This is a genomic window from Rhodosalinus sp. FB01 (assembly GCF_041365715.1).
In the GTDB taxonomy this organism is placed as follows: domain Bacteria; phylum Pseudomonadota; class Alphaproteobacteria; order Rhodobacterales; family Rhodobacteraceae; genus Rhodosalinus.
On the sequence record NZ_JBGFSH010000003.1, the window covers coordinates 1 to 55,379 of the forward strand.

52 protein-coding genes, 1 tRNA gene, 2 pseudogenes and 1 riboswitch (1 of these 56 running past the window's edge) are annotated in these 55,379 nt (G+C 68.6%); of the genes and pseudogenes, 17 read left to right on the forward strand and 38 right to left on the reverse strand.

Annotated features, from left to right (window positions below):
- The first annotated feature begins 416 nt into the window (after positions 1–416).
- Positions 417–1,256: a hypothetical protein gene (locus AB6A65_RS04885; protein ID WP_371037249.1), complete on the forward strand. Its 840-nt coding sequence runs from the start codon at positions 417–419 to the stop codon at positions 1,254–1,256.
- A gap of 148 nt (positions 1,257–1,404) precedes the next feature.
- Here AB6A65_RS04885 and AB6A65_RS04890 read toward each other — a convergent pair whose 3' ends face one another.
- From AB6A65_RS04890 to aqpZ, 6 genes are all read right to left on the reverse strand, one after another.
- Positions 1,405–2,859, reverse strand: coding sequence for an ATP-binding protein (locus tag AB6A65_RS04890; RefSeq protein ID WP_371037250.1), 1,455 nt, complete (start codon positions 2,857–2,859; stop codon positions 1,405–1,407).
- 136 nt (positions 2,860–2,995) lie between these two features.
- Positions 2,996–3,382, reverse strand: a complete 387-nt coding sequence (locus AB6A65_RS04895) for a hypothetical protein (RefSeq protein ID WP_371037251.1) — start codon at positions 3,380–3,382, stop codon at positions 2,996–2,998.
- 26 nt (positions 3,383–3,408) lie between these two features.
- Complete coding sequence (locus tag AB6A65_RS04900; protein WP_371037252.1) at positions 3,409–4,047, reverse strand: OmpA family protein; 639 nt, start codon at positions 4,045–4,047, stop codon at positions 3,409–3,411.
- A gap of 45 nt (positions 4,048–4,092) precedes the next feature.
- Positions 4,093–4,482 (reverse strand): SHOCT domain-containing protein, encoded by a 390-nt coding sequence (locus AB6A65_RS04905; RefSeq protein ID WP_371037253.1) that lies wholly within the window; start codon positions 4,480–4,482, stop codon positions 4,093–4,095.
- An 83-nt stretch (positions 4,483–4,565) separates the two neighbouring features.
- On the reverse strand, positions 4,566–5,039 hold the full coding sequence (locus AB6A65_RS04910; protein WP_371037254.1) for a hypothetical protein: 474 nt from the start codon (positions 5,037–5,039) through the stop codon (positions 4,566–4,568).
- Between the two features lie 23 nt (positions 5,040–5,062).
- Positions 5,063–5,767: an aquaporin Z gene (aqpZ, locus tag AB6A65_RS04915; protein WP_371037635.1), complete on the reverse strand. Its 705-nt coding sequence runs from the start codon at positions 5,765–5,767 to the stop codon at positions 5,063–5,065.
- Between the two features lie 302 nt (positions 5,768–6,069).
- On the opposite strand from aqpZ, the gene AB6A65_RS04920 reads away from it, so the two are divergent.
- Positions 6,070–6,750, forward strand: coding sequence for a Crp/Fnr family transcriptional regulator (locus tag AB6A65_RS04920; RefSeq protein ID WP_371037255.1), 681 nt, complete (start codon positions 6,070–6,072; stop codon positions 6,748–6,750).
- Positions 6,751–7,064: 314 nt separating this feature from the next.
- On the opposite strand, the gene AB6A65_RS04925 is transcribed toward AB6A65_RS04920, so the two are convergent.
- Positions 7,065–7,946: a nuclear transport factor 2 family protein gene (locus AB6A65_RS04925; RefSeq protein ID WP_371037256.1), complete on the reverse strand. Its 882-nt coding sequence runs from the start codon at positions 7,944–7,946 to the stop codon at positions 7,065–7,067.
- Between the two features lie 3 nt (positions 7,947–7,949).
- Positions 7,950–8,561: an NAD(P)H-dependent oxidoreductase gene (locus AB6A65_RS04930; protein ID WP_371037257.1), complete on the reverse strand. Its 612-nt coding sequence runs from the start codon at positions 8,559–8,561 to the stop codon at positions 7,950–7,952.
- A 222-nt stretch (positions 8,562–8,783) separates the two neighbouring features.
- Here AB6A65_RS04930 and AB6A65_RS04935 point away from each other — a divergent pair, with 222 nt between their 5' ends.
- The 3 genes and pseudogenes from AB6A65_RS04935 (at position 8,784) to AB6A65_RS04945 (ending at position 11,911) form a co-directional block, all read left to right on the forward strand.
- Entirely contained in the window at positions 8,784–9,344 is a 561-nt protein-coding gene (locus AB6A65_RS04935; protein WP_371037258.1) for a TetR/AcrR family transcriptional regulator, read from the forward strand.
- A 323-nt stretch (positions 9,345–9,667) separates the two neighbouring features.
- A pseudogene (locus AB6A65_RS04940) lies at positions 9,668–10,399 on the forward strand (IS5 family transposase); the annotation flags it as partial.
- A 186-nt stretch (positions 10,400–10,585) separates the two neighbouring features.
- Positions 10,586–11,911 carry an esterase-like activity of phytase family protein gene (locus tag AB6A65_RS04945; protein ID WP_371037259.1) on the forward strand — a complete coding sequence of 442 codons (1,326 nt, stop codon included), beginning with the start codon at positions 10,586–10,588 and terminating at the stop codon, positions 11,909–11,911.
- 45 nt (positions 11,912–11,956) lie between these two features.
- On the opposite strand, the gene ychF is transcribed toward AB6A65_RS04945, so the two are convergent.
- A complete protein-coding gene (gene ychF / locus AB6A65_RS04950) occupies positions 11,957–13,054 on the reverse strand; it encodes a redox-regulated ATPase YchF (protein ID WP_371037260.1) in 1,098 nt (365 codons plus the stop codon).
- A 169-nt stretch (positions 13,055–13,223) separates the two neighbouring features.
- Between ychF and trpA the strand changes: the two genes are divergently transcribed.
- From trpA to AB6A65_RS04965, 3 genes are all read left to right on the forward strand, one after another.
- The gene (gene trpA / locus AB6A65_RS04955; protein WP_371037261.1) at positions 13,224–14,015 is read left to right on the forward strand and encodes a tryptophan synthase subunit alpha; all 792 of its coding nucleotides are present in this window, start codon (positions 13,224–13,226) and stop codon (positions 14,013–14,015) included.
- A 77-nt stretch (positions 14,016–14,092) separates the two neighbouring features.
- Positions 14,093–15,262, forward strand: a complete 1,170-nt coding sequence (locus AB6A65_RS04960; RefSeq protein ID WP_371037262.1) for an L-lactate dehydrogenase — start codon at positions 14,093–14,095, stop codon at positions 15,260–15,262.
- An 8-nt stretch (positions 15,263–15,270) separates the two neighbouring features.
- Positions 15,271–15,891, forward strand: coding sequence for a hypothetical protein (locus tag AB6A65_RS04965; RefSeq protein ID WP_371037263.1), 621 nt, complete (start codon positions 15,271–15,273; stop codon positions 15,889–15,891).
- Here AB6A65_RS04965 and AB6A65_RS04970 read toward each other — a convergent pair.
- Positions 15,871–17,025: an MFS transporter gene (locus AB6A65_RS04970; protein WP_371037264.1), complete on the reverse strand. Its 1,155-nt coding sequence runs from the start codon at positions 17,023–17,025 to the stop codon at positions 15,871–15,873. The two genes, AB6A65_RS04965 and AB6A65_RS04970, sit on opposite strands and share 21 nt — an antisense overlap.
- Before the next feature lie 148 nt (positions 17,026–17,173).
- Between AB6A65_RS04970 and AB6A65_RS04975 the strand changes: the two genes are divergently transcribed.
- On the forward strand, positions 17,174–17,824 hold the full coding sequence (locus tag AB6A65_RS04975; protein ID WP_371037265.1) for a 50S ribosomal protein L25/general stress protein Ctc: 651 nt from the start codon (positions 17,174–17,176) through the stop codon (positions 17,822–17,824).
- Between the two features lie 154 nt (positions 17,825–17,978).
- On the opposite strand, the gene AB6A65_RS04980 is transcribed toward AB6A65_RS04975, so the two are convergent.
- Positions 17,979–18,866, reverse strand: a complete 888-nt coding sequence (locus tag AB6A65_RS04980) for a hypothetical protein (RefSeq protein WP_371037266.1) — start codon at positions 18,864–18,866, stop codon at positions 17,979–17,981.
- A gap of 143 nt (positions 18,867–19,009) precedes the next feature.
- Positions 19,010–19,321, reverse strand: coding sequence for an antibiotic biosynthesis monooxygenase (locus AB6A65_RS04985; protein WP_371037267.1), 312 nt, complete (start codon positions 19,319–19,321; stop codon positions 19,010–19,012).
- Between the two features lie 83 nt (positions 19,322–19,404).
- Here AB6A65_RS04985 and pth point away from each other — a divergent pair, with 83 nt between their 5' ends.
- From pth to AB6A65_RS05005, 4 genes are all read left to right on the forward strand, one after another.
- Complete coding sequence (gene pth / locus AB6A65_RS04990; RefSeq protein WP_371037268.1) at positions 19,405–20,118, forward strand: aminoacyl-tRNA hydrolase; 714 nt, start codon at positions 19,405–19,407, stop codon at positions 20,116–20,118.
- Positions 20,115–21,155, forward strand: a complete 1,041-nt coding sequence (locus AB6A65_RS04995) for a DUF2332 domain-containing protein (RefSeq protein WP_371037269.1) — start codon at positions 20,115–20,117, stop codon at positions 21,153–21,155. Before pth ends, AB6A65_RS04995 begins: the two co-directional genes overlap by 4 nt.
- A gap of 60 nt (positions 21,156–21,215) precedes the next feature.
- Positions 21,216–22,379 carry a serine hydrolase domain-containing protein gene (locus tag AB6A65_RS05000; RefSeq protein WP_371037270.1) on the forward strand — a complete coding sequence of 388 codons (1,164 nt, stop codon included), beginning with the start codon at positions 21,216–21,218 and terminating at the stop codon, positions 22,377–22,379.
- A 69-nt stretch (positions 22,380–22,448) separates the two neighbouring features.
- Positions 22,449–22,826, forward strand: coding sequence for a DUF2237 family protein (locus tag AB6A65_RS05005; RefSeq protein ID WP_371037636.1), 378 nt, complete (start codon positions 22,449–22,451; stop codon positions 22,824–22,826).
- A 30-nt stretch (positions 22,827–22,856) separates the two neighbouring features.
- Here AB6A65_RS05005 and trpB read toward each other — a convergent pair whose 3' ends face one another.
- The 17 genes from trpB to miaB all read right to left on the reverse strand — a co-directional run bounded on the left by trpB (position 22,857) and on the right by miaB (position 39,658).
- Positions 22,857–24,083, reverse strand: a complete 1,227-nt coding sequence (trpB, locus tag AB6A65_RS05010; RefSeq protein WP_371037271.1) for a tryptophan synthase subunit beta — start codon at positions 24,081–24,083, stop codon at positions 22,857–22,859.
- 153 nt (positions 24,084–24,236) lie between these two features.
- On the reverse strand, positions 24,237–24,467 hold the full coding sequence (locus AB6A65_RS05015) for an N-(5'-phosphoribosyl)anthranilate isomerase (protein ID WP_371037272.1): 231 nt from the start codon (positions 24,465–24,467) through the stop codon (positions 24,237–24,239).
- 37 nt (positions 24,468–24,504) lie between these two features.
- Positions 24,505–25,167 (reverse strand): phosphoribosylanthranilate isomerase, encoded by a 663-nt coding sequence (locus AB6A65_RS05020; protein WP_371037637.1) that lies wholly within the window; start codon positions 25,165–25,167, stop codon positions 24,505–24,507.
- Between the two features lie 8 nt (positions 25,168–25,175).
- Positions 25,176–25,526 carry a LapA family protein gene (locus AB6A65_RS05025; RefSeq protein WP_371037273.1) on the reverse strand — a complete coding sequence of 117 codons (351 nt, stop codon included), beginning with the start codon at positions 25,524–25,526 and terminating at the stop codon, positions 25,176–25,178.
- 2 nt (positions 25,527–25,528) lie between these two features.
- The gene (gene ihfB / locus AB6A65_RS05030) at positions 25,529–25,816 is read right to left on the reverse strand and encodes an integration host factor subunit beta (RefSeq protein WP_371037274.1); all 288 of its coding nucleotides are present in this window, start codon (positions 25,814–25,816) and stop codon (positions 25,529–25,531) included.
- A 283-nt stretch (positions 25,817–26,099) separates the two neighbouring features.
- Positions 26,100–27,923 (reverse strand): 30S ribosomal protein S1, encoded by a 1,824-nt coding sequence (gene rpsA, locus AB6A65_RS05035; protein WP_371037275.1) that lies wholly within the window; start codon positions 27,921–27,923, stop codon positions 26,100–26,102.
- Between the two features lie 92 nt (positions 27,924–28,015).
- Positions 28,016–28,405, reverse strand: coding sequence for a DUF4168 domain-containing protein (locus AB6A65_RS05040; RefSeq protein ID WP_371037276.1), 390 nt, complete (start codon positions 28,403–28,405; stop codon positions 28,016–28,018).
- A gap of 197 nt (positions 28,406–28,602) precedes the next feature.
- Positions 28,603–29,226: a d(CMP) kinase gene (locus AB6A65_RS05045; protein ID WP_371037277.1), complete on the reverse strand. Its 624-nt coding sequence runs from the start codon at positions 29,224–29,226 to the stop codon at positions 28,603–28,605.
- Between the two features lie 4 nt (positions 29,227–29,230).
- Positions 29,231–30,583, reverse strand: coding sequence for a 3-phosphoshikimate 1-carboxyvinyltransferase (gene aroA, locus AB6A65_RS05050; protein ID WP_371037278.1), 1,353 nt, complete (start codon positions 30,581–30,583; stop codon positions 29,231–29,233).
- Positions 30,584–30,656: 73 nt separating this feature from the next.
- Positions 30,657–31,379: a tRNA (guanosine(46)-N(7))-methyltransferase TrmB gene (locus AB6A65_RS05055; protein ID WP_371037279.1), complete on the reverse strand. Its 723-nt coding sequence runs from the start codon at positions 31,377–31,379 to the stop codon at positions 30,657–30,659.
- Positions 31,380–31,499: 120 nt separating this feature from the next.
- The gene (locus AB6A65_RS05060; RefSeq protein ID WP_371037280.1) at positions 31,500–32,597 is read right to left on the reverse strand and encodes a DUF1353 domain-containing protein; all 1,098 of its coding nucleotides are present in this window, start codon (positions 32,595–32,597) and stop codon (positions 31,500–31,502) included.
- A 93-nt stretch (positions 32,598–32,690) separates the two neighbouring features.
- Entirely contained in the window at positions 32,691–33,857 is a 1,167-nt protein-coding gene (metK, locus tag AB6A65_RS05065) for a methionine adenosyltransferase (RefSeq protein ID WP_371037638.1), read from the reverse strand.
- A gap of 7 nt (positions 33,858–33,864) precedes the next feature.
- Positions 33,865–33,913, reverse strand: a riboswitch (SAM-SAH riboswitch).
- Positions 33,914–33,956: 43 nt separating this feature from the next.
- Positions 33,957–35,468: an apolipoprotein N-acyltransferase gene (gene lnt, locus AB6A65_RS05070; RefSeq protein ID WP_371037281.1), complete on the reverse strand. Its 1,512-nt coding sequence runs from the start codon at positions 35,466–35,468 to the stop codon at positions 33,957–33,959.
- Positions 35,461–36,345, reverse strand: a complete 885-nt coding sequence (locus AB6A65_RS05075; RefSeq protein WP_371037639.1) for a hemolysin family protein — start codon at positions 36,343–36,345, stop codon at positions 35,461–35,463. The genes lnt and AB6A65_RS05075 overlap by 8 nt, the downstream gene beginning before the upstream one ends.
- 6 nt (positions 36,346–36,351) lie before the next feature.
- Positions 36,352–36,870 carry an rRNA maturation RNase YbeY gene (ybeY, locus tag AB6A65_RS05080; protein WP_371037282.1) on the reverse strand — a complete coding sequence of 173 codons (519 nt, stop codon included), beginning with the start codon at positions 36,868–36,870 and terminating at the stop codon, positions 36,352–36,354.
- Between the two features lie 56 nt (positions 36,871–36,926).
- Positions 36,927–37,892, reverse strand: a complete 966-nt coding sequence (locus AB6A65_RS05085; protein WP_371037283.1) for a PhoH family protein — start codon at positions 37,890–37,892, stop codon at positions 36,927–36,929.
- 443 nt (positions 37,893–38,335) lie between these two features.
- On the reverse strand, positions 38,336–39,658 hold the full coding sequence (miaB, locus tag AB6A65_RS05090) for a tRNA (N6-isopentenyl adenosine(37)-C2)-methylthiotransferase MiaB (RefSeq protein WP_371037284.1): 1,323 nt from the start codon (positions 39,656–39,658) through the stop codon (positions 38,336–38,338).
- A 105-nt stretch (positions 39,659–39,763) separates the two neighbouring features.
- Between miaB and AB6A65_RS05095 the strand changes: the two genes are divergently transcribed.
- Positions 39,764–40,633, forward strand: a complete 870-nt coding sequence (locus tag AB6A65_RS05095) for a hypothetical protein (protein ID WP_371037285.1) — start codon at positions 39,764–39,766, stop codon at positions 40,631–40,633.
- 73 nt (positions 40,634–40,706) lie between these two features.
- Here AB6A65_RS05095 and AB6A65_RS05100 read toward each other — a convergent pair whose 3' ends face one another.
- From AB6A65_RS05100 to fabA, 3 genes and pseudogenes are all read right to left on the reverse strand, one after another.
- Entirely contained in the window at positions 40,707–41,498 is a 792-nt protein-coding gene (locus tag AB6A65_RS05100; protein WP_371037286.1) for an enoyl-ACP reductase, read from the reverse strand.
- A gap of 8 nt (positions 41,499–41,506) precedes the next feature.
- A pseudogene (gene fabB / locus AB6A65_RS05105) lies at positions 41,507–42,735 on the reverse strand (beta-ketoacyl-ACP synthase I).
- A 13-nt stretch (positions 42,736–42,748) separates the two neighbouring features.
- Positions 42,749–43,255, reverse strand: coding sequence for a bifunctional 3-hydroxydecanoyl-ACP dehydratase/trans-2-decenoyl-ACP isomerase (fabA, locus tag AB6A65_RS05110; protein WP_371037287.1), 507 nt, complete (start codon positions 43,253–43,255; stop codon positions 42,749–42,751).
- Between the two features lie 186 nt (positions 43,256–43,441).
- Here fabA and irrA point away from each other — a divergent pair, with 186 nt between their 5' ends.
- Positions 43,442–43,858, forward strand: a complete 417-nt coding sequence (irrA, locus tag AB6A65_RS05115) for an iron response transcriptional regulator IrrA (RefSeq protein ID WP_371037288.1) — start codon at positions 43,442–43,444, stop codon at positions 43,856–43,858.
- 336 nt (positions 43,859–44,194) lie between these two features.
- Here irrA and AB6A65_RS05120 read toward each other — a convergent pair whose 3' ends face one another.
- The 6 genes from AB6A65_RS05120 to AB6A65_RS05145 all read right to left on the reverse strand — a co-directional run bounded on the left by AB6A65_RS05120 (position 44,195) and on the right by AB6A65_RS05145 (position 52,043).
- Positions 44,195–45,457, reverse strand: coding sequence for a DEAD/DEAH box helicase (locus AB6A65_RS05120; protein ID WP_371037289.1), 1,263 nt, complete (start codon positions 45,455–45,457; stop codon positions 44,195–44,197).
- Positions 45,458–45,826: 369 nt separating this feature from the next.
- The gene (locus AB6A65_RS05125; RefSeq protein WP_371037290.1) at positions 45,827–46,738 is read right to left on the reverse strand and encodes an MBL fold metallo-hydrolase; all 912 of its coding nucleotides are present in this window, start codon (positions 46,736–46,738) and stop codon (positions 45,827–45,829) included.
- A gap of 499 nt (positions 46,739–47,237) precedes the next feature.
- Positions 47,238–48,059 (reverse strand): B12-binding domain-containing protein, encoded by an 822-nt coding sequence (locus AB6A65_RS05130; RefSeq protein WP_371037291.1) that lies wholly within the window; start codon positions 48,057–48,059, stop codon positions 47,238–47,240.
- Positions 48,060–48,327: 268 nt separating this feature from the next.
- Positions 48,328–48,403: transfer RNA gene (locus tag AB6A65_RS05135), tRNA-Val, on the reverse strand.
- Between the two features lie 143 nt (positions 48,404–48,546).
- On the reverse strand, positions 48,547–50,841 hold the full coding sequence (locus AB6A65_RS05140; RefSeq protein ID WP_371037640.1) for a xanthine dehydrogenase family protein molybdopterin-binding subunit: 2,295 nt from the start codon (positions 50,839–50,841) through the stop codon (positions 48,547–48,549).
- Between the two features lie 59 nt (positions 50,842–50,900).
- Positions 50,901–52,043: a type III PLP-dependent enzyme gene (locus AB6A65_RS05145; RefSeq protein ID WP_371037292.1), complete on the reverse strand. Its 1,143-nt coding sequence runs from the start codon at positions 52,041–52,043 to the stop codon at positions 50,901–50,903.
- Positions 52,044–52,158: 115 nt separating this feature from the next.
- Here AB6A65_RS05145 and AB6A65_RS05150 point away from each other — a divergent pair, with 115 nt between their 5' ends.
- Together AB6A65_RS05150 and AB6A65_RS05155 are read left to right on the forward strand one after the other, a co-directional pair.
- Positions 52,159–52,587: an Lrp/AsnC family transcriptional regulator gene (locus AB6A65_RS05150; RefSeq protein ID WP_371037293.1), complete on the forward strand. Its 429-nt coding sequence runs from the start codon at positions 52,159–52,161 to the stop codon at positions 52,585–52,587.
- A 94-nt stretch (positions 52,588–52,681) separates the two neighbouring features.
- Positions 52,682–55,379: the 5' portion of a valine--tRNA ligase gene (locus AB6A65_RS05155; protein ID WP_371037294.1), read on the forward strand. Its footprint extends 206 nt past the window's final position; the window shows 2,698 of its 2,904 coding nt (coding positions 1–2,698); its start codon is at positions 52,682–52,684; its stop codon lies off the right edge, out of view.

Below are 55,379 nucleotides of genomic sequence, written 5' to 3' on the forward strand. Positions count from 1 at the left end.
ATCCTGAACAGAGCTAACCAATAAACGCGGACTCCAAGGGGAGCAGGTCACGATATCTTGATCCCCGGCGGAAAAGATGGAAAAGAACAACACCGATGCGACTAAGCTGATGGAAAGCGTTCAGCAGGATTACATCCGGAAGTTGGCCAAGATGTCACCGGCTGAAGAGTTGGAAAAAGTCTCTGGTGCTCAAGGAGAAGGGTCCACTGACCAAGGACGAGTTGGTCAATCAGAAGAGCAAGCTTATGGCGACGTGAAGCTGGCCGGCAGGCCTGAGTCCGCAGACGGGCCTTTAGCGCTTCGTGCGGCGCCATTGGGTCACCGGCTCCACCGTATGAGCGTAGGGGTGTTTCTGTTGCGGTCGGCCGCAGATAGGGCGAGGTTGACTGGCGGGCACGTAACGGAAGGACAAGAATATGGAAACGATGGCGGCCGCAGAGCTCTACGAGAGGATTGCCTTACCGGCCCTGTCGATACCGGCCAGCGCCCTGTTTCTCATCGTGGTCCTGCCGGCGGCCGCGGGCCTTGGGTACCTCGTCGGAAAAATGGCGCTGCGACGCGCGACGGCGGCCGGACACGACATTGACCACTCAGCAGGAGAGGTCACGCTCGGCGGCATCATGGCGCTGCTCGGGCTCATCCTTGCCTTCACGTTCGGAAATGCGCTGTCGACATTCCAGGACCGAAGCAACGCGCTTCTCGATGAGGCGAATGCGATCGGCACTGCGTTCCTGCGAGCCGAGCTCCTTCCCGAAGCCGAGGCGCAGGCTCTGCAAACGGCTCTGCTCGACTATACCCGGACACGGCTCTTGCCCGAGGGAGGCGCCGGCAGCCGCGAGGATCTGGTCGCCTTTCTCGACCGCACGCTGGAGGCGCAGTCCGCGCTCTGGCCGACGATGCTCGAGGCGACGACCGATCCCGTGCAGCCACCCATCCGGACCTTCGTGGCTGCTTCCGTCAACGATGTGATCGACGCCCATGCGGTCCGGCTGCAGACCTTTTCGGTCTCGCTGATGGGTGTGACGCAAACGGTCTCCCTGTCGGTCGCACTGGTGGCGCTCTTCATGCTCGGCAATCGGTCGGGCAGCCATGGCAGGAAGCTCACGTGGCGAACGTTCCTCTTTTCGGCCACCTTGCTGTTGGTGATGATGGTGATTCAGGACATCCAGCGCAGTGAACAGGGTTTCGTGACTACGGACCCCACGCCGCTCCTCGTCGCCCTCGCCGACATGGAAGCCGTGCTGGCCGAAGAGTAGGGTCTCCGCCCGTCTCTTGCGTCAACAGCGCCTCGGTCGGGTCAGGATCGTGGTTGGTTTCCGCTGGAACAGGAAGCCGACGAGGCCTCGGCATGGTCGGACGAGCCGGCGTCGGACCGGAGACTTCTGCTCCTTGCCCGCTTCCACGTCAGAAACCGCGAGGCAGCGCCCATGTCGACGGAATGTCACCGCCGCCCTCGACGGAATAGCGGCTGCCGGTCTGGAAAAGCAAGGGGTCGCCGGAGATCCGTCCGGCAGCCAGCCCTTGGCCGAGTTCGAAAGAGGCGGCCTGGCGAATGAGGGGAGCGGGCACATGAGAGAAGACCGTTGCCAGGTGGTCGATATCGCTCGCAGAATTCATTCGCATCAGGACCAGGTTCTCGCACTGCGAAAGGACGTTGACGTGCAATTTTTGTGGACGTTGGGTCACGAGCAAAAGATACAGCCCGAACTTGCGTCCCTCCGCCGCGATTGCGGCAAGGTCTTCGGACGCCATCGCCTGAAAACGATCGGCTGGGCTCTGAGGGCAGACGTTATGGGCCTCGTCGATAACGAGCAGCGTGGGTCGTCGATCGTGACGGTTCGACCAGAAATGCGCGACGATGCTCGCCCCCATCATCGAACGCTCACCGGACGACGGAAGGCTCCCCAGATCGAAGACGAGGGCACGCCAGTCCTCGGGCACGAGATCCGCCATGGCAGGCTCTCCCGTGGGCGCCCATATGACGAGGTCTTCCACATCGAGGTTCTCGATGCGGATTGCGAGGTGGCGAGAGCCATCGTCGAACATCGACGCTGCCCGCTGGCGAACGTCGCCCAGCGTGTATTCGGTGGTGCCGATCTCGCGGACGATCCTGCGAAACACGTTGTACTCGCTGGCGTCCCGGATCGGGTCCAAGTTCAGGACGAGCGCCTGTTGCGCGATGGGCAGCCGCCCAAATCGCGATCGCAACGGCTTCTGTCCCGGCCGCGCCCCGTGAATACCGAGCCCGCTCACTGCCGCCTGATAGCGTTCTGCAATGGCGGCGTGGGCGGCGCTGTCCGCGCCCGCCTGACCGGGTTTGCGAAACCTGCCCAGACCCACGTAATCCGAGTTCGGGTCAAGCACGGCGATCCGCAGATCCGTCTCCAGCAGCAGACGCTCGAGGATCGCGCCGAGCGAGTAGGTCTTGCCGGACCCGGACTGGCCGCAGACGAGGGTGTGCCGGCCGAAGCCTGCGGCCTGCAGCGTTGCCGGCAGGCCGCCTGCAACCCTGCGCATCGTGCCGATCTGGAGGCCCGCCTTGCCGGCGCGCAAGCTGTCGAGATGGGCCTGCACGATTTCTGACTCGGCCGCGGCAAGGCGCGCCGATCCGAAGGCGGCCGCCGCCCCGCCGATGATCCCGTTGCCAGCCGTCACGGCACGGATCGCGCCTTGTCCTCTGATCTCCGTTATCTCCGGCCCTGGCTGACCGGCCGCGATGTCGATGATCTGGCCCAGGTACGAGGCGTCGCCATCAACGTCCAGGCGGACATACCCACCGACGTCCAGCCCGGCGCCGACGCCCGCGGTGAATTGAAACCAGTGCCCGTCGATCGAACACGCCAAGCCGTGTGGTGTCATGAGATCGATGATGTCCTTGGAAGCATCTTCCCCCGGGGAACAGGCCGAAAACGATTCAAGAGCCCGCGCGTATCATGTCGACGTTCCCAAGGAACGCGCGGGGTTGCTGACCACGTCATTACGTGCCGTGGCTTTCCTACGCGCTGTCGTTCTGTGACAGCTGCTTGAACACGTAGATCGGCAACAACATCGCCGCGACGAGGCTCCCGAGCCAGACGAGCAGCGTGGCGGCCAGCCAGTTGGCGATGCCCCCGATCTCCATGCCGCTCATCATGATATTGGTCGCGAACAGGCCGACCGATATCGTCACCAGCGCGATGGCCCCCATCAGTTGCGGAAAGTTCTTCATGGATATTTTCACGATCAAGGGTCCAAGAACGGTCTGGATCAGCGAAAAGATCGCAACGGCAATAACGAATGACAGCGGGTCGACCACAAAACCCGGCAAGAGGATGATCGCGAAAAGCAGGCCGATCGCGTTCGCGGCCAGGTAGGCGACAGTGGAAATCAGGAAACGGACCAAGATAGTGCCTCCGGGTTCAGGGCTGATTACGCATTGGGGCGAATGATGATCTCGACCCGGCGGTTCTGCTGGCGGCCTTCGGGCGTACTGTTGCTTGCCAATGGTTGGGTTTCGCCGAGGCCGATGGCCCGCACCCGCACCGGTGCGACGCCCTGCTGGACCAGGATCGCTCTCACCGCCTGGGCGCGGCGTTCCGACAGACCCTGATTGTATTCGGGCGACCCGGTATTGTCGGTATGGCCGAAGACGCCCACGGTACTGTCGGAGTATTCAATCAGGTTACGCGCCAGCGCGCGCAGATCGGCCTGCACCGAAGGCTGGACCGCAACGCTGTCGGAGTCGAACAGCAAACCGCCGGGCATGGTCACGCGAAGGAACTCGCCCGTGTTCTCGACGATGATCCCGTCATTCTCGAGCGATGACCGCAGATCTTCCGCCTGCTCGTCCAGCATTGCCCCGATCATGCCGCCGGCCATCGCACCCGCCGCAGTCCCCAGCGCGGCATTGCGCGCGCCGTCCTCGTCGTCGGAGGCCGCACCGAGAACTCCTCCGAACATTCCGCCCAAGATTGCGCCGCGTTGCTGTCGTTCGCCGGCTCCTTCGCAACCGGCCAGAAAGAGTGCCGAGGCTGCCGAGATAACGAGAAATCTAGATTTTCTTCTCATCATGCGTCCTTGGGTTCGTTTATCTGTCCGGGACATCGCCCGTGGTTAGGTGTTGAGGATGCGCGCCTTCTGGGTCGCGAATTCCTGTTCGGTCAGAACACCTTGCGCCTTCAGCGCGGCGAGCTTCTCGAGTTCGGCCGCCGGCGACGTCCCTGCGAGGCCGCGGATGTATTCCCTCTGGGCGTCCTGGAACTGCTTTGCGGATTCGATCTGGTTTTCCTGCATCCGATCGCCCCGCACTATGATGTAGGCCAAAACGCCGAGCCACGGGATCAGGATGATGAACAGAACCCAGAGCGCCTTTACCACGCCGCCGATATCCCTGCTTCTGAAAACGTCAGCCAGAACCGATATCACCACCCAGATCCAGGCCAGCATCAGGAAAAGCCAGAAAATTGACCAGAAAATGTCAAAAAAACCGAATGTCTCTTCCATCGTTCATACCCCTGTCATTCGAATTCACGCAGGCGGGATGCCAGCGCTTTCTCTAGTCTGCGCAAGAAACGATGCGCAGCGTCTCACTCAGCCTCACCCATGGGTTGGAGGCTTTCTTCGACTGCCTTGGAAAGCTCGGTCCAGGCCGCCACGAGACCGGCGTTCAGTTCGCCCCATGCACTGTCCGCCCCGGCCTGTAGGGCGCCGACCCGTTCGGCCAGACCGACCAGAGCGGACTGCAACTCAGCCAAGCGCGCGTTGGCGTCTTCCTGTGCCGCCTCCGTCATTTCCGCCCACTCTTCGCGCATTTCTCGCTGACGCTCGGCGATGGCTGCATCCATGTCGTCAAGCGCCGCCCGTGCATCCGAAATCGCCGCCTCGCGCTGGGCTTCGGAATAGGCCGCGATGGCCTCCATCGCCTCGGCGACCTGCGCGCGCACGTTGTCAAGCGCGATTTCCGGATCTGTCTGCGCGGTGACCGGCCCGGCGAGGGCAAGGGAGACACAGCCAGCCATCACGATCTTGGCAAGCATCGCCGGTTTCTGAGGGAATGACATTCGCGTTTCCTTCTTTTCCGATTTCAAGCGGGAACATTTGGCATCTCGGGCGAGTTGATCAGCCTGTGGATGACAGCGCCCAAGGCCGCACCGATCAGAGGCGCCGCCCAGAACACCCAGAGTTGAGAGAGCGCCCCGGTCTCGGCGAACATCGCCGCCGCCGTGGAGCGCGCCGGGTTGACCGAGGTGGTCGACACCGGGATCGAGATCAGGTGGATCAGCGCAAGGCCCAGCCCGATTGCGATTGGCGCGAAGGCTGCGAGCGCGCCCTGCGAGGTCACGCCCACCATAATATCGAGGAACGCGGCGATCAGTACGACCTCGATCAGGATCACCGGCATCAAACCGTAGCCGCCCGGCGACAACACGCCATAGCCGTTTGACGCGAAACCGCCCGCCGTCCAGTCTAGGGCGCCCGAGGCGATCACGAAAAGGATTCCGGCGCCGGCGAGGCCGCCCAGAACCTGCGCGATCCAGTATTGCGCCATCTCGCTCCAACCGAACTTGCCGGCCATCGCCAGGCCCAAGGAAACGATCGGATTGAAATGCCCGCCAGAGATGTGACCGACGGCATAGGCCATTGTCAGAACAGTCAGCCCGAAGGCCAGTGAGACCCCCAGAAGACCGATGCCGATTTCGGGAAACCCGGCCGCGAGGACCGCACTTCCGCATCCGCCGAAGACGAGCCAGAAGGTGCCGAAGAATTCGGCAGCAAGCCTGTTCATGATTTATACCTTCGGTTCGGCGACGTCTGCGATGTCTCCGGACCTTCGCACTGTTCTTCGAAGCCGGCTTGCGGTCTCTTCCCGGGCTTCAAGTCAGCTGCTGCGGGCTGCCGCATCGCAACGCGTGCGCTGCGCTGCCTTGGCTCAGCTTCAATCCGGAGAGCAAGCCACGGTAAGCCCGAAGAAGTCCTTTCCTTCATGCTCCGCGGTTCCTTGCTGCGATTGACATACTTCGTGATGCTTACCCTAGGTCCTAAAGGAATATTGTTCCCTCATGCTCAATTGGGCGAGTTCTGTAGGGAGCGGTGATTTTGCTGGATGGGATGGGGTGGCTGGCGCGGGCTTCGCCAGAGTTGCGATCTGAGATTGCGCGACGCTGCGACCTGATTGCGGCGCAGGAGATGCGCTCGCTCTACCGGGCAGGCGATCCCGCCAGCGGGATTTTCGGGGTCGTGTTCGGCCGTCTGGACGTGCATCTGCCGCACTGGGGCGGCGAGCGTTCGCTGGTGCATGTTCTCGGGCCCGGGTGGTGGATTGGCGACATGGCCGCCATTTCGGGCGAACCGCGTCGCCTGGATGTGTCGATGCAGGGCGATACAAGGCTGATGCGTCTGAGCAGAGCCGAGATTGGGCGCATTTGCGACCGGTTCCCTGAAATGCAGAGGTGTCTCCTAGCGATGATGGCCGCGAACATGCGCACGCTCATCGAGGTCGTGGAGTCCTTGGGATTCTCTGACCCGACGAGCCGTGTCGGAGCGTGCCTGTTTCGGCTCGACCGGACCGGGCCTGGCTGGCAAGGCCGCATTCCCATAACACAAGGTGAACTCGCTGCCATGGCGAGGCTGTCGCGGCGCCGGACGAACGCCGCACTCAATACGTTGGAAACATCCGGCTCGCTGCGCCTGGGTTACGGGGAGATCGAAATCCGAGACCGCCGCGGCCTCCGAGCGCTGATCGAGGACGCCGACCCTTGCCGCCAAGCCTGAAGCGGCAATACTCCGGAGAGCCCCGAACCCGTCGGAGATCTCCTGTCCGCCCAAGCACACTCCGCGATGGCACACTTGTGCAGTCGACCGTGCAATCAGCGTGCAATCAGGGTGACCGGCGATGCAGCCGTCAGGAATTCGGAAGCCAGACAACGAGCTGGATTGGTAACCGACCAGCGACCGTCCGCTCCCGGTCCCATCCCCTCCGCCACCAAACGCGACCGGGATCGAAAACGGGTGCGGAGCCTTCCAGCGGGATTGGTGGACGTTTAGACCCGGCGCAGCGGCGCCGGGACATTTTGGTTTCGGCGCAGTTATTCCCCGATCGAGTCCGGACCGACGCCGACAAACCCGGTGAACATGCCGTTGTCGTTGGCGAGGCCCTCGGTTGGGACGGGCTGGATCACGTCCCAATGCTCGACGATCATGCCGTCTTCCATCCGGAACAGGTCATAGAAGGCGTTGGTCGTGCCGTTCCATTGGCCTTCGCTGACGGTCAGGACAAAGTTGCCCTCGCCCAGCACCGCGTGGATCTCGGTGTATTGGAACATGTTGCCTTGCGCCGCCAGCGTTTCGACGGCCTCGATGATCCCTTCAAGCCCGTCCGCGATCATCGGGTTGTGCTGGGCGTAGCTTTCAGCGCTGATATAGTCCGTGATGCGTGCGGGGTCGCGGCCCATCAGCACATCCTGGACCAACGCGACGGCCAGCGCCTTGTTCGCCTCGGTCTGATCCAGATCCGTGGCCTGGGTGGGGCCATCGGTCTGCGTCCGGCCGCTGACCGTTTCCGAGACCAGGGGCTGCAGCGCGTCCCAGTGTTCGGCGACCCGTCCGTTCTCGTCCACGCGGATGATGTCGAAGGCCACCATCTCGGGGGCACCGAACGGCTCGGCATTGCGCCAGATGTTGTGCATGAAAACGAAGTCGCCGTCCTGGAACATGCGGACGTTCTCGGCCGTGGTTCCGGCTTCGGCCAGCACCGGCAGAAGCTCGATGAACGGCTCCAGCCCGGTCGGGATGAAGGGGTTGTGCTGGATGTAATCCGGGTTCGCCAATTCGCGGATCGTGTCGATGTCCCCTTGCGAGACGGCGCCCAGGAAGGTTCCGACGACTTCCTTGTTCGACATGGTGTCCTCGGCAAGGGCGCCGGTCGCGAGGGCGACGGCGGCGGTTGTGGCAAGAAGGGTCTTTTGCATGGGTCAGGTCCTTTCGGGGGACGGGACAGGTTGAAAATGCGCGGAGATGTGCGCGTCGAACCGTGCGAAATCGCGGTCGAGCTCGGGGTTCTTCATGACGTCATGGGCGCTGAAGGTCGGCAGCGGCGTCATGCCGAAAAACTTCGCGTTCAGATGAACCGGCGCCAGAAGGTCATCGAGGCTGATGCCGGCAAAGAACGGCTCGGCCGGGTCATCAAACGCCTCGGAGGGCGAGTTGAGCGTGCAAGACAGCATGTAGGTTGTGCCCGTGAGCGTCCCGCCCATGCCGTAGTTCTTTTTCGGGGCGTCGGACGTGCGGCCATCGCCATTGCACATCCGCCCGTCCATGCCGGCCGTGTAGACCTCGTCCATGTATTTCTTGAACGACCACGGCGCCCCCATCCAGTTGACGGGAAACTGCATGATGACCGTATCGGCCCAGCGATGGTTCTCGATTTCGGCATCGACATCGTAGTCTTCGGCCGAAGCCGTGATGCGAACCGAGTGCCCCATGTCAGTCAGGATGCGCGTGGTGCGCTCAACGAACGAGGCGTTCAGTTGGCCGGGGGCAAAACCATAAGGCTGTGCCCCGTTCAGGATGAAAACATTGCTCATCGCAACTTGGTCCTTTCAAGGGTGTGGATGTTCTGCGCCAGGTCCGCTGTTCGCGCCTGTGATGACCGTACTTCCCGTCCGTGCCATGGGTCGTTTCCCGGCTTGCCCGAAGTGTTACCAACTGGTACGAATAACGATGGCATCCCGTCAAGATATAAAATACCATACGGTAACAAAATGAGTGATGAGCACCCGAGACCGGCGCGTGGACGTCCCCGGACGATGAACGCCGACAAGGTGCTCGACGTCGCGATGACCGCCTACTGGCACAGCGATCCGGCCGATGTGTCGGTCAATGCGATCTGCCAGTTGGCGGGCATCTCGAAGCCCTCGCTCTACCGAGAGTTCGGAAGCGAGGACGGGCTGTCGCACGCGGTGCTCGACCGCTATGCCGACCAGGTGCTGTCGGAGATGTTCGCGATCCTGCAGGCCGGCAAGGGGTTGCGCCAGACGCTTGACGCGCTCGTCGACTTCGCCAGCGACGATCCCCGGATGGAAACCGGCTGCCTGTTCTACAAGATGCGCGCGGGCAAGCATCGGCTGGGGCCGGAGACGCGGGCGCGGGTGGAGGAGATCGACGCGGCCGGGCAGGCTGCCTATGCCGCATTCCTGCAATCGGCCCGCGATACCGGTGACTGGCAAGGCGGGCTGCCGGTCGAGGCCGGAGCAAAATATCTAAGTGAGCAGATCGCGCTTGCCATTACCCAGCGTGCGTCGGGCGAGGACAAGGCCCGCATCCGCGAACTGCTGACCCTTGCGCTGTCGGTGTTCGAGCGAGGATGATGGATTCGAGACGAAGGCTCATTGCGGTTGACGGAGGTGAACGCGCCACCTCGTCAGCAAGCGCAGGCAGGACGCCGAGAATGGTCCGTTCATTCTGCAGTTTGAGCTGGAGAACGTCTGATCCCGGTCGCGTCCCCTCCGCCAACGCGACCGGCATCCAACATTCGGTGATGACCTGCGCCCCTTTGAGTCCGCGTTTATGGATCAGGTCTGTTCAGGGTTTGGTCCTCTCTTGACCGTTGGTGATACTCCCGCGTGGCTTTGTTGCGCAAATGTCGAGGGGGGGGACCCATCTCGTGAATCCAGCGTGGTAGCTGGTCTGCATGAGCAGACCGATCCCGCCGAGCTACAAGACCAAGAACTGGCCAGCCTACAACGAAGCGCTGAAGCAGCGCGGCTCCCTGACGATCTGGTTCGACCCGGACATGGCGTGGGTGCCACCGCCAACCGGAAAGCGAGGCAGGCAGCCGCAGTATAGCGATGCCGCGATCCAGACGTGCCTGACGATGAAGGTGCTCTTCGGCATGGCCCTCCGGCAGACGACCGGGTTTGTGGAGAGCCTGCTCCGCTTGGTCGGCCTCGACTGGACGGTGCCGGATTTCAGCACGCTGAGCCGACGCCAGAAGACCTTGGCCGTGACCATCCCCTACCGCGGCTCGCAGGGGCCGCTGAACCTGCTGATCGACAGCACCGGCATCAAGGCGGAGGGCGAAGGCGAATGGCACGCCCGCAAGCATGGTGGCGCGAAACGCCGTCTCTGGCGCAAGATCCACATCGGTGTCGATGAACAGACGCTGGAGATCCGCGCCATCGAAATCACCGGAAGCAACGTTGGGGGTGCGCCCATGCTGCCCGAGCTGCTCAGCCAGATCCCGGCTGATGTGAAGATTGGCTCCGTTACCGCCGCCGGGGCCTGCGACACGCGCAACTGCCACGATGCCATCCGGGGCAGAACGCGCGCCAGCCTTCGCGCGGATGCGCAACGCGAGCACATGGCGCGTCGAGTTCGGTCTTCTCGGCGGTGCCACGACAAGAGGTGGCGCCGCGCACCCGGCCGCGCCCGATTGAGCGGGGATCGCCCCTGGTGGGCACGCGGCCGACCATCGGACGCCACGCCGCGGACGTGCCCCATGAAAACGCCGCGGTCACGGGTCACTGTTCCGTCATGAAACTGCAACTCCCCTGTTGAGAAAGCGTGGCAAGGGGTGCGACGCAGAATGCACCGCAGCGGACATGTCCCGATGTTCGGTCCCGTTTTCCGGCGCTGTGCCGCCATTTTCGTTCTCGCCGGCCTTGCCGGCGGCCGCGCCGCGGCGGATCCCCAGTCGTTCACGGCCACGCTCAGGGCACATGCGGTCCTGCCCGCGCAGTCCTTCGTGCCCGCGCCACCGGACGCGCCGGCCCTCTTCGCGATGTCCGGCCGCTTCACCGGCGGCGCGCGGACGGAGTCGCTCTACGCGCTTCGAAACCCGGCGACCGGCCTCGCCCGCCCCTTCCCCGCAATGGCGTTGCAGGGCTTCTCCGGCATACGGAGCCTCGGCGACGACCGTTTCCTGATGCTCACCGACAACGGCTTCGGCTCCAAGGCGAACTCGGCCGACGCGCTGCTGATGTTCAGCGTGCTCCGGGCGGACTGGGAGGCGGGGCGGCTCGTGCCCGAGCGCACGGTCTTCCTGTCCGACCCGGACCGCGTCGTGCCCTTCCCGATCGCCACGGAGGCCACGCAGACGCGCTATCTCACGGGCGCGGACTTCGACCCCGAATCCATCCAGCCCGTGGGCGACGGCTACTGGATCGGCGACGAGTTCGGGCCCTGGCTGCTGGAGGTGGACGGCGCGGGCGCGGTCCGGCAGGTGATCGCCACCGCGCCCGGCGGCGATCTCATCCGCTCGCCCGACAATGCCTTCGTCGCCGCGCCCGACCCGGGCGCCGACCTGCCCGCGGACGTCGTGGCCCCGCGCTCGGGCGGTTTCGAGGGAATGGCGCTCTCCGAGGACGGCCGGACGCTCCATCCCCTGCTCGAGAAGCCGCTTTTCGATCCGGCCACGGGCGGGCCGGAGACGATCGACGGACGGCCCGTCCTGCGCATGTTCGAGTTCGACGCCCTGACCGGCGAATGGGGGGGCGCAGTGCGCTACTACCCGCTCGAAGACGTCGGCCACGCCATCGGCGACTTCAACATCGTCGACGGCACGCGCGCGCTCGTCATCGAGCGCGACGGCGGCCAGGGCGATCCGCGCGAGGGCTGGCCCGCGCGCCCGGCCGGGTTCAAGCGGATCTATCTCGTCGATCTCGCGCGGACCGATCCGTCGGGGGTGCTCGAGAAGATCGCCTACATCGATCTCATGGCGATCGCGGATCCGGCAGGCGTCGCGCCCCACGGCACGATCAACGACGTGTTCGCGTTCCCTTTCGTCACGATCGAGAACGTGGACCGGGTGGGGCCGGCCCGGATCGTCGTGGCCAACGACAACAACTACCCCTTCTCGGTGGGCCGCCAGCAGGGCCGGGCCGACGACACCGAGATGATCCTGCTCGAGGTCGGCGACTTCCTCGCCGCGGAATGAGGCGGGGGGCCTGCGCGACGGGGGCGGGCCCGGCCCGTCCCCCTCTCAGGTGTTGAAGAGGAAGTGCAGCACGTCGCCTTCCTTGACGACGTAGGCCTTGCCCTCGGCGCGCATCCGCCCCGCCTCCTTGGCGGCCTGCTCGCCGCCAAGCTCCACGAAATCGTCATAGGCGATGGTCTCGGCGCGGATGAAGCCCCTCTCGAAATCCCCGTGGATGACGCCCGCCGCCTGGGGCGCGCGGGTGCCTTCGCGGATCGTCCAGGCGCGGGCCTCCTTCGGGCCCACGGTAAAGAAGGTCTGAAGGTGCAGCAGCTCGTAGCCCGCGCGGATCAGCCGGTCTAGACCCGGCTCCTCGAGCCCCATCTCGTCGAGGAACATCTCGGCCTCCTCGGCGTCGAGCTGGGCGAGCTCCTCCTCGATGCGGGCCGAGATCACCACCGTGCCGGCGCCCTGCCCCGCCGCCATCTCGGCCACGCGGGCGGACTGCGCGTTGCCGTGTCCGGCCGAGCTTTCCTCGACGTTGCAGACGTAGAGCACGGGCTTCGCGGTCAGAAGCTGGAGCGCCTTCCACGCCTTCGCGTCCTCCTCGTCCACCTCGACGAGGCGCGCGGGCTTGCCCTCCGACAGCATGGCGAGGGCGGCGTTGAGCAGTCGTTCCTGCTGCACCGCCTCCTTGTCGCCGCCGCGAACCTTCCGCGACAGGCCCTGAAGGCGTTTCTCTATGCTTTCCATGTCGGCGAGCATCAGCTCGGTCTCGATGGTCTCGGCGTCGGCGACGGGATCGACGCGGCCCTCGACATGGGTCACGTCGTCGTCCTCGAAGCAGCGCAGCACATGGGCGATGGCATCCACCTCGCGGATGTTGGCGAGGAACTGGTTGCCGAGCCCCTCACCCCTCGAGGCGCCCTTCACGAGGCCCGCGATGTCCACGAAGGTCATCCGGGTCGGCACGATCTGCCGCGAGCCCGCGATGGCGGCCAGCCGGTCGAGCCGCGCGTCGGGCACGGCGACCTCGCCCACATTGGGCTCGATCGTGCAGAAGGGGAAATTGGCCGCCTGCGCCGCGGCGGTGCGGGTCAGCGCGTTGAAGAGCGTGGACTTGCCCACGTTCGGCAGCCCCACGATTCCGACCTTGAAGCCCATGCGCGTCCCTTCCCTAGCGTGACGGCGCGTGTCTAGGCAGGAAGGCCGGGCGGCGCAAGCCGCGCAGGGCGACGGCGGGAAAAACCGCGCGGGCCGGACGGGCGCAGCCATTGATTTCGCCGCGCCCGTGAGGCAATGGAGCGCGGACGACCAGCGCCCGGAGGACCCCATGACCCGCATCGCCGCCCGTTTCGCGAGGCTGAAGGCCGAGGGGCGCAAGGCGTTCGTCGCCTACATCATGGCCGGCGACCCCGATTACGAGACCTCGCTGGACGTGCTCATGGGCCTGCCCGGCGCGGGCGTCGACATCGTGGAACTGGGCGTGCCCTTCACCGACCCGATGGCCGACGGCCCCACCATCCAGCGTGCCGGCCAGCGCGCGCTGGAGGGCGGCCAGACGCTGGAGAAGACGCTCGCCATGGCGCGCGCCTTCCGCGAGCGCGACGACGAGACCCCGATCGTGCTCATGGGATACTACAACCCGATCTACAATCGCGGCGTCGCGCGCTTTCTCGAGGATGCGCGCGCGGCGGGCATCGACGGCCTGATCGTGGTGGACCTGCCGCCCGAGGAGGATGACGAGCTTTGCCTGCCGGCGAAGGCCGCGGGGCTCGATTTCATCCGCCTGGCCACGCCGACCACGGACGACAGGCGCCTGCCCAAGGTGCTCGAGAACACCTCCGGCTTCGTCTACTACGTCTCGATCACCGGGATCACCGGCGCGGCGGAGGCGCAGGCGGCCGACGTGGGCCCCGATGTCGCGCGCATCAAGTCGCAGACCGACCTGCCCGTCGTGGTGGGCTTCGGCATCAGGTCGCCCGCGACCGCCGAGGCCATCGCCGGGGTGGCCGACGGCGCCGTCGTGGGCAGCGCGATCGTGGGCGAAATCGCCGCAGGCAAGCCCGTGCCGGACATTCTCTCCTTCGTGAGAAGCCTCGCGGACGGCGCGCACCGGGGCTGAGCGCGGCGTCCTGGCAATTGCCACGCCGCGCGCACGTTGCTACGCCTTTTCGGGATTTGCGCGAGGAGGCGGCGACCATGCCCGTGATCACGAACATCGACGACCTGAAGCGGATCTACGCCCGTCGGGTCCCGCGCATGTTCCACGATTACTGCGAGTCGGGCAGTTGGACCGAACAGACCTTCCGCGAGAACGTCTCGGACTTCGACCTGATCCGCCTGCGCCAGCGCGTCGCCGTGGACATGGCGGACCGGTCGACCGCCTCGAACATGGTGGGCGAGGACGTGGCGATGCCGGTGGCGCTCGCGCCCGTGGGCATGACCGGGATGCAGGCCGCCGACGGCGAGATCAAGGCCGCGCGGGCGGCCGAGCGCTTCGGCGTGCCGTTCACCCTGTCGACCATGTCGATTTGCTCGATCGAGGACGTGGCGGCGCACACCTCGAAACCCTTCTGGTTCCAGCTCTACGTCATGCAGGACGAGGACTACGTGGACCGGCTGATTGCCCGCGCGAAAGAGGCGAAGTGCTCCGCGCTCGTCATCACGCTCGACCTGCAGATCCTCGGCCAGCGGCACAAGGACCTGAAGAACGGCCTCTCCGCCCCGCCGAAGCTGACGCTCTCGACCATGGCGGACCTCGCCACGAAATGGAACTGGGGGCTGGAGATGCTCGGCACGAAGCGGCGGCAGTTCGGCAACATCGTGGGCCACGTCAAGGGCGTCTCGGACCCGGCCTCGCTGATGTCCTGGATCAACGAGCAGTTCGACCTCACGCTCGACTGGGACAAGGTGAAGAAGCTCCGCGACAAGTGGGACGGGCCGGTGATCCTCAAGGGCATCCTCGACGCCGAGGATGCGAAGGCCGCGCTCGCCGTGGGGGCCGACGCGATCGTGGTTTCGAACCAGGGCGGGCGGCAACTCGACGGGGCGCTCTCGTCGCTCCGGGCCCTGCCCTCGATCCTCGACGCGGTGGGCGACCGGATCGAGGTGCATCTCGACGGCGGCATCCGCTCGGGCCAGGACGTGCTGAAGGCGGTCGCGCTCGGCGCGAAGGGCACCTATATCGGCCGCGCCTTCGTCTACGGGCTGGGCGCCATGGGCCAGAAGGGCGTGAGCACGGCGCTCGACGTGATCCGCAAGGAGCTCGACACGACCATGGCGCTTTGCGGGCGGCGGCGCGTCGACGAGCTCGACCGCGACATCCTGCTGGTGCCGCGCGATTTCGAGGGCACCTGGCAGACCGGCTGACCGGCCCCGTGCTGATCTTCTCGCGCCAGAACCTCGCCCTGCTGGCGGTGCCCAAGACCGGCTCCACCGCGCTGGAGACGGCGCTGCGGGGGCGCGCGGACATCGTCTTTCGCGGCCGGTTCCGCCACATGACCGCGCGGCGCTTCGCGCGCCGGGTGGCGCCCCTGCTCGAAGACGGCTACCGCCTCGCGCCGGAGGTGGTCGCGGTGATGCGCGAGCCCACGGACCGGCTCGCAAGCTGGTGGCGCTACCGCAGCCGCCCCGGCGCGACCCACGGCGTCGGCGACGCGGATTTCCCGGCCTTCGTGCAGGCGGTGCTGTCCCCCTCCCCGCCCGCCTGGGCCGGCGTGGGCGACCAGCACGCTTTCCTGACGGACGGGGGGCGGCTGGCGGTGGACCATCTCTTCGCCTACGAGGCGATGCCGCGCCTGATGGCCTTCCTGTCCGAACGCTTCGAGACGGACATCTCGCTGCCGCGCAAGAACGTCTCGGCACCGCGCGACGCCGCGCTGCCCGGGGCGCTGCACGATCGCCTGCGCGCGGCGCGGGCGCAGGAATACGCGCTTCACGCGCGCCTCATGGCGGCGGGCGGTTACCTCGGACCCGGCTCAGCCGCTCCGGCGCGTTGACGCGGCAAGCCAGGGCCCGAGGGCCAGAGGGATGAGCGCGAGCGCCCCCGCCACGGCGAGGAAGGACAGCCACAGGCCCTGCCATTCCGACAGGAAGCCCATGGCGGGCGGGCCCAGGAAGAAGCCCGTGTAGCCGATCGCCGAGGCGAGCGAGATCGCCCGCATCCGGCGCTCGCCCGCGCCGCGTCCGACGAGCGCGAGCGCGAGCGGCACGATGACCGACACGCCGAGCCCCATCGCCGCGAAGCCGAGATAGGCCCAGCCCAGCCCCGGCGCCCAGGCGGCCAGCCCCGCGCCCGCCGCCGCGAACCCGGCCGCCCAGCGCAGAAGCGCGGCCTCGCCCACGCGGCCGAGGACGGCCTGCGCGGACAGGCGGCCGACCCCGGTGGCAAGGCTCAGGATCACCGGCCCCAGCGCCGCGGCCGCCGGGCCCGCACCCGCGCTGCGTTCGAGGTGAAGCGCGGACCAGCCGTCGCTCGCCTGCTCCGCGATGAAGCCCACGAGGATCACCGCGCCCCCGGCGGCGACGAGCGCGCCCGCGCCGGCGGGCGGCCGCCCCACGGCGGCAGGCTCGGGCCGCGCATCGGGATCCGCCCCGGCGCAGGCAAGCGCAAGGGGCAGCACGAGCAGGGCCGCCACCCACAGGATGACCGGCAGGGGCACGCCGCCCTCACGTGCGAGGCCGGCCGAGAAGGCGGCGAGCGCGAGCGCGACGGCGTAGATGCCGTGGACGAGGTTCATCAGCCCGCGCCCGGTGCCCGCCTCCGTCCGGGCGATGCGGACGTTCACCGTCACGTCCATCAGCCCCGAGGCCGTGCCACCCACGAAAAGCGCCACGCCGAACAGAAGGCGCGTGTCCGCCGCGCCCAGCAGCGCGAGCGCCACCGCCATGGCCAGCGCCGAAAGCGCCGCGGCCCGGCCCGCGAGCGCCCGCTCCAGCGGCCCCGCCAGCAGGACGGCGACCCCCGCGCCGCAGGTCGCCAGCAGCAGCAGAAGGCCGAGCTCCGCATCGCTCGCCCCCGCGCGCGTCTTGATCTGCGGCATCAGCGCGGCGAGCATGCCCCAGAAGAGCGCCATCGCCGCGAAGGCGGCAGAGGGCGCGCGTGTCAGGGCAAGGTCTCGCAAGGCCGGCATGGAAAGGCTCTGTCACGGCGCCCGCGCCCGGGCAAGCCGCGTCTCTGCCGAACCGCTCTTGCCAACCGGGCCGATCCGGTTTATCCGCGCGCCTTCACGCGGGCATACACCCTTGGAGGATGCCCGCCTCAATCAAGGAGACACCGACATGGCTGGAGAGATTCCGGATCTTCACGCCCAGGTTCGGACGGGGACAGGCAAGGGGGCCGCCCGTCAGGCACGCCGAGAGAACCTGGTGCCGGGGATCGTTTACGGGGGCGGCGTCGATCCGCTGCCGATCAACATCCCCTTCAACGCGCTGATCAAGCGGCTGCGGGCGGGGCGCTTCCTCGCCACGCTGTTCAACCTGAAGGTGGACGGGCACGACGACGTGCGCGTGATCTGCCGCAGTGTGCAGCGCGACGTGGTCAAGGACCTGCCCACCCACGTGGACCTGATGCGCCTGCGCCGCACGACCAAGATCAACCTCTACATTCCGGTCGTGTTCGAGAACGAGGAGGCCGCGCCCGACCTGAAGCGGGGCGGTGTGCTCACCACGGTGCGCCCGGAGGTGGAACTCGTCGTGACCGCCGGCGACATCCCCGAGCAGATCACCGTGGACCTGACGGGCCTCGACATCGGCGACACCGTGACGATCTCGATGGTGAGCCTGCCCGCCGGCGCGAAACCGACGATCGACCGCGACTTCGTCATCGCGAACATCTCGGCGCCGTCGGGCCTCAAGGCCGACGAAGCCGAAGCGGGCGCAGAGGGCGAAGACGCCGAAGCCGAGGTGGAAGAGACCGAAGCCGAGGATTGAACCCTCCGCACTTCACGAAAGACGGCGACGGGGCCCCGCGGGGCCCCGTTCTCGTTTCAGCCGGTCTTTCTGGATCGGGGGCGCATGTCCGGGGCGGCGGCGATGGCCGCCCCGCGCGACCCGGAAACGGGCGAAGCCCGCACGCGGCGCTTCTTCAGAGCCCCAGCGTGGCGTTCAACTCCGCCAGAGCCGCATCCGAAAGCGTGCGCCCGCCACTTGCGTCGAGCAGCGCGGCATCGGCGTCCTCCTGCGCGGTCTCGGCCGCAGCTTCCGCCGTCTCGGCCGTCGTCTTGGCCGTTGCGTAGGTTGTTGCGCTGTCGAAGAGAGCGTCGAGGGTTCCAGCGGTCTCGGTGCCCTCGAGCGCGGCCGCCACGTCGTTCAACGCCTCTGTCCCGATTACCCCGCCCTCGAGGTCCGCGATCGCCTGATCGATCGTCTCCTGCGAGAGGGTGTCGGTCGGCTCGACGTCCCCGAGGGCGCTGACCGCATCGTTTCGGGCGCCACTCAAGGACGCGCGGGCCTCGTCGAGGTCGTTGGCGGCGTCCGTCGCCGCCTGATCGAGTTCCTTCGAGGCAATCACGGCATCGCGGTATTCCCGGATCCGGCCCACCTGGCTTTCGGGCGCGGCGGTCGCGAAGGCCTGCGGGCTCGCGTTCATGGCGTTGAGGCCCTTGAGCTCGCTCGCGATCGCGCCGCGGGATCCCGCCCGGGCCGATCGCTCCGCGCCGTTGCCGCCCTTGCCGCCCGATGCGCCGGCGCCGCGATCGCCACCCTTGCCGTTGCCGCCGCGCTCGCCACCGCGGTCGCCGCCCTTGCCGTTGCCGCCGCGCTCGCCACCGCGGTCGCCGCCCTTGCCGTTGCCGCCGCCATTTCCGTTGCCGCCGCCGCGATCACCGCCATTTCCGTTGCCGTTGCCGCCATTGCCCTGGCCTTGCGCCTCGACCTGCGTGGTGGAGATTGCAGTCGCGCCGACGGCAAGAGTGCCCAGCGCAAGCGCGGATATCGCCGCGGCGCCCATCGTTCGAATGAAAGACTGTCCCATGGTCAACCCCTTCTGCTGATCGCCACCCGGTGGACACAATCGGTCCGACCGGCCGCGACCGTTTCACGGGTCGAACACAAATCTGGCGGAAATCGGGCGCGGCGCCGACCAAAACATGCCGATGCGCCGGGCCCCGGCGGAGATCAGCCGATCGCCTGCACGGTCTCGAAAGCCTCCAGCTCGGGCGCTTCGAGATAGAGATGCTTGTTGTCGCCCGCGCCCTTGTGCGCCTCCCGGAACGCCTCCGACCGTGTCCAGTCGAGGAAGTGCCCCTCGCTTTCCCAGGCAGTGTGAGAGGCGTAAAGGCGGTACCCGTCCTTTTCCGGCCCCTTCAGAAGGTGAAAGGCGAGAAACCCCGGCACCGATTTCAGATGGCTGTCGCGCCGGGTCCAGACCTCCTCGAAGGCCGCTTCCTCCCCGGGCTTCACCTTGAAACGGTTCATCGTCAGATACATCGCGGTCTCCTTCCCAGCTCTGGCCTTCCGGGCCGTTTCGGGCGATGTAGAGTCCGCGACCGCCGCCAGCAAGGAGAGACCCCATGCAACTCTTCGTGGGCCTCGGGAACCCCGGCGCGAAATACGCGCGGAACCGGCACAACATCGGCTTCATGGCGGTGGACCGCATCGCCGAGGATCACGGCTTCGCCCCGTGGCGGGCGAAGTTCCAGGGCCAGCTTTGCGAGGGCAGGCTCGGCGCCGAGAAGGTGCTGCTTCTGAAGCCCGAAACCTTCATGAACCTCTCCGGCCAGTCGGTCGGCGAGGCGATGCGCTTCTACAAGCTCACGCCCGCGGACATCACCGTTTTCCACGACGAACTCGACCTCGCGCCGGGCAAGTGCCGCGTCAAGCAGGGCGGCGGGCATGCCGGCCATAACGGGCTGCGCTCGCTCCACGCCCATATCGGGCCGGACTACGCCCGCGTGCGCCTCGGCATCGGCCATCCGGGCCGCAAGGAGCTGGTGGCGCAATACGTCCTGCACGACTTCGCCAAGGCCGACGAGGACTGGCTCGACGATCTTCTTCGCGGCATCGCCGACGGCGCGCCCGCCCTCGCCCGCGGCGACACCGGGCGCTTCCTGAACGCGGTGGCGCAGCGCGTCGCCCCGCCGCGCTCTTCGGGGGGCGCGAAGGGCAAGGAAAAGGAGGAAGGGGCGAAGCAGACGGCGCCGGCAGACCCCGAGCCCGAGGCAGACACGGCGGACCCGCCCGACCGCCGCTCCCCCCTGCAAAAGCTTGCCGACCGCTTCCGGTGAGCGTGCCGGGCGCCTTCCGGTCCCAGGGGCGGGCCTGCGACCGGCTCGGCTCTCCGTTCATGGCGCGGCTGCTCGACACGCTGGCGGAAGGCTGGGACGAAACCAGCGCCCTCGGGCGGCGCTTCGCGGCATGGGAGGGCGACATCGGCCCGGCGGGCGCCTCGCTGCCGCTGCGCCTTGCGGGCGGGCTCCATGCGCTTTGCCTCTCCGCCCGCGCGCCGTCGCTGGCCGCCGTCTATCCTCCGGCACAGGCGGGCGAGGCCGCGCTGGCGCGCGCCCTGGCGGAGACGCTCGCCACGCACGAGCCATTTCTCCTCGACTGGATCGACCGCGCGCCCCAGACGAACGAGATCCGCCGCAGCGCGGTGCTGATCGCGGCGGCGCATTGGCTGGCCGAGCGCCACCCGCTGCCCCTCGTCCTGTCCGAACCCGGCGCGAGCGGCGGACTCAATCTCAACTTCGACCGCTTCGCGCTCGATCTCGGGACGCGGCGGTACGAGCCGGCGGGGCCGGTGCTCACCCTCGCGCCCGACTGGGACGGTCCGCCGCCACCCGACGCGGCGATACGCGTGTCAGAGCGCCGCGGCGTGGACGTGGCACCCCTCGATCCCGGCCGCGCCGGCGATGCGCTGCGGCTTCTCGCCTATCTCTGGCCGGACCAGCCAGAGCGCCTCGCGCGCACCCGCGCGGCCATCGCCGCCCATGACGCGACCGTGGATGCGGCCGACGCGGCCGACTGGCTGGAGGCGCGGCTCGCACGGGCGCGGCCCGGACGGCTTCACCTCGTCTACCACACCATCGCCTGGCAGTATTTTCCCCGCGCCACGCAGGCGCGGGCCACAGCGGTGCTGGAGGCCGCGGGCGCACGGGCCGGCGAGGACGCGCCCCTCGCCTGGCTCTCGATGGAGACCGATGGCCGGCCCGACGGCGCCGCGCTCGCGCTCCGCCTCTGGCCCGGAGATCGCCGCCAGGCGCTCGGCCGGGCGGATTTCCACGGCCGATGGGTGCGCTGGGACGGGCCTGCCCGGCTTGCCTGAGGATCGCGTTTGCCAAAGGCTGCGCCGAGTGCTTCCTTTCGCGCGGAACGGGGAAGGTGGATGCGCAGAATCCTGATCTGGGGCGGACGGATCGTCGCGGGGCTCGCCCTCACCGCGCTTCTGGTCGGTCTCTGGAAACGCGAGGCGATCGTGCGGCTCTGGGCCGTGAACACGCTTTTCGACGAGTCCCGGATCGTGGAAAATTTCAGCGCGATGGACCGAGCCTTCCTGTCGGTGCCGGTGCCGCGCGGCGACGGCCCGGTGACCCCCCTGCCCCCGCGCCGGCCGGCCGACATGCCGGACGGGTTCGACGCCTGGCTCGACGCGCGGAACGTGACCGGCATCGTCGTTCTGAAGGACGGCACGGTCGTCCATGAGGACTATCGCCTCGGCACCCGGGCCGAGGATCGCCGCATTTCCTGGTCGATCGCCAAGAGCTTCCTCTCGGCGCTTCTCGGCGTGCTGCTCGAAGAGGGCGCGATCGCCTCGCTCGACGCCCCGGTGACCGACTACGCGCCCGGGCTCGCGGGCACGGCCTATGACGGCGCGCGCCTCCGCGACGTGCTCCAGATGGCGTCGGGCGTGGTCTTCGACGAGGATTACCTCGACCCCAACTCCGACATCAACCGCATGGGGCGCGTGCTCGCGCTCGGCGGTTCGATGGACGGGTTCGCCGCGGCGCTGCGGGACAGCTTCGCGGCCCCCGGTACGGAGTGGCGCTACGTCTCCATCGACACCCATGTGATCGGAATGGTGATCCGGGGGGCGACGGGCCGCTCGATCCCCGAGCTTCTGTCCGAAAAGATCGTGGCGCCGATGGGTCTCGACTCCGAACCCTATTACCTGACCGACGGCGAGGGCACGGCCTTCGTGCTGGGCGGGCTCAACATGACGACGCGCGACTATGCCCGCCTCGGGCTGCTTTACGCGCGGGACGGCCGGCTCGGCGGGCGGCAGATCGTGCCTGAGGGCTGGGTCCGCGCCTCCACCGCTGCCTCCGCCCCGACCGATCCGGGTGAGATCGGCTACGGGTTCCACTGGTGGGTGCCGCTGGGCGCGGCCGAGGGCGAGTTCATGGCCCGCGGCATCTACGGCCAGTATGTCTGGGTCGACCGGACGCGCGGCGTCGTCGTCGCGGTGAACGCCGCCGACCGGCGCTTCCGCGATCCCGGCGTGCACGAAAGCAATGTCGCCATGTTCCGCGCCATCGCCGCGGCCCTGTGACGCCGGGCCGGCTGGACGTGGCGCGCGCGGCCGCTAGACTGGCCCCGAAGCGAGGAATGGAGGCGCATGATGGAAATGGACCCGTCCGAGAACGTGCTGGGAGAGGCGCTCGCGCCCTGCTCCCGTGATCCGCTGACGGGATTTTTCCGGGACGGCCACTGCAACACCTGCGCGTCGGATCACGGCAGCCACACGGTCTGTGCCGTGATGACCGCCGAGTTCCTCGCCTACTCGAAATATGTCGGCAACGACCTGTCGAGCCCGCGCCCCGAGTTCGGTTTTCCCGGCCTGAATCCCGGCGCCCAGTGGTGCGTCTGCGCGGGCCGTTTCCTGCAGGCCCACGACGAGGGCTGCGCCCCGCGGGTCAATCTCGCGGCGACCCACGCCCGCGCCCTCGAGATCGTGCCCCTCGACGTGCTGCGCCGGCACGCGCTGGAGGCGGGCTGAAACCGGGCGGGGGCCCGCGCCCCCGCCGCGTCAGTCGTCCATATCGAAACCGAGCGCCCGGGCGACGGTGAAGATATCCTTGTCGCCCCGGCCGCACATGTTCATGCAGATCAGGTGATCCTGCGGCAACTGCGGCGCGATCTGCATAACATGGGCCAGCGCGTGCGACGGCTCCAGCGCGGGGATGATGCCCTCCGTCTCGCAGCAGAACTGGAACGCCTCGAGCGCCTCCTTGTCGGTGATGGAGCCATAGGTGGCGCGGCCGACGTCGTGCAGCCAGGCATGCTCGGGCCCGATGCCGGGATAGTCGAGCCCCGCCGAGATCGAGTGGCCCTCGAGGATCTGGCCGTCCTCGTCCTGCAGCAGGTAGGTGCGGTTGCCGTGCAGGACGCCCGGACGCCCGCCGGTCAGCGAGGCGCAATGCTCCATCTTGTCATCCACGCCCTTGCCGCCGGCCTCGACCCCGATGATCGCGACCTCCTTCTCGTCGAGGAACGGATGGAAGAGCCCCATGGCGTTCGAGCCGCCCCCGATCGCCGCCACCAGCGTGTCGGGCAGACGCCCTTCGGCGGCCATCATCTGCTCGCGCGCCTCGCGCCCGATGATCGACTGGAAGTCGCGCACCATCGCCGGGTAGGGGTGCGGCCCCGCGACCGTCCCGATGCAGTAGAACGTGTCGCGCACATTGGTGACCCAGTCGCGCAGCGCGTCGTTCATCGCGTCCTTCAGCGTGCCGCGCCCGGACGTCACCGGCACGACCTTCGCGCCGAGGAGTTTCATGCGGAAGACGTTGGGCGCCTGCCGCTCCACGTCATGCGCGCCCATGTAGACGATGCAGTCGAGCCCGAACTTGGCGCAGACGGTCGCTGTGGCGACGCCGTGCTGGCCGGCACCGGTCTCGGCGATTATGCGCGTCTTGCCCATGCGCCGGGCGAGCAGGATCTGGCCCAGTACGTTGTTGATCTTGTGCGCGCCGGTATGGTTGAGCTCGTCGCGCTTGAGGTAGATCTTCGCGCCGCCCAGCCGCTCGGTCATCCGCTCGGCGAAGTAGAGCGGCGAGGGCCGACCGACATAATGCGTCCAGAGATGCTCCATCTCCGCCCAGAAATCGTCGTCGGCCTTGGCGCGTTCGTATTCCGCCTCGAGCTCGAGGATCAGGGGCATCAGCGTTTCCGAAACGAAGCGGCCGCCATAGTCCCCGAAGCGGCCCTTTTCGTTGGGGCCGGTCATGAAGCTGTTGATCAGATCCTCGGGCATCGCGATCCCTCCTGCGCTCGTGCTCTGGACTGAGTAAGCCCGCACCGCGCCCGGGGCAAGGGCAAGGCCTTTCGAAAGGCCTTGCCCACGCGGTTTCAAAACCGCGTGGAAGCCGCTTTCAAGCGGCTTCCGCGAAGGGCCTTCGAAGGCCCTTCAGCGGAGCGGGCGAACCGGCGCGTCGTTGCAGAAGACGACGAAGTGGCGTCCGTTCTCCACCGCCTGGAACCCGCGGCGCGCCACTTCCCTCGCGAAGGCGCGGCACCCCACGAGGCGTTCCACGTCGCGCACCTGCCGTTTCACCACGCCGCCCGTCCGCGCCTCGCGCGACGCGAAGATCTGGGCGAGCCAGAGGTCGGGCGTGAGGTGGGGTGGCAAGGTGGACATGCCGCGAGCCTCGCGCAGGAAGGTTAAGAGGACGTGACTACGAGGCTTTCTCCGCGCGCCTTGCCGTGGCACGCAGAAACGCCGCGATGCGAGCGGGGTCTTTCTCTCCCGGCGCGCGCTCCACGCCCGACGATACGTCCACCTGCCGCGCGCCGGTGCGCGAAATCGCCTCGCCCACGTTCTCGGGGGTCAGCCCGCCCGCGAGCATCCACGGACACGTCCAGCGCCGCCCGGAAAGAAGGCGCCAGTCGAAGGCGAGCCCGTTGCCGCCGGGCAGCGTGGCGCCCGCGGGCGGCTTCGCGTCCACGAGAATCTGGTCGGCCACCTCGGCGTAGCGGTCGAGCGCGGCGAGGTCCGCGGCCTGCGCGACCCCCCCCGCCTTCATCACCGGCAGGCCGTAGCGCGCCCGCAGTGCCGCCACGCGCTCGGGGCTTTCGGCACCGTGCAGCTGGAGCATGTCCACCGGAACCTCGTCGAGGATCGCGTCGAGCGCCGCATCCTCCGCGTTCACAGTGAGGGCGACCTTCACGATGCCGGGCGGCACCTCGAGCGCCAGCGCGCGCGCCGCCGCGGGGTCGAGGTTGCGCGGGCTCCGGGCGAAGAACACGAAGCCCACATAGGCCGCCCCCGCCCCCGCGGCCGCCGCGACATCGGCCGCCCGGGTCAGCCCGCAGACCTTGACCCTGACACGCTCTTCCATCGGGCCGCTCAACTCGCCTCGTCAAGCAGCGCCAGAACGTCGTCCTTGCCCTCGTCGCGCTGGCCCTTCACGCGGCGCAGTTCCCGGTTGAGGCGCTTGACCTCGGTCGCGTGGCGGGCGGCCTCGGCCCGGTACTTGCCCTCGCGCATCCATTCCCAGACGAAGCCGATGAGCAGGCCGGCCGCGATACCGCCGAAGATCACGGCATAAAGCGGAAGCTCGATCGTGCGGTTCAGCCCGGCAAGACGCGACAGGGCCTCGGGCAGAAGCTGCAGCGTCACGCTGTCACGGTTCGCCACCGCCACGGAAACGAGCGCCACCGCGAGCACCGCGAAGAAGAGATAACGGATGTAGCGCATGGTCAGTCCTGATGTTGGTTAAGACGCTCGCGCAGGAGCTTGCCGGTCTTGAAGAAGGGCACGCATTTCTCGTCCACCTGCACGGCCTCACCCGTGCGCGGGTTGCGACCGACCCGGGCGTCGCGTTTCTTGACGGAGAACGCGCCGAACCCGCGCAGTTCCACCCTGTCGCCGCGCGCCATCGCGTTGGTGATCTCTTCGAAGATCGTGTTCACGATCCGCTCCACGTCGCGCTGGTAGAGATGCGGGTTCTCGTCCGCGATCTTCTGAATCAGTTCCGATCGGATCATGCCGGAAGCCCCCCCGCCGGATTTGGACCGGCCTGTTCGTTCGAAGGCAACTATAGGCCGAAAAGGCCGCGGACGGAAACCTCGCAACACCGCGACGAGGCCATTTTTCCATCCATGACAGCGGCTTCGGCCGTCAGCGGGGGGCATGACGCCGGTCGCGGACGCGCGCATGCGGCCATGGCCGGGCGCCGGCGGCACCGATTCGCACATGAAAACCCCCGCGGCCGGCAGGCCGCGGGGGTCATTTTCGCCGTAAAGCGGTCAGGCCCGAGGGGCGCCGCGCTTACTTTTCGTCGCCCTTGAGGGCGGCGCCGAGGATGTCGCCGAGCGACGCGCCGGAGGCGGAACTGCCATACTGCTGCACGGCTTCCTTCTCTTCCGCGCTCTCGCGGGCCTTGATCGACAGGCCGAGGCGGCGGGTCTTCGGGTCCACGTTGGTCACGCGCACATCGACCTTGTCGCCCACGCTGAAACGCTCGGGGCGCTGTTCGGACCGCTCGCGGCTGAGGTCGGAGCGACGGATGAACGATTTCAGGCCGTCATACTCGACCTCGATCCCGCCATCCTCGATGGCCGAAACGGTCACCGTGATGATGGAGCCGCGCTTCACGCCGCCCATCGCCTCGGCGAACTTGTCACCGCCCAGCGCCTTGATCGAGAGGGAGATCCGCTCCTTGTCGGTGTCGACCTCCTGCACGACCGCCTGGACGACGTCGCCCTTGCGGTACTCCTGGATCGCCTCCTCGCCACGCTGGTCCCAGCTGAGATCGGAGAGGTGCACCATCCCGTCGATGTCGCCCGGCAGGCCGACGAAGAGGCCGAACTCGGTGATGTTCTTGACCTCGCCCTCGACCTCGGTGCCCGGCGGGTGCGTCTCGGCGAAGACTTCCCACGGGTTGCGCTGGGTCTGCTTGAGCCCGAGCGAGACGCGGCGCTTGGCCTGGTCGATCTCGAGCACCATCACCTCGACCTCCTGGGAGGTGGAGACGATCTTGCCGGGGTGGATGTTCTTCTTCGTCCAGCTCATCTCGGAGACGTGGACAAGCCCCTCGACCCCCGGCTCCAGCTCCACGAAGGCGCCGTAATCGGTGATGTTGGTGACGCGGCCGGCATGCACCGAGCCCAGCGGGTATTTCGCGGCCACGAGGTCCCACGGATCCTCCTGCAGCTGCTTCATGCCCAGGCTGATGCGGTGGGTCTCCTTGTTGATCTTGATGACCTGCACCTTCACCGTCTCGCCGATCGAGAGGATCTCGGAGGGGTGGTTCACCCGGCGCCACGCCATGTCGGTGACGTGCAGGAGGCCGTCGACGCCGCCCAGGTCCACGAAGGCGCCGTATTCGGTGATGTTCTTCACCACGCCGTCGACGACGTCGCCTTCCTTGAGCTTGGCGATCACCTCGGCGCGCTGTTCGGCGCGGCTCTCCTCGAGGATGGCCCGGCGCGACACCACGATGTTGCCGCGGCGGCGATCCATCTTGAGGATCTGGAAGGGCTGCTTCAGGCCCATGAGGGGACCCGCGTCGCGCACCGGGCGCACGTCGACCTGGCTGCCCGGCAGGAACGCGACCGCCCCACCGAGATCCACGGTGAACCCGCCCTTCACGCGGCCGAAGATCGCGCCCTCGACGCGCTGGTCGTCGGCATAGGCCTTCTCGAGGCGATCCCAGGCGGCTTCGCGCCGCGCCATCTCGCGCGAGATCACGGCCTCGCCGCGCGCGTTCTCGGCCGCGCGCAGATAGACCTCCACCTCGTCGCCGACGCTGATCTCCGGCGTCTCGCCGGGCATCGCGAATTCCTTGAGGTCGACGCGGCCTTCCATCTTGTAGCCGACATCGATGATGGCCTGCCCCGCCTCGATGGCGAGGACCCGGCCCTTGACGACAGTGCCCTCGTCGGGCGTGTCCATTTCGAGGCTTTCGTTCAGGAGGGCCTCGAATTCCTCCATGGATGCGTTCTGAGCCATGTGGCTTTTGGTTTCCTTCGGTTTAATTTGACTGGCCGCGCGGTTGTCTCCGCCGGTCTTGACATTGGCCCTGGCAGCACGGGCCAAAAACGAAATAGGGCCGGATGGACCCGACCCTGCCCGTTTCCCCTGCGTTGTCATCGGCGCCCCGACCAGGTGACGGGCCGCTCATAGCGGCATCGCGGCGGGGAATCAAGCCTGCAGGGCCGCCCCGCCACGATACCGTCCGCCCGTCACTCTGCGGGCTGGGCCATGTCCTCGATCCGCGCCATGATCCGCGCGTTCAGGTCCTGATCCTCGGCGGCCGCCTGCGCGATCGACTCGTAATCGTCGAGCGTCATGCCATCGGTGCTTTCGATGGCCTCGACCATCTCGGCGTTCGCCTCCTCGATGATCGCCTGCTGCTGGTCCTGGCTCTCCGCCGCCTGAAGGACCGGGACGTATTTCTCGCGCAGGTCGATCACCTGCAGATACGCGACGGTGAAGGCGTCGAGCTGCTCGCCGCTGTAATCTGCCGCCTCCTGGGCCGCCGCGCTCTGGGCGGTCAAGGCCGTCACCGATGCGCCTGTCATCGCAAGGCCGAGGGCCATGGTTGTCGCTGTCAGGGTTTTTCCGAAGGGCATGTGATCTCCGTTGAACGTGAATTCGGTGCAGTCGATTGCTGCACCTTACAGCTAATGGACATGGCAGCCCTCGCAACCCTGTGCGCGGGAATCCGCTGGCAGTGCGGGGGCACAGGGAGGGATCGCGCCGGCAGCGGCGGGGCGAGGGCCCCGGCGCGGCCGCAAAAGCGCGAGTCAGGCGGTGTGCCCGGGCCCTGTCACGCGTCGTCCGGTTCGGGGCGCCGCGCCTCCACCTCGGCGATCGCGCGCGCCACGGCCTCGTCGATGCCCAGCCCGCTGGTGTCGATCAGGACCGCATCCGCGGCCGCCCGCATCGGCGCGTCGGCGCGGCCCGCGTCGCGGGTGTCGCGGGCGCGGATGTCGGCCAGCACCTCCTCGAGGCGCGTGTCGTGGCCGCGCGCCAGAAGTTCCTTGTGCCGCCGCTCCGCCCGCACCTCGGCGGAGGCGGTCACGAAGAGCTTTACCGGCGCGTCCGGACAGATCACCGTGCCGATGTCGCGCCCGTCCAGCACCGCGCCCCCGGCCCGCGCGGCGAAGGCGCGCTGGAAATCCACGAGCGCAGCGCGCACCTCGCCCAGCGCCGCCACCTTGCTTGCCGCCTCGGCCACGTCGGGGCCGCGCAGATCCTCGGTGTCGAGATCCTCCGCCCTGAGCGCCCGCGCGGCGACCAGCGGCTCCTCGCCGTCGAGCATGCGCCGCCCCACCGCGCGGTAAAGCAGCCCGGTGTCGAGATGGGCAAGGCCGAAACGCGCGGCGATCGCGCGGCTGATCGTGCCCTTGCCGCTGGCCGCAGGCCCGTCGACGGCGATGGTCAGCCCCATGGCGTCACCCCTCCTCCCGCCTGATATCCGCGCCGAGCGCGGCCATCAGCGGCTCGAAGACCGGAAAGGAGGTGGCGATGGGACCGCCGTCGTCGACGGTCACGGGCGCCTGCGACGCCAGCCCGAGAACGAGGAACGACATGGCGATGCGATGGTCGAGACGGCTTTCCACCGTCGCCCCGCCCGGCACGCCGCCCGGCCCCCGGCCGTGGACGATCCACCAGTCCTCGCCCTCCTCGACCTCGACGCCCGCGGCGCGCAGCCCCGCCGCCATCGCGTCGATCCGGTCGCTTTCCTTCACGCGCAGCTCGCGCACCCCGCGCATCACGGTCGGCCCCTCGGCAAAGGCCGCCACCACCGACAGGATCGGGTATTCGTCGATCATGGAGGCCGCGCGCTCGGGCGGCCCCTCTATTCCCGTCATGCCGCCCGAGAACCGCGCGCGAAGGGCCGCCACCGGCTCGCCGCCCTCGTCGCGCTGGGCTTCGAAGGCCAGCTCCGCGCCCATCTCGCGCAGCGTCTCGAAGAGACCCGCGCGCGTGGGGTTGAGGCCGATCCCCGGCACGCGCACGTCCGAGCCCGCGACGATCAGCGCCGCCGCCACCGGAAAGGCGGCGGAGGACGGATCGCGCGGCACGGCGATCGACTGCGGGCGCAGCTCGGGCTGGCCGGCGAGCGTGATGACACGGCCCTCGCCGGTCTGCTCGGTGGCGATGCGCGCACCGAAGCCCGCCAGCAGCCGTTCGGTGTGGTCGCGGGTCGCCTCGCGCTCGATCACCACCGTCTCGCCCGGCGCGTTCAGCCCGGCAAGAAGCACCGCCGACTTCACCTGCGCCGAGGGAACGGGCACCTCGTAGCGCACCGGCAGCGGGTCGTCGGCCCCCACGAGCGTCATCGGCAGCCGTCCGCCCGAGCGGCCCACGGCGCGCGCGCCGAAAAGCGCCAGCGGATCGGTCACGCGCGCCATCGGGCGCCGGTTCAGGCTCGCGTCGCCGGTGAAGGTGGCGGTGATCGGCGTCGTGGCCATGGCGCCCATGACAAGGCGCACGCCCGTCCCCGAATTCCCGCAATCGATCACCTGCCCGGGCTCGGCGAAGCCGCCGGTGCCGAGCCCGTGAACGCTCCAGGCGCCCTCGCCCTGCCGCGTCACCTCGGCGCCGAAGGCGGCCATCGCCTTGGCGGTGTCGAGCACGTCCTGGCCTTCCAGAAGCCCGGTGATCCGCGTCTCGCCCACGGCGAGCGCGCCCAGGATCAGCGCGCGGTGGCTGACCGACTTGTCGCCGGGCACGACCGCCTCTCCGGCGAGCGGCCCCGCGCGGCGCGCGGTCATCGAAACGGGGGTGCCGTGGGCGGACATGGGCCTCTCGTGTGCTGCACCCGGGCGGAGTAGCGCAGCCCGTCCGGGCCGTCCAGCCTGTGCAGGCGGCGCGTCAGCGGCGGCGGAAGGTCAGGTAGTGCGGCACCCGGCCCTCGCGCAGTGCCTTCTGCTCGTAGCGTGTGGACATCCAGTCGGTCCACGGCCTGCGCCAGTCGTCCGGACGCTCGGCCAGCCACGCGAAGCCGTGGCGGGGCACCTCCTGGAGCGCCTGGCGCACGTAGTCGGGAATGTCCGTCGCGAGACGGAGTTCCGCGCCCGGCCGCATCGCGCGGGCGAGCGGGGCCAGGTATTCCGGGGTCACGAAGCGGCGGCGGTGATGCTTCTTCTTGGGCCAGGGATCGGGGTAGAGCACGAACACGCGGTCGAGCGAGGCATCGGGCAGCACGTCGAAGAGGTCGCGCACGTCGCCGGGATGGACCCTCAGGTTGGACACGCCCGCCTCGCGGATCTTGCCGAGCAGCATGGCGACGCCGTTGACGTAAGGCTCGCAACCAAGGATCCCGACCCCGGGGTGGGCGCGCGCCTGATGGATCATGTGCTCGCCGCCGCCGAACCCCACCTCGAGCCAGACCGGCGCGCCGCCGAACAGCGCATCGAGGTCGAGAGGCCTGCGTCCGGGGTTCTCGTGCCAGCCCACCGGGCCGGGCGAGAGCTTGTCCAGATCCTCTTCGAGATAGGCTCGCTGGCTCTCGCGCAGACCCTTGCCGCGGATCCGGCCGTAGAAATTCCGCCAGGGCGCGCCGGAAGAATGCGTTGTCGTGCGTCGGTCGCTCATGGGGCGGGGACATAGCGCAGGCCGCATCGGGGGCGCAATCACCGGGCGCACGCCGCCGCAACAGGGCGGGCGGCCCGACCGGCCGGTGGGTGGCGGCGCGCTTGCGGGCCATGCGCGATGTCAGGGCAGGTCCACGCTCTCCTGAGCCTGACCGCCATTGCCCTGCTCGCCGGGCACGGCGTCGCCGCGCCCGTCACCATTGCCGTTGCCGACGCCCATGTTGTTGCCGGTCCCGCCTGCCCCGGCAGGATCCCCGCCGGACCCGTCGCCGGTTCCGCCCGCCCCGTCGCCGTCCCCGTCGGAGCCGTCGCCGTCCTCGTCGGACCCACCGTCGTCCCCGTCGAATCCGCCCTCTTCCCCGTCGGACCCGCCGTCGTCCCCGTCCGACCCGTCATCGTCCCCGTCGGAGCCGTCGTTGTCCCCGTCCGACCCGTCGTCATTCCCGTCGGACCCATCTTCGTCCCCGTCGTCCCCGTCGGACCCGTCGCCATTGCCCGGGGAAAGAACGCTTTCAAGGCCGCGGCCCTCGCGGCTGCGAGCGATTTCGACGGAGGCCTCGGCATCGAGTTCCTCCAGCGCGATCAGCAACTCCGCGAAAGGCGGGTTCTCGTCCTCGATGCTCTCTTTCAAGCGCTGCATGACCTGGCGCTGCCGCGGCGGTGGCAGCGTCTGCACCCCGCCGCGCGGCTCGCCCCATCGCGGTCCGGCCAGATAGACCGCGGCGAACATGACCTTCGCCCGGATTTCATCCGTCCCGCTGGCGCGCAGCGCGTCGTAGAACATCCTGTGGACGCTTCGCCACTCGTCCTTGCGCCATTGCGGAAGGTTCTCGTTGCCGATGCCGCAATACGCGTCGTGGATGGCCGCCGCGTTGACGAATTCCGGGCTTCGCGGCTGACCCACGATCGGCACGAAGACACGCGGAATCGACGCACCGTCGGTCAGGGTGCCCCGCGGCGCGACCCAGCGTTTGCCGCCCGAGTCGACGAAAGTGAGGGACTCCGCCATGGGAAAGAAGCGGCCGAACCGGAACGGCACCGGGACCTCGCGCGGTTCCAGGCGGACGGGGGAATTGAAGAACAGGCAGGTTTCGGGGGCGTCGGCCGGGCACACCCGCGTCGACAGCACGCCATCCGCCCTGGAGGGTTGCAGAACGTCCGGACTGCAGCCTGCCAGGATGAGGCACGCGCCGACGACGACGATTTTTCGGACACCCATGGTTGCGCTCCCGGGGCGCAAGATCGACCCGGGGACGAGTGTTTCAAAAACGGCGGAATCTTACAAGATTTCTTGCGCGGCGGCGAAGACGGATCACACCATCTTCTTCAGGTCGTCCACGAGATCCGTGCGCTCCCACGAAAACCCGCCGTCCGCATCGGGCTCGCGCCCGAAATGGCCGTAGGCGGCCGTGCGCGCGTAGATCGGGCGGTTGAGCATCAGATGCTCGCGAATGCCGCGCGGCGTGAGGTCCATCACCTTCGGGATGACCGCCTCGATCGCCTCGTCGTCCACCTGCCCCGTGCCATGGGTGTCCACGTAGATCGAAAGCGGTTTCGCCACGCCGATCGCGTAGGACAGCTGAAGCGTGCAGCGCCGCGCCAGCCCCGACGCCACGATGTTCTTGGCCACGTAACGCGCGGCGTAGGCGGCCGAGCGGTCGACCTTGGTCGGATCCTTGCCCGAGAAGGCGCCGCCGCCATGGGGCGCCGCCCCGCCATAGGTGTCCACGATGATCTTCCGGCCGGTCAGCCCGGCATCGCCGTCCGGGCCGCCGATCACGAAAGTGCCGGTCGGGTTGACCCACCATTCGGTGGCGTCGGTGATCCAGTCGGACGGCAGAACCTCGCGGATGTAGGGCTCCACGATGTCGCGGATGTCCCGCGAGCTCTGGCCGTCATGGGCGTGCTGGGTCGAGAGCACGATCTGCGTGACCTCCACCGGCTTTCCACCCTCGTAGCGCACCGTGAGCTGGCTCTTGGCGTCGGGGCGCAGCTCCGGCTCCTGCCCCGATTTCCGCGCCTCGGCAAGACGGCGCAGGATCTTGTGGGCATACTGGATCGGCGCGGGCATGAGCTCCGGCGTCTCGTCGACCGCGTAGCCGAACATGATGCCCTGATCGCCGGCCCCGTCCCGGTCGACGCCCTGCGCGATGTGCGCGGACTGTTCGTGCAGGAAGTTGAGGACATGGCAGGTGTTCCAGTGGAACTGCTCCTGCTCGTAGCCGATATCCTTGATGCAGTCGCGCGCGATCTGCCCGAACCGGCCCATGTAGTTCTTAAGAAGCTCCGGGTCCGACAGGCCCACCTCGCCGCCGATGACGACGAGCCCGGTGGTCGCGAAGGTTTCGCAGGCCACGCGCGCGTTCTGCTCCTCGGCCAACAGCGTGTCGAGAATGGCGTCCGAAATCCGGTCGCAGCCCTTGTCGGGGTGGCCCTCGGAGACGGACTCCGAGGTGAAGATGTAGTTGTCGCGCGCCATCGGGGGATGCTCCATTGGGGTTGTCCCGCCACGCCAGGAAGCCGTTGTGACGGTCGTTTCGCTATATCCGGATCGGCGTATGCAGCCGCCCGCCAAAGGTCAATCGGTTTTTCCGCGCGCGCGCCGGGCCGCGATGGCGAAAAGGGCGAAAAGCGCGGGCGCCGCCGGCCAGTCCCCGAGGCGCGCGTAAGGCGTGGGCGGCAGGGCTTCGGGCAGCGCGACATCGATGTAGCCCGCCTGCCCGAGCGCGATCTCGGACAGCACGGCGCCGCGCGCGTCGATCGCGGCCGAGACGCCGGTATTGGCCGCACGCATCAGCGGCAGCCCCTGCTCGACCGCGCGCAGCCGCGCCTGCGCCAGGTGCTGATAGGGCCCCGAGAAGGTGCCGAACCACGCATCGTTGGTCAGGTGCAGCAGGTAGTCGGGCCGTTCCGGCGCGCCCCCGACGTCCTGCGGAAAGACGGCCTCGTAGCAGATGAGCGGCAGCGCGGAGCCGAGCGGGCCGGTGTCGAGAAGCCGCGGCCCGGGCCCCGGCGTGTAGCCGCCGTCGGCGCGCGCGGCGAGGCCGTGGATGCCGAGACGCCGCCAGAAGGCCGGCCAGGGCATGTATTCGCCGAAGGGCACGAGATGGTGCTTGTCGTAGACATCGGCCGTCCGGCCCCCGGCATCGAGGAAGACGGCGGAGTTGTAGTAGCGGCCCGCCTCGCTCCGCTGGATGCCCAGAACGACGCCGGCGCCGCCCGCGGCCTCGGCGATATGGGCAAGCGGCGCCTCTGCGCGCTCGAGCAGGTCCGGCAGCGCGGTCTCGGGCCACACCACGAGGTCGGGACGCGGCGCGGCCATGGTGAAGCTCACCTGCCGCGCGTAGAAGACGGGAATATGCTCGGGGTCCCATTTCTGGCGCTGGGGCGCATTGGGCTGGATCAGCCGGACGGTGTGGGGCGTTGGCTCCGGCAGGGGCAGGGACAGCCGGGCCAGCCCGCCCCCCCACAGGACCGCGAGCGCGCCCGCCGCAACCACAAGGGCGGACGCCCGGCGCCCCGCGCCGAAAAGCGCCGCTGGCAGCATGGCCAGCGCGAGCGTGGCGAGGGTCAGCCCGTGCGGCCCGATCCACGCCGCCCATTGCATCACGGGCGTGCCGATGAAGGCATGGCCCGGCATCGCCCACGGGAACCCGGTCAGAAGATAGGCGCGGGCAAGCTCCGAAAGGCAGAGCGCGGCGACAAGCCCGACCGCCCCCGCCCGGAGGCGCGCCGCGATCCACCCCGCCGCGCCCCAGAAAAGCGCGAGCCCGCCTGCGAGAAATGCCAGCGCGAAAGGCGCCATCCAGCCGTCCCGCGCCGCGTCCACGAAGAAGGGCTCCACGATCCAGTGCAGCGCGAGCGCGAAATGCCCAAGTCCGAAGACCCAGGCCACGAAGGCCGCGCGCCGCGGCGCGCCCGCGCGCGACCACAAGAGGGCAAGTGCCGCGAAGCCCAGAAGCGTTAGGGGCCAGAGCCCGAAGGGCGCCTGCCCGAGCGCCGCGCCCGCGCCCGCGACCAGCCCGAGCCCCAGCCGCGGCCGGAAGGAGAGCGCCGCGGCCCCGGGCCGCGGGCGCGCGCCTTCAGCCATCGCGCGCCTCGCGCAGGCGCACGCGCAACCGCTTGATCCGGCGCGGGTCGGCGTCCACCACCTCGAATTCAGGCCCGGCCGGGTGCGGGATCACCTCGCCTCGGGCGGGCACCCTGCCCGCCAGCATGAAGACGAGCCCGCCCAGCGTGTCGATCTCTTCGGGGTCCACCTCGGCCACGTCGGACAGGGAGCGCCCGATCTCCGCCTCGAAATCCTCGAGCGGTGTCTTGGCCTGCACCGAATAGCAGCCGGGCTGCTCCTCGTGCCACCAGCTGTCCTCGTCGACGTCGTGCTCGTCCTCGATCTCGCCGATGACCTGTTCGATCAGGTCCTCGATCGTGACCAGCCCGTCCACCCCGCCATACTCGTCGATCACGAGCGCCATGTGGCGCCGCTCCGTCTGCATCTTGGTCAGGAGCACGCCGATGGGCATCGAGGGCGGCACGAAGAGCAGCGGCCGGAGCAGCGCCTCGAGATCGAACGTCTCCTGCCCGCCGTTGAAGCCGTGGCTGAGCGCGAAGTCCTTCAGGTGCGCCATGCCGACGGGGTTGTCGAGCGTGCCGGAGTAGACCGGAAGGCGCGACATGCCCGTCTCGCGAAAGACGTCCACGAGTTCCTCGCGCGAGATCGTGTCCGGCACGGCGATGATTTCGGCCTTGGGGATCGCGACGTCCTCCACCCGCAGGCGGCGCAGGTTCACCATCCCGTGCGTTTGCGGCTTCGCGCTGGCCATCTCCTCGGTTCCGGCCTCCGTCTCTTCCTCGTCCGAAGGGGAGAATATCCCCAGAACGCGGCGGATCAGGCCGCCCCCCGAGTCGTCGTCTGTCTGGGTCTGCGCGCTCTGCGCTGCGCTAGAGGACCCGTCGGTATCGTCCATCATCTTTCATCCAGAGCGCGGCAGGTCGGGCCGCAATGCGGTATATGGGTCAGGAAGGCCCAGATTGCCAAGGATTTCGGCCTCCTCGCTCTCCATGAGTGTCGCATCCGCATCGGTTTCGTGGTCGTAGCCCAGGCAGTGCAGCAGTCCGTGCACCACCAGATGGGCGACGTGACGCTCGAACGGGATGGCGGACGCCTGCGCCTCGCGGGCGCAGGTCTCGAAGGCCAGCGCGATATCGCCGATCTCGGGGTCGGCGGGATCGGGCGGCGAGGGGCGCTCTCCGGGCCGCGCCGCGCCGCGCTCGGCCGCGGGCCAGCTCAGCACGTTGGTGGGCACCGCCTTGCCGCGGAACTGGGCGTTGAGCGCCGCGATGCGCGCGTCGTCGCATCCCAGCACGACCACTTCCCACGGCTCGGCACCGAGACCGAGATGCGCGAGCGCGGCGCCGACCGCGCGTTCGGCGATGGCGGCAAGACCCGCCTCAGCCCATCGCGGATCCTCGATGACGGTTTCCGTGACCACGGCCTCGATACCCGGGGGGCGGCCCCGCTCCCTTGCGATGTTTCCCGGCCGGCCGGTCAGGCCGGCGCGTCGGCGTCGTAAGCCTCGATGATCGCGGCCACGAGCGGGTGGCGCACCACGTCGCGCGCCGTGAAGTAGCTGAAGGAGATCCCCGTCACCGGCGAGAGCAGCCGCTCCGCGTCCGCGAGCCCGGAGGTGACGCCGCGCGGCAGGTCCACCTGGCTGCGGTCGCCGGTGACGACCATGCGCGAGCCTTCCCCGAGACGGGTGAGGAACATCTTCATCTGCATCGAGGTCGCGTTCTGCGCCTCGTCGAGCACGACGAAGGCGTTCGACAGCGTGCGCCCGCGCATGAAGGCCAGCGGCGCGATCTCGATCGTCTTCTCCTCCATCAGGCGCGCCAGCTGCTTGGCGGGCAGGAAATCGTTCAGCGCGTCGTAGAGCGGCTGCATGTAGGGATCGACCTTCTCCTTCATGTCGCCCGGCAGAAAGCCCAGCCGCTCGCCCGCCTCCACCGCCGGACGCGACAGGATGATGCGGTCGACGTGGCCGGCCAGATACATCGAGACGCCCACCGCCACGGCGAGATAGGTCTTGCCGGTGCCGGCCGGGCCGATGCCGAAGCAGAGTTCGTGCCCGAAAAGCGCCCGGACATAGGTGCGCTGCGCGTCGGTGCGCGGCTCGACGAGCTTCTTCCGCGTCTTGATCTCCACCGGGCCGGAGCCGAACATCTCGAGTTGGTCGCCCGGCGCCGCGCCCATGCGCAGTTCCCGGTCCACATCGTCCGCGCTGACCGGCCTGCCCTGCTCGAGACGCTGGTAGAGCGATTCGAGAACCTCGACCGCCTCCTGCCGCGGCGCCTCCTCGCCGATCACGGCAAGCTGGTTGCCCCGGCGCAGGATCTGAACGTGAAGCTTGTGCTCTATGTCCGCGAGATGGCGATCATGTTCGCCGCAAAGGTCGATCAGGAGCCGGTTGTCGGGGAACTCGATAAGCGCCTCGGTCAAAGTGCCTGTGCTCACGCATGTCTCCTGCCGCGGATGGACACCATAAGGGTGCCCCGTCCGGCCCGCCATTGCAACCGCGCGGGCGCGCGCGCCGGCGGGAGCGCCGGGTCGGAACGGGACGACGCAGGACGCCGCGAGGCGGAACAGCCCCGCGGCGCCCGGAACCAGCAAGACACATGAACAATTTCTTCGCCGGCGACTCCAGGACGTCCCTGAAACCCGCCGGAAAAACTGGACAAACCCGGGATTTCCACGCGTTTGTCCACACCCCCGACCAGAACGCGACAGCGCCCGGCCAACTCGCCACCCTCCGAATATACAACGGCTTACGCCGGGGAAGCGAGTCCGATCCGATGGTCAATCGGTTTCGGTAACGCGAACGATCCGCCGCCCTTGTGGAAAAGCGGATTTCAAACTTCTTTCAATCACATGCAGCCTGTCGCGGACACAGGCGGCCGTCAGGCCAACCTTCCGGACAAGGAGTTCGGCCCGCTTTCGACGACACGCACCGTCGCGATCCGTCCGGCCCGGGCCGCGGGATCGGCGACATGGACGGCGTGCAGATACTCCGACTTGCCGACCATCTGACCCTCGAGCCGGCCGGGTTTTTCGAACAGCACGCTGACATCGCGCCCGACCATGGCGTCCTGCGCGGCCCGCTGCTGGCGCGTGAGAAGCGCCTGAAGCCGCTGCAGACGGTCCGACGCCACATCGGCATCGACCTGCGGGCGCTCGGCGGCGGGTGTGCCCGGCCGCGGCGAATACTTGAACGAGAAGGCGGAACCATAGCCGACCGCCCCGACCAGATCGAGGGTCGCCTGGAAATCCGCCTCGGTCTCCTCGGGAAAGCCCACGATGAAATCGCCCGAGAGCAGGATGTCGGGACGCGCGGCGCGGATGCGCTCGATCAGCCGGACGTAGCCCTCGGCGGTGTGCCTGCGGTTCATCCGCTTCAGGATGCGGTCGCTGCCCGACTGCACGGGCAGATGCAGGTAGGGCATCAGCTTTTCGCAGGTGCCGTGCGCCGCGATCAGGTCCTCGCCCATGTCGTTGGGGTGTGACGTGGTGAAGCGGATCCGCGCGAGCCCGTCGATCTCTGCCAGTTCGTGGATCAGCCGTGCGAGCGACCAGTCCGCGCCGTCCGGCCCGGCGCCGTGATAGGCATTCACGTTCTGGCCGAGAAGCGTGATCTCCCGCACGCCCCGCTCCACGAGGTCGCGCGCCTCCGCCATCACCCGCTCCACCGGGCGCGAGACTTCGGAGCCGCGCGTGTAGGGCACGACGCAGAAGGCGCAAAACTTGTCGCAGCCTTCCTGCACGGTCAGGAAGGCCGTCGGCCCGCGCGCGGCCTTGGGCCGCGACTTCAGATGCGCGAACTTGTCCTCCTCGGGGAAGTCGGTATCGAGCGCCTTCTCGCCGGCGCGGGCGCGCGCCTCGAGGTCGGGAAGGCGGTGATAGCTCTGGGGGCCGACCACGAGGTCCACCATGGGCTGGCGGCGCATGATCTCCTCGCCCTCGGCCTGCGCCACGCAGCCTGCCACGCCGATCTTCAGATCCGGTTTCGCGGCTTTCAGGCCCTTGAAGCGCCCGAGCTCGGAATAGACCTTCTCGGCGGCCTTCTCCCGGATATGGCAGGTGTTCAGCAGGATCATGTCCGCGTCGTCCGGGCTGTCGGTCTCGACATAGCCCTGCCCGCCCAGCGCCTCGGCCATCCGCTCGCTGTCATAGACGTTCATCTGACAGCCGTAGGTCCTGATATAGAGCTTCCGGGGCTGGGTCATGATCGTGCCTCGCGCGTTCCAGCCCGCTGCCTACACCGGATCGGGCCCGCCTTGCAATGCGGCGCCATTTGCCGGAGTTTCACGCCGGGAGGCCAGTGAGGCGCGATGTATTACCGGGGCCTGGACGACTTTCTGGCGCGCGGGCGCGCGGCACTGGCCGAGGGGCCCGTCGCGATCGTCATGGTCGAGGACGACGCCGAGGTGGACACCACGCTGCGCCACCACATGCAGTCGGGCTTCCGCGCCGTTCTGGCGCTGATGCCCGATGTCGTCCCCCTCGCCCCCGACCTTGTGGACACGGTGCATCGCATCGCCTGCGATCCCTATGCGGAAGGCGCGCTGCAGTCGGCCGTCAACCGCATCGCCGCCGCCGCGCCGGGTACGTGGTTCTTCTACTGCTACAATGCCGAGTTCCTGTTCTACCCGTTCTGCGAGACGCGCACGGTGGGCGAGATGCTCGCCTTTCATGCCGAAGAGCGGCGCTCGGCGATGCTGACCTACGTCATCGACCTTTACGCCGCCGATCTGGACACCGCGCCGAACGCGGTCTGCCTTGACACGGCGCAGATCGACAGGACGGGCTACTACGCGCTCGCCCGGAAGGATCCGGCGCATCACGACCACCCCAGGGAACGCCAGCTCGATTTCCATGGCGGGCTGCGCTGGCGCTTCGAGGAGCACGTGCCGCCCGCGCGGCGCAAGATCGATCGCATCTCGCTTTTCCGGGCCAGGCCCGGGCTCGCACTGCGCGGCGATCACACTTTCAACGACGAGGAATACAACACCTATGCCTGCCCGTGGCACCACAACCTGACGGCGGCGGTGGTCTCGTTCCGCACGGCGAAGGCGCTGCGCACCAACCCGGGCTCGCGCGACGGGATAGACACGTTCCGCTGGCACAATTCCGTGCCGTTCGAGTGGCACTCCCGCCAGCTGCTGGACCTCGGCCTGATGGAGCCGGGCCAGTGGTTCTGAGCCGCCGGACGCCCGCGGGACATGGCGACCCCACCGCCCGGCGCGAGGTTCAGAGGTTCAGAGGTTCAGAGGTTCAGAGGTTCTCGATCTGCGGCATTCCGACGATGTGATAGCCGCCGTCCACATGCACGACCTCGCCGGTCGTGAAGGCGCCGGCGTCGGAGGCGAGCCAGACCGCCGTGCCGCCCACCGCCTCGAGCGTGGCGTTGGCGCGCAGCGGCGCGTTCGCCTCGGAATGCTTGTAGGTGCGCCGCGCGCCGCCGATGGCCGCGCCCGCGAGCGTCTTCATCGGGCCCGGAGAGATCGCGTTCACGCGGATGCGCTCGGGCCCCAGATCGTTCGCGAGGTAGCGCGTCGCGGCCTCGAGCGCGGCCTTCGCCACGCCCATGACGTTGTAGTTCGGCACCACGCGCATGGAGCCCTGGTAGGTCAGCGTCATGAGCGCGCCGCCATTCTCCCGCATCAGCGGCTGCGCCCGCCGGGCCACGTCGATGAAGGAGTAGGCCGAGATGTCGAGCGAGTGCTTGAAGTTCTTCCGGGTGGTGTTGATGAACCGGCCCGTCAGCTCCGACTTGTCGGAATAGGCGATGGCGTGCACCACGAAGTCGATGGCGGGCCAGCGCGCGCCCAGGGCCTCGAACGCGGCGTCCATCGCGGCGTCGTCGGTGACGTCGGCGTCGACGAGGATGTCGGATCCGAGCGAGGCCGCCAGCGGCTCGACCCGCCTGCCGAAGGCCTCCCCCTGGTAGGTGAAGGCAAGCTCGGCGCCCGCGCCATGCATGGCCTTCGCGATGCCCCACGCGATGGAGCGGTCGTTGGCCACGCCCATGATGAGGCCGCGCTTGCCCTTCAGAAGATCCGACATCGGTGCTGTCACCCGTGATATCTGCTCAGAAGCATTGACCCGTTGGTGCCGCCGAAGCCGAAGCTGTTGGTCATCACCGTGTCGAGGCCGGCGCCGTCCACCCGCGTCAAGGCGATCTCGGCCGGATCGATCGCGGGGTCCAGCGTCTCGACGTTGATCGAGGGCGCGATGAAATCGTGCTGCAGCATCAGCAGGCAGTAGATCGCCTCCTGCGCGCCGGTCGCCCCCTGGCTGTGGCCGGTCATGGATTTCGTGGAACTGATGGGCGGCGTCGCGCCCCTGCCCCAGACGCGGCGCACCGCCTCCACCTCGCCCACATCGCCGACGGGCGTGGAGGTGCCGTGCGCGTTGATGTAGCCCACCTTGCGGTCCGCCGGCAGGGTCGCGAGCGCAAGACGCATCGCCCGCTCGCCGCCCTCTCCGGACGGTGCGACCATGTCGTGCCCGTCCGAGGTGGCGCCGTAGCCGGTGACCTCCGCGTAGATGCGGGCCCCGCGGGCCTTCGCGTGCTCGAGCTCTTCCAGCACCACGATGCCGCCGCCGCCCGAGATCACGAACCCGTCGCGGCCGGCATCGAAGGCGCGGGACGCCTTTTCCGGCGCGTCGTTGTATTTCGCGCTCATCGCGCCCATCGCGTCGAAGAGACACGACAGCGTCCAGTCGAGCTCCTCGCCGCCGCCGGCGAACATCACGTCCTGCTTGCCCATCATGATCTGCTCCGCCGCATTGCCGATGCAGTGCAGCGAGGTCGAACAGGCGGAGGTGATCGAGTAGTTGATCCCCTTGATATGGAACGCCGTGGCGAGGTTCGCGCTCACCGTGGACGACATGCATTTGGGCACGGCGAAGGGGCCGATCCGCTTCGGGCTGCCCTTTTCCAGCACGGTCTGGTGCGCGGCGAGCATGGCCGAGGTGGACGGCCCGCCCGAGCCCGCCACCAGCCCCGTCCGCTCGTTCACCACGTCGCTGTCCTCGAGCCCCGCGTCGGCGATGGCCTGGCTCATCGCGATATGGGCGTAGGCGGCGCCGGGCCCCATGAACCGCAGCGTGCGCTTGTCCACGTGCTCGGACACGTCGATGTCGACGGCGCCCGCGATCTGGCTGCGGAACCCGTGCTCCTTCATGTCCTCGTTCGCGGTGATCCCCGAGCGGCCGGCCGGAGCGATGCAAGAACCTCCTCGGCATCGGTCCCGATGGACGAGACGATGCCGAGTCCGGTGACGACGACGCGGCGCATCGGCGCTTCCTCCCTAGTCGGTGAACAGCCCGACCTTCATGTCCGTTGCGGTGTAGATGTCCTTCCCGTCCGCCAGCATGCGCCCGTCGGCGAGGCCCAGCTTCAGCTTGCGGTCGATCACCCGCGTGAAGTCGACGATATAGGTCACCAGCTTTGTCGCGGGCGTCACCATGTCGGTGAATTTCACCTCGCCGACGCCCAGCGCGCGGCCCCGGCCCGGCATGCCCCGCCAGCCGAGGTTGAAGCCCGTGAGCTGCCAGAGCGCATCGAGGCCGAGGCAGCCCGGCATCACCGGGTCGCCCGGGAAATGGCACTTGAAAAACCACAGGTCGGGCGTGATGTCGAGTTCGGCCACCACATGCCCCTTGCCATGCGCGCCCCCGTCCGAGGAGATCTCCGTGACCCGGTCCATCATCAGCATCGGCGGCTCGGGAAGCTGGGCGTTGCCCGGTCCGAAGAGCTCGCCGCGCGCGCAGCGCAGGAGATCGTCCTTGTCGAAGCTGGTGGGATGATCGGCCATTCAGGGCGCGCTCCTCGGGACACTGCGGTTTACCGCGCTCCCTCTAGCACCCCGCGAAAGGCGCTTGCAAGACTGCGCGCGGCCGGCAACACAGAGCCTTGCGCCGGCGAAAATTCCCCGATTTGCATTGAAACATCGCCGCTTGAAGCTCTATATTCCCGCTGGAACGTAAGGAAGATGACCGTCATGGATCAACAGGCTCTCGATCGCGGATCCGAATGGCTGTCCGAGGCCGGGCTCCGGCCGACGCGGCAGCGGTTGACGCTGGCCGCGCTTCTCGTCGGCGACGGCCACAACCGTCACGTGACGGCCGAAAGCCTGTTCGCCGCGGTGCGGGAGCGCGGCGAAAGCGTGTCGCTCGCCACCGTCTACAACCCGCTCAAGGCGTTCTGTGACGCGGGGCTGATGCAGGAGATCACGGTGGACGGGTCGAAAAGCTATTTCGACACCAACATCCACGATCATCCGCATTTCTTCTGGGAAGACGAGGGGCGTCTCTCCGACGCGCCGTCGGAGGAACTCGAGATCACCCGGCTGCCCACCGCCCCCGAGGGCGCGGAAATCGCCAAGATCGACGTGGTGATCCGGCTCCGTCGCGGCTGACCCGGCGCGCTCGACGCGCCGTTCTCTTCGCTGATATCGCTGGCCACGATCGCCGCGGGTCCGGACGCACCGGCCGCCGGGCTGCACGTCACGCCGATGCGCTGCATGAAAACCCGAAGTGCCGATTGAAGACTTGTCGCGCGAGTGCGAATGGCGCAGCGGCCTCGCAGTGGCTGACGCCCCGCACGCGGGCGGACCGTCGTTCATCCCCATGTGGACCAGGTGAAGACCACGGAGGCGGCGCTCGCCGAGCAAGCGCTGTCGCCGCGGCGGGCCGGAACGGCGCTCAGGCGGGGACGTCAAGGGCGCGCCGGGGGACCCGGCGCGCCGCCGTTTTCAGGCCGCCTGCGGGCGGCGCGGACGCCGCCGCTTCGCCGGTTTCGGCGCGCCACCGGCGCCGCCGGCCGGCTTGCCGCGATGGCGCCGCGCGCCGTTCCGGCGGCCGCCGGCAGCATCGTCGCCTTCCGCAAGCGGGCTGTTGCCCCGGGCCACGGGCACCTCGATCTTCATCAGCTTCTGGATCTGGCGCAGCAGATCGGCCTCGTCGGGCGCGCAGAACGCGATCGCCTCACCCTCGCGCCCGGCGCGCGCGGTGCGCCCGATCCGGTGCACGTAATTGTCCGGAACATCGGGCAGATCGTAGTTGATGACATAGGTCACGCCGGGGATGTCGATACCGCGCGCGGCCACGTCGGTCGCCACGAGCGTGTTGATCGCGCCCGAGCGGAACGCCTTGATCGCGCGGTCGCGCTGGCCCTGGCTCTTGTTGCCGTGGATCGAGGCGGCGTTGAAGCCGTCCGCCACCAGCCCCTTCATGAGCTTTTCCGCCCCGTGCTTGGTGCGGGCGAAGACCAGCGTCAGCGCCGCCTCGTCCCGCGAGAGGATCTCTCGCAGGCGGCCCGGCTTCTCGGCCTTGTCGAGGAAATGCACCGATTGCGTGACCTTGTCGGCGGCCTTGCCCGGCGGCGAGACCTGAACGCGGCGGGGAGTCGTGAGGTAGGCGCGCGACAGTTCTTCCATCTGCTTCGACATGGTCGCCGAAAAGAGCATGGTCTGGCGCGGCGTGCCAAGCCGCGGCGCGATCTTGCGCAGGGCGTGGATGACGCCGAGGTCGAGCATCTGGTCGGCCTCGTCGAGCACGAGATGGCGCACCTGGCCGAGATCGACGGCGCCCCGCTCCATCAGGTCGATAAGCCGCCCCGGCGTGGCGACGAGGATATCCGTGCCGCGCGACAGAAGCGAGATCTGCCGGCCCAGCGACTGCCCGCCGACGACCGTCGCCACGCGCAGTCTGGTTCCGTCGGTCAGCGTGCGCAGGCTTTCCGCGATCTGGTTCGCCAGCTCACGCGTCGGCGCGAGGATGAGCGCCTTCGCGGTTTTCGGCGCGGGCTTGCCCGGCTCGCCGAGAAGATGATCGACAAGCGGCAGGCCGAAGGCCAGCGTCTTGCCGGTGCCGGTCTGGGCGAGGCCCATGATGTCGTGCCCCTCCATCGCGAGCGGGATCGCCTGCGCCTGGATCGGGGTCGGTTGCGCGAATCCCGCGCGGCTCAGCGCGGTGTTGAGGGTCGGCGCGAGGCCGAGCATGTCGAAATCGAACAAATCGTATCCTTCTTGGGCCGCGCACGGACCTTGAGCCGGCACAACCGTGCTGAATGGCCGCCGAAAGGCAGCCGATGAGGGTTCGCGGGCCAGTCGACGAAGGGGAGAGTCCCGATCCGTCCGGTCGTCGCGTCAGGAACCCTGCGTGATGGGGAACTGAATTCGGTGCGCCGTTGGCCTCTTGGGCGGCCAGATCTGCTCACGCGGCAGCGCGGCACTGGGGGTCAAGTGGGGCATCCGCGCTGCGCTGTCAAGCGTTTCCGGTCCCATGCACGGCATGGACGCCGCTTCGGCCCTGCTCTGAGGGCGGCACTTCTCGCGCGCGCCGGATCCCGGCGCCGACAGACCGCGGCGAAGTTCACTGCGCCCTCATTCCCATTCCATCTGCTGGAATGCCATCTGCGCGTTGCGGCCGGCGAGCGCCTCGAACTGCTCGAGATAGGCGAAGTCCGACTGGTCCACCTGCGGCGCCTCCATGATGTCCCCGCCCTCGTCGATCAGCGCGCCGATCTCGGCGCGAAGGTGCATCAGATAGTCGTAGGTGTCGGCGCGCGCCTTCTCCATCGTGGTCGCGGGGCCGTGGCCCGGCACGACATGCGCCGCGCCCGTCGCCTCCACCGCCTCGAACGCGGACGGCCATCCGCTGATGGAGCTCTGCGCACCCACGCCGAGCAGACGCGCGACATAGACGATGTCGCCGGTGAAGACCGTGTCGCGCGCCGGCACCAGGACGAAGCTGTCGCCCGGCGTGTGCGCCGGTCCGGGATGGACGATCTCGAGGCGCAGCCCGCCGAGCTCGAGCGTGTAGGCATCCGTGAAGGTCACGTCCGCGAAGCTCGGCTCCGTCCCCTCCAGCGCGTCGCCGATGAGCTGCGCCAGCGCCGTCATCTGCATCGAGGCGCGGGCCCGCTGGTCCGCCACCGCCGCCTCGGACGCGATCACTGTTGCCCCCTGCGCCTGCCAGTAGCCGTTGCCGAGCCAGCGGTGGTCCTGCCCGCCGGTGTTGATGACATGGACAACCGGCTGATCGGTGAGGCCGCGGATGACCGCGTGCAGCATCTCCGCGCCTTTCCAGGAGCCGCCCGGATCCATCAGCACCGCGCCCGCCCCCGTCTCGATCAGGCCGAAGGTCGCGTTGTTGCCCAGATTCTCCGGGCTGCGTTGCTCGGTGGGGCCGACGATAGCCCAGGCATCGTCCGTGACGGGCTGCACCTTCAGGATGTCGGCATGGGCGAGGGCGGGCGCGGCAACCATGGCGGCGGTGGCGAGCCTGCGGATCATGCGTGCGGCCCGGGTTCGGGCTTCGCCAGGTCGGGGACGCCGCCCGCATGGATGATCCTGCGGTCCGCCGCGATCCGCGCGCCTGGGCATGATGCCCTCCATGGCGATGAATTTCTGCCTTGCCATTTTCCAGTCCTCCACCTCGGCGCAGGGTTTCCGGGCCGCTTCCCTGACCGTCGTCTCGCCTGTATCGAGACGCTTGCCGGCGAAACCGTAGACCTTGGCCTTTTTCTTGCCAATCGCCTTTCCTGGTATCGTCTGCGACTGGCGGGGCGCTCACGGCGGAAAGGTGGAAAGCACACCGAGCGGCGGCAGCACCTCGGGCGTCCCCGTCGAACCGCACCGCGAAAGCACCGACGCGCCCCGGATCCGGAGCGTGCCGACCCTGCCCCACTGCCGTGAAAGGTGGCGCGTTGTGCAAGACAACCGGCCTCGTCTCCGGGTTTCTCGCATGCGGCCCCGCGCCCCGACATCGGGGCGTTTCGCAGGACCGGTCCGGTCAGCCGCGCAGTCGTATCAGGCGATCCAGCTCCAGGAAGGCCGACTTCGCATCGCCGAAGACGATGTCGATATCGAGGAGTTCGTGAAGCCGTTCCGCGTCGACACTCCACGCCGGCGCAACGCCGATGATCGCATGCGGCTTGACGATCCGCATCGCCACCACCAGGCGCACCAGCGCGTCGAGCCTGTGCTCGGTGCTGAGCGACAGACCGATTATGTGCGGCTGGGTTCGTTCGACATGGACAATGAGTTCGTCGTGATCGGCGCCGATCTGAAGATCGATCTCCCAGCCCGCCTCCCGGAAGAGGTCGGCCGCGACGGTTATGCCGATGCCGTGATCCTCGCCCGGCACCGTGGCGAAGAGCGCGCAGCGATCGCCGTCGAAAGTCGGCCGTGCGGCGGCGCTCTCGGCCCTCAGGGCCCGCATCAGGGCGTAGAGATGCCCGGTGCCGTAGGTGACCTGAAGAAAGGACAGCCGATCCTCGTCCCAGCCTTCGCCAAGACAGCGCGCCGCGGCGGTGATGTATCCCAGGTAGACACCCTGGCGCGTCACGCCTTCGGCACGACGCTCCTCTATGAAACGCAAGGCTGCGTCGGGATCAGGCTGGACCAGCGCGTCGCAGAACGCGGCGATGCTGTCGTCGCTGATGTCCGGGGCGTCGAAGGCGGGGCCCGTGCCGGCGGAGCGTGCAAGGCGTCGCACGATGTCGCCTGCCAGCGCCTCAACCGCATCCGGGGCGAAGGTATCGCGTTTCGTCGCGAAGAGAGATGCCGTGCGCGAGAAGATTTCCTCGTCGAAAGTGACCTCGGGCTTTCCCATCGGCAACGCCTCCCAAGCGGAAAGGATACCTCGGCATACCGATGGATCAAGTGGGTTAAGATGACTCGGGGATGATTTTTTCGGGGTCCGGTCCCGGGCGGACGAGGCCCGTCGACGAGGTCGCCGCATGGCTGCCCGCGCCCGGCGTCGTTGTAACGGACGAGTTGCGCGGCCCGCGCGATCCCGGTGCCGCTTTGCGTCGGGCTGCGGCGGAGGCCGCGAACATGTCCCGCCCCTCGGGAAGGATCGGGACGCCGGGCCGGCGCGCTGGTGGGTGATGAGAGACTCGAACTCCCGACATCCTCGGTGTAAACGAGGCGCTCTACCAGCTGAGCTAATCACCCACGCCGCGCGCTCTTACCGCGCGTCCGATCGCCATGGCAAGACTCGCCGCGCCGGGCCGTGCCGAGACGGCGGGGACCACGCCGCGCGCACGGACCGCGAGGGCCGAAGCGGCAGGCGCCGCCGGCTCTGCCTCAGGCGGCGCTCATTCCGCCGCGTGGGCGTGGCGCAGCATGTCCCACATGCGATGCGGGGTGAAGGGCATGTCGGCCTGGCGCACACCGGCCTCCCACACCGCGTCCTGAACGGCGTTGGCCACGGCGGCGAGCGCGCCCACCGTGCCCGCCTCGCCGCATCCCTTCATGCCGAGCACGTTGTTCACCGAAGGCACCGGCTCGGAGGTGAAATCGTACATGGGCAGATCGTCCGCGCGCGGCATCGCGTAGTCCATGAAGGTCGCGGTGAGAAGCTGGCCGTCCTCGTCGAAGACCGTCCGCTCGCAGAGGGCCTGCCCGATGCCCTGCGCCACGCCGCCATGCACCTGCCCCTCGGCCAGCAGCGGGTTGATGAGGTTGCCGAAATCGTCGACCACCGTGTAGCGGAGCACGCGGACGCGGCCGGTGTCGGGGTCGATTTCCACCTCCGCGGCATGGGCGCCGTTGGGGAAGGAGCGGCCGGGCAGCTTGGTGCGCGCCTCGTGCGTCAAGAGGTCGGAGCGCCCGTCGGCGCGCGCCATTTCCGCCGCCTCCAGAAGGCTCGGCGTCCGGTTGGAGCCGGGCGCGCGGAACGTGTCGTCGTCGAAGCGGATTTCCGCTTCCGGCACGTCCATCTTCCCGGCGAGGTAGGGCGTGAAGGCGGCGACCATCTTCTCGACAGCGCCCAACGTCGCGGTGTTCTGCACGGTGACGGAGCGCGAGCCGCCCGTGCCGCCACCCTGCGCGATGAGGTCGGAATCCCCCTGCACGACGCGGATGCGCTCTACCGGGATGCCGGTCTGGTCCGACAGGAATTGCGCGTAGACCGTCTCGTGCCCCTGCCCGTTCGACTGGGTGCCCACGAAGAGGCTGACGGTCCCGTCCTCCTCGAACGTCACCTTCGCGCCTTCCGAGGGATCGCCGAGGATGCTCTCGATGTAGTAGCAGAGCCCGAGGCCCCGGAGCCTGCCGCGCGCCGCGCTCTCCTCGCGCCGTGCGGGGAACCCGGCCCGGTCGCACTCCCGTTCCACCCGGTCGAGCAGGCGGTGGAAATCGCCCACGTCGTAGGTTTCGCCCGAGGGCGTGGTGTAGGGGAATTTCTCCTTCGGGATGAAGTTGCGCCGGCGCAGCTCCCACGGGTCCACGCCCAGTTCGCGCGCGGCGCGGTCCATCGCGCGTTCCAGCACATAGATCGCCTCGGGCCGGCCGGCGCCGCGATAGGCGTCCACCTGCGTGGTGTTTGTGTAGATGCCTTCGACGTGCAGCCACGCCGCGGGAATGTCGTAGACGCCCGTCAGAACCTTGGAGAAGAGCGTGCTCTGGATGATCTGGCCGAAATTGGAGTTGTAGGCGCCGAGGTTGCTCAGCGTGTGGACGCGGTAGGCGGTGATCCGCAGATCCGCGTCGAAGGCGAGCTCGGCGGTGGTGACGAGGTCGCGCCCGGCATGGTCGGACAGCATCGATTCCGTGCGCTCGGCCATCCAGTGCACGGGGCGTTCCGTCACCCGCGCGGCATGGGCCAGAACGGGATATTCCGGGTAGGGCGCCCCCTTCATGCCGAAGCCGCCGCCGACATCGGGGTTGGTCACACGCACGGCGTCCTCGGGCAGGCGGAGCGCCTGGACGAGCGCCGCCTTCTGGCTCCAGACCCCCTGCCCGTTGATGGCGACGTGCACGCGCCCGTCCACCCATTCGGCATAGGCGCCGCGGGGCTCGAGGGAGTTCACGATGACGCGGTTGTCGCCGACCTCGAGGCGGACGACATGGGCCGCCGTCTCGAAGGCCGCCTCGGTCGCCGCCGCGTCGCCCAGCGCCCAGTCGAAGGCGCGGTTGTCCGGCGCGTTTTCGTGAAGCGGCTCGCCCCCGGGCGCGAGATCGAGCTTGGCGGGCAGCTCCTCGATCTCCAGCTCGACGAGCTCCGCCGCGTCGCGCGCCTGCTGGCGCGTCTCGGCCACGATCATCGCCACGGGCTCGCCCACGAATCGCACGCGGTCGCGGGCCAGCAGAAGCCGCTCGGTGGCCGCGCCCTTCGTGCCGTCGCGATTCGGCACGCGCACGGCCTGCATCCGCAGGTCGAGACCGACCGCCTCGAGGTCGGCGGCCGTGAGTACGGCATGCACGCCCTCCGCCTCGCGCGCCGCGCTCACGTCGAGCGTTTCGATCCAGCCATGCGCCATGGGCGCGCGCAGGACATGGGCCACGAGCGCGCCCTCGGGCACGATGTCGTCGACATACCGGCCCTCGCCGGTGAGAAAGCGCTGATCCTCGATCCGCGTGACCGGCTGGCTCCGCCCGAACTTTTCCATGCTCATCCCTTGTCCGCCGCTGCGTCTCCCGCGGAACCTACGCCGCGGCGTGGCGGTGTCTACCCCTGGCGGGCGGGTGCGGCCACGGTGACCCGGTCGAGCGCGCCATAGCCGTTGAACCGCGTCGAAAGCGCCGCGGAATAGGCGCCCATGGCCGGCAGCACCAGCCAGTCGCCCTCGGCCACGTCGCCCGGCAGCGGCAGCGGCTCGGGCAGCCGGTCGAGGCTGTCGCAGGTGGGGCCGAACACCACGCGCGGCACCGGCGCGCCGGTGCGCGGCCGCGCGGCGGCGTCGAGGAGCCGGAAGCGCCCCGGCGCGGCGATGTCGCGCAGTTCCGCCAGCGCACCGTAGATCCCGTCGCCGAGAAACAGCGCCCCGTCGGGGCGGACCGCCTTCACCGGCAGCGCGAGGGTGAAGGCTTCGGCGGCCACGGCGCGACCCGGCTCGCAGACGAGCGCGGGCGCAGAGGCGCCGAACGCCGCGGCGCACGCAGCGCCGATCCGCGCGAAGATCGCCTCCAGATCGGGGGCGTCGGCGTCCCTGTGCGCGGCAAAGCCCCCGCCGACGTTCAGCCGATGCAGCGTGACGCCGGCGCGGCGCGCCACCCCCGCCGCGGAGAAGATATAGGCCGCCCAGGCCTCGGGATCGGCGCATTGCGTGCCCGGATGGAAGGTGAGCGACGGCGTGAGCCCGCGCCGCGCCACCTCGGCCAGAAGCGCGGCCGCCACCTCCGGATCGGCGCCGAACTTCGCGCCGAAATCATAGGCCGCCCCGGCGACCGGCAGGCGAAGCCGCACCGCGACCTCCGCACCGTCCGGCAGCGGCATGAGCTTGTCGAGTTCCGCGGCGCAGTCCACAGACCAGGAGACGACGCCATGCGTCTTGCCCGCCGCCACCTCCTCGGGGGCGCGCACGGGGTTGTGGTAGTGCAGCACCGCGCCCGGGAAGGCCGCGCGCACCTGCGCCATCTCGGCGGGCGAGGCCACGTCGAACGCCGCGATCCCGGCAGCCACGAGGTTTTCCAGCACCTCCGGGCCATCGTTCGCCTTCACCGCGTAGGTGACGAGCCCCGGAAAGCCGTCGAGGAAACGCCGTGCCGTCCGCTGCAGCGTGTCGGGGCAGAAATAGAGCACCGGACCCCGCGGATTCGCCCTCGCCAGGTGGGTTTCGGGGTAAGGCCAGAGCGTCGCGCCGGATTGCATGGGAACCTCACTGCTCGCGTTTTTCGGAATCCTCCCGCGACGTGCCGTCGGTTTGGAGTGTCTTTTTCGCCGAATCCGTTCATTCTGGCGTCGGAACGACGAAATTTGCCGACAGATGGACGAAACTGACCGCGCCCTCCTTTCGCTTCTGGCCGAGAACGCCCGCCTGCCCACGGCGACGCTCGCCCGCAGGCTCGGCCTCGCCCGGACCACGGTGCAGGCGCGGCTGGAGCGGCTGGAGCGCAGCGGCGCCATCGCGGGCTACACGCTGCGCGCGGGCCCCGCGCTTCGGCCGCCGCTGCGCGCCACGGTGCTCGTGTCGATCGAACCGCGCTCGGGGCCCGCCGTTCTCGCCCGGCTCAAGTCGCTGCCGGGGGTGGAGGCGGTGCACACCACCTCGGGGCGGGTGGATCTCATCGTGCAGCTTTCGGCCGACAGCACCGAGGCGCTCGACGACACGCTCGACCGGATCGGCGAGACCCGCGGCGTGAAGGGTTCGGAAAGCCTGATCCACCTCGCCACGAAGCTCGACCGGACGCGTTGAGAGGCGCCGGCCCGCGGCGGGCGCCGGGCGGCTTTTCCTCGGCCCGGCGCTCGGGTAAGGAGCGGCCGACGCCGCTCAAGACGGGATGCACGCGATGCCGCTTTCGAAGACCTTCGACGCCCAAGAGGCCGAGCGCCGGATCTACGCCGCCTGGGAAGAGGCCGGCGCCTTCGCCGCGGGCGCCAACGCCTCGCGCGAGGAAAGCTTCTGCATCATGATCCCGCCGCCCAACGTGACGGGCTCGCTGCACATGGGCCACGCCTTCAACAACACGCTGCAGGACGTGCTGGTGCGCTGGCACCGGATGCGCGGTTTCGACACGCTCTGGCAGCCCGGCCAGGACCATGCCGGGATCGCGACCCAGATGGTGGTGGAGCGCGAACTCGCCCGGGACGGCAAGCGCCGCACCGATTTCAGCCGCGAGGATTTCATCGATCTCGTCTGGAAGCAGAAGGAACGCTCCGGCGGCACGATCATCGGCCAGCTCAAGCGGCTCGGCGCCTCCTTCGACTGGTCGCGCAACGCCTTCACCATGGCCGGCGCGCCCGGCGACACGCGGGTGGGCCACGAGAACAGCCCCGACTTCCACAACGCGGTGATGCGCGTCTTCGTGGACATGTACCGCAAGGGCTTCATCTACCGCGGCAAGCGGCTGGTGAACTGGGATCCGCATTTCGAGACGGCGATCTCGGATCTGGAGGTCGAGCAGGTCGAGACCGACGGCCACATGTGGCGCCTGCGCTATCCGCTGGCCGACGGCGAGACCTACGAGCACCCGGTCGAGTTCGACGAGGACGGCAACGTCACCGCCACCGAGACGCGGGACTACCTGACCGTCGCCACCACGCGCCCCGAAACGATGCTGGGCGACACCGGCATCGCCGTCCATCCCGACGACCGGCGCTACGCCCATCTCGTGGGCAAGGAGGCGATCCTGCCGCTGGTTGGCCGGCGGCTGCGGATCGTCGCGGACGACTACGCCGATCCCGAGAAGGGCACCGGCGCGGTGAAGATGACGCCCGCGCATGATTTCAACGACTGGGCGGTGGGCCAGCGGACGGGGCTGCGCGCGATCAACGTGATGACGCCGCGCGCGGGCATGTGGCTGCGCGACAACCCGGACTTCGCCGAGGGCTGCGACCCGGACGGGCTCGCGCGCGTGATCGAGGCGCTCGACGGGCTCGACCGCTACGAGGCGCGCGACTGGATCGTGCGCACCGCCGAGGAGGAGGGCTGGCTCGACGGCATCGACGCCGACCGCCACATGGTCCCCCACGGCGACCGCTCCAAGGTGGCGATCGAGCCCTACCTCACCGACCAGTGGTTCGTGGACGCCGAAAAGATCGTGGGCCCCGCGATCGACGCGGTGCGCGACGGGCGCACCACGATCCTGCCCGAGGCCGACCGCAAGGTCTATTTCCACTGGCTGGAGAACATCGAGCCCTGGTGCATCTCGCGCCAGCTCTGGTGGGGCCACCAGATCCCGGTCTGGTACGGGCCGGACCGCGACGACCCGGCCGGCGGCCCGCGCGAATTCTGCGCCGCCACCGAGGCCGAGGCGTTCGACCTCGCGCGGGAATATTACGGGCCCGGGCCCGAGATCCGCTTCGGCGGCGAGGGCGCGGAATCGGGCGGCCTGCGCGAGGCCGAGGGCGACGGCGTGGCGCGCTTCGCCGAGGTCACGCTGGCGCGCGAGACCGACGTGCTCGACACCTGGTTCTCCTCGGGGCTCTGGCCCATCGGCACGCTGGGCTGGCCCGAGGACACGCCGGAGCTTCGCCGCTATTTCCCGACAGACGTGCTCATCACTGGCTTCGACATCATCTTCTTCTGGGTCGCCAGGATGATGATGATGCAATACGCCGTGGTGGGGGAACGCCCCTTCGACACCGTCTACGTCCACGCCCTCGTCCGCGACGAGAAGGGCAAGAAGATGTCGAAGTCGCTCGGCAACGTGCTCGACCCGCTGGAACTCATCGAGGAGTACGGCGCCGACGCGGTGCGCTTCACGCTCACCGCCATGGCGGCGATGGGCCGGGACCTGCGCCTCTCGAAGGAGCGGATCGCGGGCTACCGGAACTTCGGCACCAAGCTCTGGAACGCCGCGCGCTTCGCCGAGATGAACGGCGCGGTGGGCGGCGGCGCCGAGGTGCCCGCGGCCACCGCCGCCGTCAACCGCTGGATCCTCGGAGAGACCGGCCGCGTGCGCGAGAAGGTGGACGCCGCGCTCGACGCCTTCCGCTTCAACGAGGCGGCGGACGCGCTCTACGGCTTCGTCTGGGGCAAGGTCTGCGACTGGTACGTGGAATTCTCCAAGCCGCTCCTGCAGGGCGAGGACGAGGAGCTTCGGGCCGAGACGCAGGCGGTGATGGCCTGGGTGATCGACCAGTGCCTCATCCTTCTGCAACCGATCATGCCCTTCCTCACCGAGGAGCTCTGGGGCACGCTGGGCGAGCGGGCGAAGATGCTCGTCCACGCCGACTGGCCCGGCTACACCGCCGCGGAGCTTGCGGACGAGGCCGCCGACCGGGAGATGGGCTGGGTCGTCTCCGTCATCGAGGAGGTGCGCAGCGCGCGGGCGCAGATGCACGTCCCCGCGGGGCTCTACGTGCCGATGCTCGCCACCGAGATCAGCGAGACCGGCCGCGCCGCCTGGGGCCGGAACGAGGCGCTCATCAAGCGGCTCGCCCGGATCGAGAGCCTCGAGGAGGTCGACGGCTTCCCGAAGGGCACGGTCACCGTGGCCGTGGAGGGCGCGAGCCTCGGCCTGCCGCTCGCCGGCGTCATCGACG

Bases quoted from the DNA above. Each gene is read 5' to 3' on its own strand.
- AB6A65_RS05125 (WP_371037290.1), bottom strand. From the start codon at position 46,738: ATGATCCGCAGGCTCGCCACCGCCGCCATGGTTGCCGCGCCCGCCCTC.
- AB6A65_RS05025 (WP_371037273.1), bottom strand. From the start codon at position 25,526: ATGCGCTACATCCGTTATCTCTTCTTCGCGGTGCTCGCGGTGGCGCTC.
- AB6A65_RS04910 (WP_371037254.1), bottom strand. From the start codon at position 5,039: ATGTCATTCCCTCAGAAACCGGCGATGCTTGCCAAGATCGTGATGGCT.
- AB6A65_RS05060 (WP_371037280.1), bottom strand. From the start codon at position 32,597: ATGGGTGTCCGAAAAATCGTCGTCGTCGGCGCGTGCCTCATCCTGGCA.
- AB6A65_RS04985 (WP_371037267.1), bottom strand. From the start codon at position 19,321: ATGTATCTGACGATGAACCGTTTCAAGGTGAAGCCCGGGGAGGAAGCG.
- AB6A65_RS05075 (WP_371037639.1), bottom strand. From the start codon at position 36,345: ATGGACGATACCGACGGGTCCTCTAGCGCAGCGCAGAGCGCGCAGACC.
- trpA (WP_371037261.1), top strand. From the start codon at position 13,224: ATGACCCGCATCGCCGCCCGTTTCGCGAGGCTGAAGGCCGAGGGGCGC.
- AB6A65_RS04930 (WP_371037257.1), bottom strand. From the start codon at position 8,561: ATGAGCAATGTTTTCATCCTGAACGGGGCACAGCCTTATGGTTTTGCC.
- AB6A65_RS04885 (WP_371037249.1), top strand. From the start codon at position 417: ATGGAAACGATGGCGGCCGCAGAGCTCTACGAGAGGATTGCCTTACCG.
- AB6A65_RS04935 (WP_371037258.1), top strand. From the start codon at position 8,784: ATGAACGCCGACAAGGTGCTCGACGTCGCGATGACCGCCTACTGGCAC.
- AB6A65_RS05150 (WP_371037293.1), top strand. From the start codon at position 52,159: ATGGACGAAACTGACCGCGCCCTCCTTTCGCTTCTGGCCGAGAACGCC.
- AB6A65_RS05055 (WP_371037279.1), bottom strand. From the start codon at position 31,379: ATGAGCGACCGACGCACGACAACGCATTCTTCCGGCGCGCCCTGGCGG.
- AB6A65_RS04900 (WP_371037252.1), bottom strand. From the start codon at position 4,047: ATGAGAAGAAAATCTAGATTTCTCGTTATCTCGGCAGCCTCGGCACTC.
- AB6A65_RS05000 (WP_371037270.1), top strand. From the start codon at position 21,216: ATGCGCAGAATCCTGATCTGGGGCGGACGGATCGTCGCGGGGCTCGCC.
- rpsA (WP_371037275.1), bottom strand. From the start codon at position 27,923: ATGACAACGCAGGGGAAACGGGCAGGGTCGGGTCCATCCGGCCCTATT.
- AB6A65_RS05145 (WP_371037292.1), bottom strand. From the start codon at position 52,043: ATGCAATCCGGCGCGACGCTCTGGCCTTACCCCGAAACCCACCTGGCG.
- AB6A65_RS04960 (WP_371037262.1), top strand. From the start codon at position 14,093: ATGCCCGTGATCACGAACATCGACGACCTGAAGCGGATCTACGCCCGT.
- pth (WP_371037268.1), top strand. From the start codon at position 19,405: ATGCAACTCTTCGTGGGCCTCGGGAACCCCGGCGCGAAATACGCGCGG.
- AB6A65_RS04970 (WP_371037264.1), bottom strand. From the start codon at position 17,025: ATGCCGGCCTTGCGAGACCTTGCCCTGACACGCGCGCCCTCTGCCGCC.
- AB6A65_RS05045 (WP_371037277.1), bottom strand. From the start codon at position 29,226: ATGGGGCTGACCATCGCCGTCGACGGGCCTGCGGCCAGCGGCAAGGGC.
- ihfB (WP_371037274.1), bottom strand. From the start codon at position 25,816: ATGATCCGATCGGAACTGATTCAGAAGATCGCGGACGAGAACCCGCAT.
- miaB (WP_371037284.1), bottom strand. From the start codon at position 39,658: ATGACCCAGCCCCGGAAGCTCTATATCAGGACCTACGGCTGTCAGATG.
- AB6A65_RS05130 (WP_371037291.1), bottom strand. From the start codon at position 48,059: ATGGGAAAGCCCGAGGTCACTTTCGACGAGGAAATCTTCTCGCGCACG.
- aroA (WP_371037278.1), bottom strand. From the start codon at position 30,583: ATGTCCGCCCACGGCACCCCCGTTTCGATGACCGCGCGCCGCGCGGGG.
- AB6A65_RS05095 (WP_371037285.1), top strand. From the start codon at position 39,764: ATGTATTACCGGGGCCTGGACGACTTTCTGGCGCGCGGGCGCGCGGCA.
- AB6A65_RS05040 (WP_371037276.1), bottom strand. From the start codon at position 28,405: ATGCCCTTCGGAAAAACCCTGACAGCGACAACCATGGCCCTCGGCCTT.
- AB6A65_RS05100 (WP_371037286.1), bottom strand. From the start codon at position 41,498: ATGTCGGATCTTCTGAAGGGCAAGCGCGGCCTCATCATGGGCGTGGCC.
- AB6A65_RS04980 (WP_371037266.1), bottom strand. From the start codon at position 18,866: ATGGGACAGTCTTTCATTCGAACGATGGGCGCCGCGGCGATATCCGCG.
- fabA (WP_371037287.1), bottom strand. From the start codon at position 43,255: ATGGCCGATCATCCCACCAGCTTCGACAAGGACGATCTCCTGCGCTGC.
- AB6A65_RS05140 (WP_371037640.1), bottom strand. From the start codon at position 50,841: ATGGAAAAGTTCGGGCGGAGCCAGCCGGTCACGCGGATCGAGGATCAG.
- AB6A65_RS05020 (WP_371037637.1), bottom strand. From the start codon at position 25,167: ATGGAAGAGCGTGTCAGGGTCAAGGTCTGCGGGCTGACCCGGGCGGCC.
- trpB (WP_371037271.1), bottom strand. From the start codon at position 24,083: ATGCCCGAGGATCTGATCAACAGCTTCATGACCGGCCCCAACGAAAAG.
- AB6A65_RS04975 (WP_371037265.1), top strand. From the start codon at position 17,174: ATGGCTGGAGAGATTCCGGATCTTCACGCCCAGGTTCGGACGGGGACA.
- metK (WP_371037638.1), bottom strand. From the start codon at position 33,857: ATGGCGCGCGACAACTACATCTTCACCTCGGAGTCCGTCTCCGAGGGC.
- AB6A65_RS05005 (WP_371037636.1), top strand. From the start codon at position 22,449: ATGGAAATGGACCCGTCCGAGAACGTGCTGGGAGAGGCGCTCGCGCCC.
- AB6A65_RS04925 (WP_371037256.1), bottom strand. From the start codon at position 7,946: ATGCAAAAGACCCTTCTTGCCACAACCGCCGCCGTCGCCCTCGCGACC.
- ychF (WP_371037260.1), bottom strand. From the start codon at position 13,054: ATGGGCTTCAAGGTCGGAATCGTGGGGCTGCCGAACGTGGGCAAGTCC.
- irrA (WP_371037288.1), top strand. From the start codon at position 43,442: ATGGATCAACAGGCTCTCGATCGCGGATCCGAATGGCTGTCCGAGGCC.
- lnt (WP_371037281.1), bottom strand. From the start codon at position 35,468: ATGGCTGAAGGCGCGCGCCCGCGGCCCGGGGCCGCGGCGCTCTCCTTC.
- AB6A65_RS05015 (WP_371037272.1), bottom strand. From the start codon at position 24,467: ATGTCCACCTTGCCACCCCACCTCACGCCCGACCTCTGGCTCGCCCAG.
- AB6A65_RS04945 (WP_371037259.1), top strand. From the start codon at position 10,586: ATGTTCGGTCCCGTTTTCCGGCGCTGTGCCGCCATTTTCGTTCTCGCC.
- AB6A65_RS04905 (WP_371037253.1), bottom strand. From the start codon at position 4,482: ATGGAAGAGACATTCGGTTTTTTTGACATTTTCTGGTCAATTTTCTGG.
- AB6A65_RS04890 (WP_371037250.1), bottom strand. From the start codon at position 2,859: ATGACACCACACGGCTTGGCGTGTTCGATCGACGGGCACTGGTTTCAA.